This window comes from Ruminiclostridium herbifermentans (assembly GCF_005473905.2).
GTDB lineage: Bacteria > Bacillota > Clostridia > Acetivibrionales > DSM-1351 > Ruminiclostridium > Ruminiclostridium herbifermentans.
The window spans coordinates 3,041,955-3,099,625 of record NZ_CP061336.1 but is presented as its reverse complement, the minus strand read 5'-3'; the positions used below and the strand labels follow the sequence as shown (position 1 = coordinate 3,099,625).

47 protein-coding genes (2 of these 47 cut by a window edge) are annotated in these 57,671 nt (G+C 33.3%); 44 read left to right on the top strand and 3 right to left on the bottom strand.

The window, feature by feature from the left end; genetic code table 11:
• Together EHE19_RS12605 and EHE19_RS12600 are read left to right on the top strand one after the other, a co-directional pair.
• On the top strand, positions 1–253 hold the final stretch of the coding sequence (locus tag EHE19_RS12605) for a heavy metal translocating P-type ATPase (RefSeq protein ID WP_137697878.1). It extends 2,120 nt beyond the left edge of the window; the window shows 253 of its 2,373 coding nt (coding positions 2,121–2,373); the start codon falls outside the window, past its left edge; its stop codon occupies positions 251–253.
• Between the two features lie 654 nt (positions 254–907).
• Positions 908–2,245, top strand: coding sequence for an MATE family efflux transporter (locus EHE19_RS12600; protein WP_137697879.1), 1,338 nt, complete (start codon positions 908–910; stop codon positions 2,243–2,245).
• 314 nt (positions 2,246–2,559) lie between these two features.
• Here the strand turns inward: EHE19_RS12600 and EHE19_RS12595 are convergent, their stop codons facing one another.
• Positions 2,560–4,347 (bottom strand): M60 family metallopeptidase, encoded by a 1,788-nt coding sequence (locus EHE19_RS12595; RefSeq protein WP_137697880.1) that lies wholly within the window; start codon positions 4,345–4,347, stop codon positions 2,560–2,562.
• Between the two features lie 415 nt (positions 4,348–4,762).
• On the opposite strand from EHE19_RS12595, the gene rpsB reads away from it, so the two are divergent.
• The 27 genes from rpsB (at position 4,763) to EHE19_RS12460 (ending at position 36,055) form a co-directional block, all read left to right on the top strand.
• On the top strand, positions 4,763–5,509 hold the full coding sequence (gene rpsB, locus EHE19_RS12590; RefSeq protein ID WP_137697881.1) for a 30S ribosomal protein S2: 747 nt from the start codon (positions 4,763–4,765) through the stop codon (positions 5,507–5,509).
• A 128-nt stretch (positions 5,510–5,637) separates the two neighbouring features.
• Complete coding sequence (gene tsf, locus EHE19_RS12585; protein WP_137697882.1) at positions 5,638–6,285, top strand: translation elongation factor Ts; 648 nt, start codon at positions 5,638–5,640, stop codon at positions 6,283–6,285.
• Positions 6,286–6,390: 105 nt separating this feature from the next.
• Complete coding sequence (pyrH, locus tag EHE19_RS12580; RefSeq protein WP_137697883.1) at positions 6,391–7,098, top strand: UMP kinase; 708 nt, start codon at positions 6,391–6,393, stop codon at positions 7,096–7,098.
• Between the two features lie 55 nt (positions 7,099–7,153).
• Positions 7,154–7,711, top strand: a complete 558-nt coding sequence (frr, locus tag EHE19_RS12575; RefSeq protein WP_137697884.1) for a ribosome recycling factor — start codon at positions 7,154–7,156, stop codon at positions 7,709–7,711.
• A gap of 4 nt (positions 7,712–7,715) precedes the next feature.
• Positions 7,716–7,979, top strand: a complete 264-nt coding sequence (locus EHE19_RS12570) for a hypothetical protein (protein ID WP_137697885.1) — start codon at positions 7,716–7,718, stop codon at positions 7,977–7,979.
• 397 nt (positions 7,980–8,376) lie between these two features.
• On the top strand, positions 8,377–9,132 hold the full coding sequence (locus EHE19_RS12565; protein ID WP_137697886.1) for an undecaprenyl pyrophosphate synthase: 756 nt from the start codon (positions 8,377–8,379) through the stop codon (positions 9,130–9,132).
• A gap of 811 nt (positions 9,133–9,943) precedes the next feature.
• Positions 9,944–10,765, top strand: coding sequence for a phosphatidate cytidylyltransferase (locus EHE19_RS12560; RefSeq protein ID WP_137697887.1), 822 nt, complete (start codon positions 9,944–9,946; stop codon positions 10,763–10,765).
• Positions 10,766–11,102: 337 nt separating this feature from the next.
• On the top strand, positions 11,103–12,248 hold the full coding sequence (locus EHE19_RS12555) for a 1-deoxy-D-xylulose-5-phosphate reductoisomerase (protein ID WP_137697888.1): 1,146 nt from the start codon (positions 11,103–11,105) through the stop codon (positions 12,246–12,248).
• A gap of 275 nt (positions 12,249–12,523) precedes the next feature.
• Positions 12,524–13,816, top strand: coding sequence for an RIP metalloprotease RseP (gene rseP / locus EHE19_RS12550; protein ID WP_137697889.1), 1,293 nt, complete (start codon positions 12,524–12,526; stop codon positions 13,814–13,816).
• Positions 13,817–14,150: 334 nt separating this feature from the next.
• On the top strand, positions 14,151–15,200 hold the full coding sequence (gene ispG / locus EHE19_RS12545; protein ID WP_171003592.1) for a flavodoxin-dependent (E)-4-hydroxy-3-methylbut-2-enyl-diphosphate synthase: 1,050 nt from the start codon (positions 14,151–14,153) through the stop codon (positions 15,198–15,200).
• A gap of 493 nt (positions 15,201–15,693) precedes the next feature.
• On the top strand, positions 15,694–16,152 hold the full coding sequence (gene rimP, locus EHE19_RS12540) for a ribosome maturation factor RimP (protein WP_137697891.1): 459 nt from the start codon (positions 15,694–15,696) through the stop codon (positions 16,150–16,152).
• A gap of 28 nt (positions 16,153–16,180) precedes the next feature.
• On the top strand, positions 16,181–17,323 hold the full coding sequence (gene nusA, locus EHE19_RS12535; protein WP_137697892.1) for a transcription termination factor NusA: 1,143 nt from the start codon (positions 16,181–16,183) through the stop codon (positions 17,321–17,323).
• A 38-nt stretch (positions 17,324–17,361) separates the two neighbouring features.
• On the top strand, positions 17,362–17,634 hold the full coding sequence (rnpM, locus tag EHE19_RS12530) for an RNase P modulator RnpM (RefSeq protein ID WP_137697893.1): 273 nt from the start codon (positions 17,362–17,364) through the stop codon (positions 17,632–17,634).
• Positions 17,627–17,965 (top strand): L7Ae/L30e/S12e/Gadd45 family ribosomal protein, encoded by a 339-nt coding sequence (locus EHE19_RS12525; RefSeq protein ID WP_137697894.1) that lies wholly within the window; start codon positions 17,627–17,629, stop codon positions 17,963–17,965. Before rnpM ends, EHE19_RS12525 begins: the two co-directional genes overlap by 8 nt.
• Complete coding sequence (gene infB / locus EHE19_RS12520; protein ID WP_244648229.1) at positions 17,952–21,452, top strand: translation initiation factor IF-2; 3,501 nt, start codon at positions 17,952–17,954, stop codon at positions 21,450–21,452. The genes EHE19_RS12525 and infB overlap by 14 nt, the downstream gene beginning before the upstream one ends.
• A gap of 785 nt (positions 21,453–22,237) precedes the next feature.
• Positions 22,238–22,591, top strand: a complete 354-nt coding sequence (rbfA, locus tag EHE19_RS12515) for a 30S ribosome-binding factor RbfA (RefSeq protein ID WP_137697896.1) — start codon at positions 22,238–22,240, stop codon at positions 22,589–22,591.
• A gap of 15 nt (positions 22,592–22,606) precedes the next feature.
• On the top strand, positions 22,607–23,560 hold the full coding sequence (locus tag EHE19_RS12510) for a DHH family phosphoesterase (protein ID WP_137697897.1): 954 nt from the start codon (positions 22,607–22,609) through the stop codon (positions 23,558–23,560).
• Entirely contained in the window at positions 23,561–24,499 is a 939-nt protein-coding gene (gene truB / locus EHE19_RS12505; protein ID WP_137697898.1) for a tRNA pseudouridine(55) synthase TruB, read from the top strand. It abuts the gene before it with no gap.
• A gap of 556 nt (positions 24,500–25,055) precedes the next feature.
• Positions 25,056–25,991 (top strand): bifunctional riboflavin kinase/FAD synthetase, encoded by a 936-nt coding sequence (locus tag EHE19_RS12500; protein WP_137697899.1) that lies wholly within the window; start codon positions 25,056–25,058, stop codon positions 25,989–25,991.
• A gap of 3 nt (positions 25,992–25,994) precedes the next feature.
• Positions 25,995–28,757, top strand: a complete 2,763-nt coding sequence (locus EHE19_RS12495; RefSeq protein ID WP_244648228.1) for a carbamoyltransferase HypF — start codon at positions 25,995–25,997, stop codon at positions 28,755–28,757.
• A gap of 402 nt (positions 28,758–29,159) precedes the next feature.
• Complete coding sequence (locus EHE19_RS12490; protein WP_137697900.1) at positions 29,160–29,381, top strand: HypC/HybG/HupF family hydrogenase formation chaperone; 222 nt, start codon at positions 29,160–29,162, stop codon at positions 29,379–29,381.
• Positions 29,382–29,426: 45 nt separating this feature from the next.
• A complete protein-coding gene (gene hypD, locus EHE19_RS12485; protein ID WP_137697901.1) occupies positions 29,427–30,512 on the top strand; it encodes a hydrogenase formation protein HypD in 1,086 nt (361 codons plus the stop codon).
• 183 nt (positions 30,513–30,695) lie between these two features.
• The gene (hypE, locus tag EHE19_RS12480) at positions 30,696–31,706 is read left to right on the top strand and encodes a hydrogenase expression/formation protein HypE (RefSeq protein ID WP_137697902.1); all 1,011 of its coding nucleotides are present in this window, start codon (positions 30,696–30,698) and stop codon (positions 31,704–31,706) included.
• 187 nt (positions 31,707–31,893) lie between these two features.
• Positions 31,894–32,625 (top strand): ABC transporter ATP-binding protein, encoded by a 732-nt coding sequence (locus tag EHE19_RS12475; RefSeq protein WP_137697903.1) that lies wholly within the window; start codon positions 31,894–31,896, stop codon positions 32,623–32,625.
• 67 nt (positions 32,626–32,692) lie between these two features.
• Positions 32,693–33,433, top strand: a complete 741-nt coding sequence (gene yknW / locus EHE19_RS12470) for a YknW family membrane protein (RefSeq protein ID WP_244648227.1) — start codon at positions 32,693–32,695, stop codon at positions 33,431–33,433.
• A gap of 51 nt (positions 33,434–33,484) precedes the next feature.
• The gene (locus EHE19_RS12465; RefSeq protein ID WP_137697904.1) at positions 33,485–34,825 is read left to right on the top strand and encodes an efflux RND transporter periplasmic adaptor subunit; all 1,341 of its coding nucleotides are present in this window, start codon (positions 33,485–33,487) and stop codon (positions 34,823–34,825) included.
• Between the two features lie 21 nt (positions 34,826–34,846).
• A complete protein-coding gene (locus tag EHE19_RS12460; RefSeq protein ID WP_137697905.1) occupies positions 34,847–36,055 on the top strand; it encodes an ABC transporter permease in 1,209 nt (402 codons plus the stop codon).
• A gap of 85 nt (positions 36,056–36,140) precedes the next feature.
• Here the strand turns inward: EHE19_RS12460 and EHE19_RS12455 are convergent, their stop codons facing one another.
• Positions 36,141–36,326, bottom strand: coding sequence for a hypothetical protein (locus tag EHE19_RS12455; RefSeq protein WP_137697906.1), 186 nt, complete (start codon positions 36,324–36,326; stop codon positions 36,141–36,143).
• Positions 36,327–36,959: 633 nt separating this feature from the next.
• Here EHE19_RS12455 and yfmF point away from each other — a divergent pair.
• The 15 genes from yfmF to EHE19_RS12380 all read left to right on the top strand — a co-directional run bounded on the left by yfmF (position 36,960) and on the right by EHE19_RS12380 (position 56,785).
• Positions 36,960–38,249: an EF-P 5-aminopentanol modification-associated protein YfmF gene (yfmF, locus tag EHE19_RS12450; RefSeq protein ID WP_137697907.1), complete on the top strand. Its 1,290-nt coding sequence runs from the start codon at positions 36,960–36,962 to the stop codon at positions 38,247–38,249.
• A gap of 129 nt (positions 38,250–38,378) precedes the next feature.
• A complete protein-coding gene (yfmH, locus tag EHE19_RS12445; RefSeq protein WP_137697908.1) occupies positions 38,379–39,668 on the top strand; it encodes an EF-P 5-aminopentanol modification-associated protein YfmH in 1,290 nt (429 codons plus the stop codon).
• A 217-nt stretch (positions 39,669–39,885) separates the two neighbouring features.
• Positions 39,886–40,953, top strand: coding sequence for a prolipoprotein diacylglyceryl transferase (gene lgt / locus EHE19_RS12440; protein ID WP_137697909.1), 1,068 nt, complete (start codon positions 39,886–39,888; stop codon positions 40,951–40,953).
• Positions 40,954–40,984: 31 nt separating this feature from the next.
• On the top strand, positions 40,985–42,112 hold the full coding sequence (rodA, locus tag EHE19_RS12435; RefSeq protein WP_137697910.1) for a rod shape-determining protein RodA: 1,128 nt from the start codon (positions 40,985–40,987) through the stop codon (positions 42,110–42,112).
• A gap of 314 nt (positions 42,113–42,426) precedes the next feature.
• Positions 42,427–42,858, top strand: a complete 432-nt coding sequence (mraZ, locus tag EHE19_RS12430; protein ID WP_137697911.1) for a division/cell wall cluster transcriptional repressor MraZ — start codon at positions 42,427–42,429, stop codon at positions 42,856–42,858.
• A gap of 137 nt (positions 42,859–42,995) precedes the next feature.
• Positions 42,996–43,937: a 16S rRNA (cytosine(1402)-N(4))-methyltransferase RsmH gene (rsmH, locus tag EHE19_RS12425; protein ID WP_137697912.1), complete on the top strand. Its 942-nt coding sequence runs from the start codon at positions 42,996–42,998 to the stop codon at positions 43,935–43,937.
• A gap of 960 nt (positions 43,938–44,897) precedes the next feature.
• Positions 44,898–45,389 carry a cell division protein FtsL gene (locus EHE19_RS12420; RefSeq protein ID WP_137697913.1) on the top strand — a complete coding sequence of 164 codons (492 nt, stop codon included), beginning with the start codon at positions 44,898–44,900 and terminating at the stop codon, positions 45,387–45,389.
• Positions 45,390–45,611: 222 nt separating this feature from the next.
• A complete protein-coding gene (locus EHE19_RS12415) occupies positions 45,612–47,810 on the top strand; it encodes a penicillin-binding transpeptidase domain-containing protein (protein ID WP_137697914.1) in 2,199 nt (732 codons plus the stop codon).
• A 225-nt stretch (positions 47,811–48,035) separates the two neighbouring features.
• The gene (locus tag EHE19_RS12410; protein ID WP_137697915.1) at positions 48,036–49,502 is read left to right on the top strand and encodes a UDP-N-acetylmuramoyl-L-alanyl-D-glutamate--2,6-diaminopimelate ligase; all 1,467 of its coding nucleotides are present in this window, start codon (positions 48,036–48,038) and stop codon (positions 49,500–49,502) included.
• On the top strand, positions 49,499–50,890 hold the full coding sequence (locus EHE19_RS12405; RefSeq protein WP_137697916.1) for a UDP-N-acetylmuramoyl-tripeptide--D-alanyl-D-alanine ligase: 1,392 nt from the start codon (positions 49,499–49,501) through the stop codon (positions 50,888–50,890). Before EHE19_RS12410 ends, EHE19_RS12405 begins: the two co-directional genes overlap by 4 nt.
• A gap of 22 nt (positions 50,891–50,912) precedes the next feature.
• Positions 50,913–51,899 carry a phospho-N-acetylmuramoyl-pentapeptide-transferase gene (gene mraY, locus EHE19_RS12400; protein WP_137697957.1) on the top strand — a complete coding sequence of 329 codons (987 nt, stop codon included), beginning with the start codon at positions 50,913–50,915 and terminating at the stop codon, positions 51,897–51,899.
• Between the two features lie 74 nt (positions 51,900–51,973).
• Positions 51,974–53,086 (top strand): putative lipid II flippase FtsW, encoded by a 1,113-nt coding sequence (ftsW, locus tag EHE19_RS12395; protein WP_137697917.1) that lies wholly within the window; start codon positions 51,974–51,976, stop codon positions 53,084–53,086.
• Between the two features lie 10 nt (positions 53,087–53,096).
• A complete protein-coding gene (gene murG / locus EHE19_RS12390) occupies positions 53,097–54,209 on the top strand; it encodes an undecaprenyldiphospho-muramoylpentapeptide beta-N-acetylglucosaminyltransferase (RefSeq protein ID WP_137697918.1) in 1,113 nt (370 codons plus the stop codon).
• A gap of 292 nt (positions 54,210–54,501) precedes the next feature.
• Complete coding sequence (uraA, locus tag EHE19_RS12385) at positions 54,502–55,890, top strand: uracil permease (protein ID WP_137697919.1); 1,389 nt, start codon at positions 54,502–54,504, stop codon at positions 55,888–55,890.
• Positions 55,891–56,422: 532 nt separating this feature from the next.
• Entirely contained in the window at positions 56,423–56,785 is a 363-nt protein-coding gene (locus tag EHE19_RS12380) for a hypothetical protein (RefSeq protein WP_137697920.1), read from the top strand.
• A 414-nt stretch (positions 56,786–57,199) separates the two neighbouring features.
• Here the strand turns inward: EHE19_RS12380 and EHE19_RS12375 are convergent, their stop codons facing one another.
• Positions 57,200–57,671: the end of a 3-oxoacyl-[acyl-carrier-protein] synthase III C-terminal domain-containing protein gene (locus EHE19_RS12375; protein ID WP_137697921.1), read on the bottom strand. Its footprint extends 530 nt past the window's final position; the window shows 472 of its 1,002 coding nt (coding positions 531–1,002); the start codon falls outside the window, past its right edge; it ends in the stop codon at positions 57,200–57,202.

Here is a 57,671-nt window from a genome sequence, read left to right as displayed (position 1 = left end):
TGCTGCAATAGAGGCTGCAGATGTGGTGTTAATGACAGATGAACCCTCAAAGATTATTACAGCCATAAAGATAGCCAAAAGAACTAGAAATATAGTATGGCAGAACATATCATTTGCATTGGGTGTTAAGATTTTGGTACTGATACTTGGAACTTTTGGAATTGCTACTATGTGGGAGGCTGTATTTGCTGACGTTGGAGTTGCCTTAATAGCAATAATAAATGCAATGAGAGCAATGAAAATGCAAAAGTAACTTGAAAGTATATCTTGTACTAACATGGTGTGCTTTTGAGTTTGGTATGAGATGTATTATCTCATTGTACTAATTTATTTTAAACTGAGTTTGCAGATAACTGCTTTTTGCTTATACTAGTACGCGAGAACAACTTAGATAAATGGGGTACTTGATTTAAGATATTTGTTTGAATTTGTTGGTGAAGAATAGTTAAATTATACCGTGAAACATACACGATGTAGTTTTTAGAGAAACAACGAATCATGGATGCTGAGTGTGGTAAGGCGGTATAATTAACTATTATGAACCAATACAAATTCAGCAAATATCTTGTGAGTAGCCCATTTAGATAAGTTTGTACGGGAGTACCAGTAAGCCAGTACTATTATTTTAAACCTGAACTCAAAAGCGCATCATTTAAATAAATAAGATATTTGTAATATTATCTTTTGTTAAAATAATATTTTAGACAGAAATGTATATTTAAGTTGATTTTGAGGAAATGTATTTTTCATGTATGATTGTATTATAAAATTTAGTATGATATAGTTGAACTATGAATATTGTCAATAAATCGTTTTTTATGACGAAATATACTTCAGTATGATTTTAATGTTAAAATGGACAATTGGTTTGAAAAGTATGTGAAGTGCTTAAAGGTCGTGATAATTATTGTACACAAAAAAAGATTTGCTTCGTTTATTCATCCCTGCATTTATTGAACAACTGCTTTCTACTGCAATTGGCGTTGTAAATACCATGATGGTAAGCGGATTAGGAGCTTTTGCAGTATCGGCAGTTGGAATTGTTGACTCAATAAATATTGTAGCAATGAATGTTTTTATGGCAGTCTCAATGGGAGCTACAGTTGTAATATCTCAGCATTTAGGTTCTGGAAATGATAAGGATGCTTCTAGGACAGCAACCCAATCAATAGCAACGGTTTTATTTCTATCAGCCCTTACTGGTTTTGGGCTGTATTTGTTTGGAGAGCAAATTATTAATTCTCTATTTGGAAGTGCTGAGCAAATTGTAAAATCTGCGGCTAAAACTTACTTAATATGTTCTGCAATTTCATATCCATTTTTAGGCTTATTCAATGTTTTTACAGGAATTTTAAGGGCAAATAATAATTTCAGAGCATCAATGGCTGCAGCTGTTGCTTCAAATATTGTTAATGTTTTAGTGGGAGCTTTATGCATCTTTTATTTTAAATTGGGTGTTCTTGGTGCTGGAATTGGAATGATATCAGCAAGGCTATTTGGAATGCTGGTATTGGTTCATCCATTATTTACGGACAATAGAATAAGTATTAAGGGAGAATCCTATAAAATTTCTTTTAAGATATTGAAGCCAGTTTTATTTATAGGTATTCCAGCAGGCTTGGACAGTCTTGTATTTAATGGCGGAAAGCTATTGGTTCAGACATTTATTACATCATTAGGAACAGCTGCGCTGGCTGCAAATACTATTGCTGGCTCTATGAATGCTATTATAAATATTCCAGGAAATGCGGTTGCTATTGTATCGGTATCAGTAATAGGATATTATGCTGGGGCTGGTTTACGGGATGAATTGAGACAGATGATAAAAAAATTAACACTTTATGCTATGGTACTTCTTGGGGGTGTATCATTAGTATTTTTCCCATTTGTAAAAAGTTTCATAAGACTATATGCACCTGCTGATGATGTGTTGGTAATGGCATTACATGTTACTTATTTGACATTGGTATGTATACCAATATTCTGGCCGGCTGGATTTATTGTTCCCGCTTGTTTACGCAGCACAGGAGATTCTGTTTTTATCACCATAGTTTCAATATCAAGTATGTGGCTGGTAAGAGTGCTTGGAGGATACTTAATGGTAAGATATACTTCGTTAGGACTTATGGGAATATGGATTGCCTGGTGTTTTGATTGGGTAACACGAGGAGTACCTTATTGCGCCAGAGCAATATCTCGTAAATATGAAAAACATTTGCCAAAAGTTGATGCGCGATCAACATAATTCAGTTTTTTAGCTGAAAATGCAGAGTCGTCAAATATGTAAATGGAAAAGTTATTTACAATAAAAATTAAAAGCTTTTCAAAAAGCATTTCTACATGAAGTATAGTAGATTTATTGCAAGATAAATATAGGTCCTGATTAATAGAAGTAGATGCTGGTGATTAATTATATATAATTAAGTAGTAAATCAGTATAAAAAGGCTGATGCATATAAAAACTAACTGCACAATACATATGTTTATCAATTTGATGGTATTGTGGTTTGTAATTATAATGCATCAGCCTTAACATGTTTTTTCACACTATTATTAGTATTATGGGTTTGCTATTAGGTAGTTTCTTATTGTATCTAATTCTCCTGGTAAGAATGTTGATCTTACATTAAAGTTTGAGTATTCTGATAATTTATCCAAGAATAAATCAAATTTTGCTACCTTTGTGGATGGATTTATATTGTTATTCTTAAAGTAGTAGAATGTATTTTGGAATGGAGTCCATCCAATAGCATTCTTTATTCTTAGGAAGCAATAGGTAGCACCATCATTATTATATGTACCTTGTGCTATAGTATTGTCATAACATCCGGATGAGATTGATTTATACATATTTTCAATCTGTGCTCCGTAGTAGAAATTACCGTTACCTCCTTTAATCTTGCCATAAAGAGACTCAAGCACATAACACATCTTAGTGTTAGCCCAGAATTCTGCATCCCAATTCCAACCATCATAATCAAAATCATGTCCTATTTCATGAAGAATACCAAAGGACCAGTGATCGTCTGCATTTATGCTAACTATTTCATCAGCTATATACGGATGATTCCAGTGGATAGGATTACCAGCGATAGCCACCCAGCCTGAGAACATATGAGAAGACATTATGTTGATTTTTGATCCGCCATAAGGAGTAAAACCTACCAAATTTGCATATGCTTGATAAGCAGCGTCCAGATGATTTATCCATCTCATATCATTTGTTCCAGTAAACCCTGACCACTGGCTAGGGGTTAAATGTAATCTTACATAATTACCGCTTCGTTCTTCAAGTTCAGATTCACCGGATATAGTAAGATTATCAAAGTATACCTTACCTTTTGCGCCGCTATTATAGAATCCTAGTCTGCATGAAATGGTGACATAGCCGCTTTCAGGAACCAAAAAATTGAAAGTTATAGGTTTCCAGTTGAAGGTTCCTGTAGAGTCTGCAGATGCGCTTGCTGGCCATTCACCCAATACTGAGATATTTGCACCTAGTTTTCCATCGTCATTATTAGGGTCTAAAGTAATATTTTCACCTTTTACATAAGCTGACAAAGAGTATACCTTACCGGGTGTCAGCTGTATTGTCTGTACCCAACGTGCATCATTGTAATCTGTTGAATTAATGCTTATGCACTTACTGTTACTTAATCCTCCAGTAGATTCCCAAGTAAAAGTAGTTCTTCCGTCATTCCAATTAGCACTTGTTGACCAGTCTAAAGGTGCAGAATATCCTGTCTCAAAATCATCTATTTCTGTTAGTGTTACGTTATCAAAATATGCTGTACCTTTCATTAAATTGCTGTAAAATCCTAATCTACATCCTATTTGTACAGTTCCGCTTGATGGTGCAACGAAAGTAAGATTTATTTGCTTCCAACCAAAGGTACCTGTAGAATCTGTACTACTGCTAACAGTCCAACCGCCCATGAGGCATATGTTTGCTCCAATAGTTGCACCTTGGTCTGCAATAATATTTTCACCCTTTACATATGCACTTAGGGAGTATGTTTTTCCAGGTCTAACCTGTACTGTCTGAACAACCCTTGCATCATTGAAATCTGTTGAATTTATACTTATACAACCACTGCCGCCTATTCCTGAACTTGACCAGCTATATGTAGTACGACCATCGTTATAGTACATATCTTCTGACCAGTTATAAGGCTGAAAATTTGAGCCTTCTTCAAAGTCACCGTTTTCTAATGTTGCCACAGCTGCATTTGCTGAATTTGATCCTATAACTGTGTTAAATATTGTGAAATTAACTGGTATTATTTGAAGTATCATCAGAAATGATAATATAATGCATAATGCTTTGAATTTTAGATTTTTTTTCATTTGAATACCTCCATATCCTTTACTTTGAGTAAGAGTGTGTGAAAAAGCAATACTTATTATACAAATAAAGTATATATATGTCAAATAATAAAAAATATAACAATAATTTGATGTAATACTATCTTATTTTAGTTACATTTGTACAACTTAGTTTTAAAACTGTATTTTAGGGAAAAATTAATTAGTAGAAGTGGTAGAAAAAATACTAAAAAAGTTAAATTAAAAAAATAAAAATAATTATCAACATAAAGATTGATTAATATTAAACAATATGTTATACTAACTAGCGGAAAAAATACACACGCATCTATCAGTTTGTTAGAGTGTCAGCTAAGGCTGATTAAACTCAATAAAAATATTTTGTTTGAGTTTAAAATGGTGCGGAGGTATTAACTTTAACGGAGGTGTTATTAATATGGCAGTTATTTCAATGAAACAACTTTTGGAGGCAGGTGTTCACTTCGGTCACCAGACTAGAAGATGGAATCCTAAGATGGCAGAGTATATCTTTACAGAACGTAATGGTATATACATCATAGACCTGCAGAAAACAGTAAAGAAAGTTGACGATGCATACTTCTTTATTAGAGAAGTAGCAATGGCTGGTCAGGATGTTCTTTTTGTAGGAACAAAGAAACAAGCTCAGGATTCTATTAAAGAAGAAGCTGAGAGAAGCGGACAATTCTTCGTAAACAACAGATGGTTAGGTGGAATGCTCACAAACTTCAAGACTATCCGTAAGAGAATTGACAGATTAAATGAGTTAAATGCAATGGAAGCAGATGGAACTTTTGAAGTTCTACCTAAGAAAGAAGTTATCAAGTTAAAGAAGGAAATGGAAGATCTTGAGAAGAACCTTGGCGGTATCAAGAATTTAAAGAAGATTCCGGGAGCAATGTTTGTTGTTGACCCACGCAAGGAAAGAAATGCAATTCTTGAAGCTAAAAAGCTTGGTATTCCAGTTGTAGCTATAGTTGATACAAACTGTGATCCTGATGAAGTAGATTTTGTTATCCCTGGTAATGATGATGCAATAAGAGCTGTAAAGTTAATTGCTGCTAAAATTGCTGATGCTATTATCGAAGGCCGTCAGGGAGAACAGTTACAAGCTGAAACTACTACTGTGGAAGCTAATGAAGCAGAAGAAGTTGTTGCTGAATAATTTGATTGATAATTAAACAGGTTGGGTAGCCAACTTCGTTATATATTGATATATGATATATATTGATTAATATGTCGTATAAAAAACTTAATAATGTATCTTATTTTATACGGTTTGGAGGATAAAAAATGATTACTGCTGAAATGGTAAGGCAGCTCCGCGAAAGAACCGGAGCAGGAATGATGGATTGTAAAAAAGCTCTTACAGAAACTAATGGCGATGAAGAAAAAGCAATTGAGCTCTTAAGAGAAAGAGGAATAGCTAAAGCTGCTAAAAAGGCAGGAAGAGTTGCTGCTGAAGGTTTAGTTGAAGCTTATATACATGGTGGCGGAAGAATTGGTGTTCTCGTTGAAGTAAATATTGAGACAGATTTCGCTGCAAAAAATGAGGAATTTAAAACATTTGTTAAGGATATTGCAATGCAAATAGCTGCTAGCAGTCCTGAATATGTTAGAAGAGAAGATGTACCAGCTGCAGTTCTTGAGAATGAAAAAGAAATATTAAGAGTGCAAGCTAGAAATGAAGGAAAACCTGAAAAAATCATTGAAAAAATGGTTGAAGGTAGAATTGAAAAATTCTATGCTGAAAAATGTTTGTTAGATCAGGCATATATCAAAGATCCTGATATAACTATTGACCAATTATTAAAAGAAAAAATAGCTCATATTGGTGAGAATATTTCTATCAGAAGATTCGCTAGATTTGAAAGAGGCGAAGGTATAGATAAGAAAGAAGAAAACTTCGCTGATGAAGTTATGAAGCAAATAGGCGGTTAAGTCATTTTAGGGGAACATATTTAGTGTATGTTCCCCTTATTAAGGCCTTTTTTAAAAAAAAATAGAATAAAATAGCATATTAATAGTTTTGGATGGAGGAGAACTATGACTGAACTAAAATACAAAAGAATATTGTTAAAAATCAGCGGAGAGGCATTATCTGGAGAAAAAGGCAGCGGTATTGATACTGATACTATTAATGAGATATGTGATAGAATATATAAGACTCATGAGTTAGGTGTTGAAATAGCTATTGTTGTAGGTGGAGGCAATTTCTGGAGAGGCAGAAGTGGTGTAGGAATGGATAGAACTACTGCAGATCACATGGGAATGCTGGCTACAGTTATTAATTCGCTTGGACTGCAGGATGCATTAGAATCCAGAGGAATACCTGTTAGAGTTCAGACAGCTATTGAGATGAAACAAATTGCTGAGCCATATGTCAGAAGAAAAGCTGTAAGACACTTAGAGAAAAAGAGAATAGTTATTTTTGCATGTGGAATGGGAAATCCTTATTTTTCAACAGATACGGCAGCAGCACAAAGAGCTGCTGAAATAAATGCAGAGGCAATATTAATGGCGAAAAACGTTGATGGAATTTATGATAGCGATCCATCCAAAAATCCTAATGCTATTAAATTTGACAAGATTAGTTATCAAGAATATTTAAATAAGGGATTATCAGCAATTGATTCAACAGCTGCTTCCTTCTGTAAAGACAATTCAATACCAATGCTGGTATTTGGACTAGATAATCCTGATAATATTATAAGGGCCGTTAAGGGTGAAGAAATTGGTACTACAATATATTGAAATCATTCGGAAATAATTGTATGATATAGATATAAATTATAGGAGGAGCTTTATAATGGACAAGGAACTTTTCAAACCCATCGAAGAAAAAATGAATAAGACCATAAACGTATTAAAAGATAATTTAGCTGGTATCAGAGCAGGGAGAGCTAACCCAGCAATATTAGACAAAATAACCGTTGATTATTACGGCACTCCCACCCCAATTAATCAGGTTGCGTCTGTATCAGTACCAGAAGCTAGAGTTATTTTGATACAGCCATGGGAGGCAAAACTACTTAAGGATATTGAAAAGGAAATACAGAAATCGGATATTGGTATTAATCCGAATAATGATGGTAAGACAATCAGACTTGTTTTTCCACCCCTTACTGAAGAAAGACGTAAAGAATTGACTAAGTTAGTCAAAAAAGAAGGCGAAGATTCAAAAGTTGCTATTAGGTCAATTAGAAGAGACGCTATTGAAACTATGAAAGCAAAGAAAAAAAATAGTGAGATTACAGAAGATGATTTAAAGGATGCAGAAAAGGATATTCAAACTTTAACTGATAAATATATTGCAGATATAGATCGTATAGTTGCACTTAAAGAAAAGGAAATTATGGAGGTATAGCTATTTGAACTATTTTAGAGCTGATGGATATAAAGAAGATAGCATGTGCTGTGATGCTAACTTAGCAGTTGATATTACTGAACTTGTAGGTTTTACACTTGGAGATGCTCTAAAGGTAGTACAGAAAAAAGGTTATACAGTTGATAATATTACAATCACATCACCACCTAAACTAGAAATAACAGAGTATGACCAATCATTTAGAGTACTAAGAATTCAGCCATTAGAAGGAAATAGCTTAACTATACTTGTATGTAAACCCCTCTAAACGAGGGGTTGTTTTAAATATAAATAAACTATCTCGCATAAATAGTTTATCTGTGTTAAACTTATCAAGGATTTATTTTCAAAATAACTGTATGTGATATATAATTATGTTATTGCAAACATATTTATAATTCTGAGCAAATTTCAAATGAAAAATTCTATATTTGAGATTAATAAGGGAGCCTGTATCCTTTGAGTATGCGAAGAAAACACAAAGAGTTTTGTCAAAAGGGCAGTAGTTACCATAAAGATGTCCGTTGAAATACCCTTGTGAAGTAAGAAAAATCAGTATGCTCTAAAGAACTAAACAAGGCTGTATTTTTTGGGTTTTGAATCAATTAAAGGTTTTGATTCAACTAAAGGTTCTGATTCATATGTAACTAGGCGTGGAGGTTAGAATGGGTTTTTTTGATAGATTATTTACTAAAAAAAATGAAAAAATTAAAGAATTCAAAGTGGTTCCAAATCATATAGCAATAATCCCTGATGGAAACGGTCGTTGGGCAAAAAAACGAGGTCTGCCTAGGAATATGGGTCATAGAGAAGGTTCCATGAATATAAAAAAGATTGTTATTTTCTGTTCAAAAATAAAAGTTAAATATTTGACTTTTTACGCCTTCTCAACTGAAAATTGGAAGAGGCCCCAAAGCGAAGTAGATGCATTAATGAAATTGTTAATGGAGTTTTTGCGTAACGCTGAAAAAGAACTTGAGGGCAGCAATGTAAAAATCAAAGTTATTGGTGATTTAACTGCTTTACCAGAAGAACTTCAAAAGGAGATTGCCAGAGTTGAAAAGTTTACGAGCAGCAATGATGGTTTACACCTCATTATTGCACTAAATTATGGCTCTAGACTTGAAATGTTACATGCTGTTAAGGAAATTTCTAAGAAAGTAAAAGAAAATAAGTTATCAATTAATGATATAGATGAAAAACAGTTTGAAAGCTGCTTATATACTGCTGGTATTCCTGATCCTGATCTTCTAATCAGAACAAGCGGAGAGCAGAGAATTAGTAATTATCTATTATGGCAATGTGCCTATTCAGAATTATGGTTTACAGATGCTCTATGGCCAGATGTAAATGAGAGTCATATTTCAGAGGCTATAAGGGACTATGGAAAAAGAAGCAGAAGGTATGGTGGATTAGGCTAAGTATATAGTGTTTTTTTCAAATTGTGGTTAAAAAGTTAGTGCAAACATAGTGCATTTTCGAGTTAAAAAACACAAGTGTTTTTTGCAGTGATGAGGTATAGCAATACTTTGTGCGTACCTCCACGATAGTAACACTATAATTTATGCCCAAAGTAGGCGTGGGAGGTTAGCATTATAAAAAGTATGTGCAATAAAAAATATACTATGTGCGTAACCTCCACGATAGTAACACTAAAATTTTCGCCTAAAGTTGGCGTGGGAGGTTAGCATTATAAAAAGTATGTGCAATAAAAAATATACTATGTGCGTACCTCCACGATAGAAACACTATAATTTATGCCTAAAGTAGGCGTGGAGGTTAGCATTATAAAAACTCGAAAATAAGATTAGTGCAAACATAGTGCATTTTCGAGTTAAAAACACAAGTGTTTTTTGCAGTGATGAGGTATAGCAATACTTTGTGCGTACCTCCACGATAGTAACACTATAAATTATGCCCAAAGTTGGCGTGGGAGGTTAGCATTATAAAAAGTATGTGCAATAAAAAATATACTATGTGCGTAACCTCCACGATAGTAACACTAAAATTTTCGCCTGAAGTTGGCGTGGGAGGTTAGCATTATAAAAAGTATGTGCAATAAAAAATATACTATGTGCGTACCTCCACGATAGAAACACTATAAATTATGCCCAAAGTTGGCGTGGGAGGTTAGCATTATAAAAAGTATGTGCAATAAAAAATATACTATGTGCGTAACCTCCACGATAGTAACACTAAAATTTTCGCCTGAAGTTGGCGTGGGAGGTTAGTATGCTTAAAACTAGAGTAATTAGTGCGGTAGTGGGTCTTATTTTACTTATTGTCGTATTGTACTTGGGTTCAATAACATTTGGAATAGCAGTAAGTTTAATTGCTGCAATTGGACTTTATGAATTCTATAATTCTTTATCAAATTTGAAAAATATAAATCCAATTAAAATAGTTGGTTATTTATCTGTTATTCCACTATTAATTTTGGGTATTAAGGATACAGGATGGATAGCAGTTGATATTCCAACATTAACAGGGATTTCAGCAATTATAATTATTTTTTTGAGTATGGCATTTATTGTTTTCAAAAATAAGAGTTACAATATTATAGATGTTTGTATAACAGCTTTTGGAATAGCTTATGTGCCTTTTCTATTAAGTTTTGTTATTTTAATCAGAAACATGGAATATGGATATTGTTTAATTTGGCTAATATTTATTGGTGCTTGGGGTACTGATACTATGGCATATACATTTGGACGTCTCTTTGGAAAAAGAAAAATTATCCCTGAAATAAGCCCTAAAAAGACGTTGGCAGGTGCAATTGGGGGAATATTTGGATGCATGGCGCTAATGTTGGTGTTTGGAGTTATTGTAAGAAGTTATTTTAGTTTAGAAATATCATATTTTGTTTTAGGAATTTTAGGACTGTGTTGTGGATTGATTTCACAAATTGGTGATTGGTCGGCATCGGCAATAAAGAGATTTGTCAACATTAAGGATTATGGGAAAATTATGCCTGGACATGGTGGTGTGCTGGATAGGTTTGACAGCATTTTATTTGTAGCGCCTGTGGTATATTATGTTTTACAGCTAGCTTAACAATTTACAAGATTAATAAGTGCAATTGGAAACAAGCCATTGATAATTCTACAGTATCAAAACATTTTTGTGCTAAGTTTTAGTTTTTGAGTATAAATAGACTTATTATAGGGATAATTAAGTGATAATAGCGAACATAGAAAGTTGAAGTTGTAATAATAAATGACAATTTATAGGCTTTATAAAGTATATAATTAAATTGTTGGCTTTAAATGTTAATATATAGTTAATATTTAGGTAATATTTTATTGTTAAAGTAAAGATAATTAGAATACTTGCAATATTATTGCTGCTTGTAATAATTTTTGAAAACAAACATGTGCAAATTGGAGGATAAATGTCAAAGGTAATTTCAATATTAGGGTCTACAGGTTCTATAGGTGTCCAGACTCTTGATGTAGCAAGAAACTTGGGCTTAAAGGTTGCTGCTATTTCAGCAAATTCAAATATAGACCTTCTGGAAAAACAGGTTCATGAGTTTTTACCTGCAGTTGTATCTGTAGGAAATGCAGAATTGGCTAAAGAACTTGAACAGAGATTTCAAGGAATGAACATTGAGGTCTTATATGGAATTGAAGGAATGAAACGCGTTGTTGAGATAGAGGAAGTTGATACAGTTGTGACATCTGTAGTGGGAACTGTTGGACTCATTCCCACAATGCATGCAATAAGAAACAAAAAGAACATTGCACTTGCCAACAAGGAAACCCTTGTTACAGCAGGTAAGCTGGTTATAGAAGAAGCAAAAAAGTATAATATCAATATATTTCCTGTTGACAGTGAACATTCTGCAATATATCAGTGTTTGATGGGGAATGATGATAAGCAGGTGGAGAAAATAATAATTACTGCCTCTGGAGGTCCATTTAGAGGCAAAAAATTAAGTGAACTAGAGAGTATTACGCCTGCTCAGGCATTAAAGCATCCAAATTGGAGTATGGGAAGTAAAATTACTATTGATTCAGCAACATTAATGAATAAGGGGCTGGAAGTAATTGAAGCAAAATGGCTGTTTGACATGGAACTTGACAAAATTCAAGTCTTAGTACATCCTCAGAGTATTATTCACTCAATGGTTGAATACGTTGATGGGTCAATAATTGCCCAATTGGGTTCGCCTGACATGAGAACTCCAATACAGTTAGCTTTGACTTACCCTAAGAGGTTTAGTAATAATTTTTCAAAGTTGGATTTCTTGAAATGCTCTCAGCTTACATTTGAAGAGCCAGATACAAAAACTTTTAGGTGCTTGCAGTTAGCCTATGATGCTATAACAGCAGGTGGTACAATGGCTGCGGCAATGAATGCTGCTAATGAGATAGCTGTAGCAGCTTTTTTAAATAATCAGATATCGTTTGTTGCTATACCTAAAATTATAGAGAATGTAATGCAGCAGCATAGTGTGAATATATATCCAAGCTTAGAGGATATAATAGAAGTAGATAAATGGGCAAGAGAATCAGCAAAGAAGTTGATAAGTTAAGTTGATTGAAGCATATTTATAGCTTCAAAAACTCGAAAATAAGATTAGTGCAAACATAGTGCATTTTCGAGTTAAAAAACACAAGTGTTTTTTGCAGTTTTGAGGTATGGCAAAACTTTGTGCGTACCTCCACGATAGAAACACTAAAATTTTTCGCCTAAAGTTGGCGTGGGAGGTTAGCATGATAAGAAGTATGTGCAATATAATATACTTTCTGCGTACCTCCACGATAGAAACACTAAAATTTTCGCCTGAAGTTGGCGTGGGAGGTTAATATGGGTATTTTACTGGCTATATTGGTTTTAAGTTTTTTGATAATAATACATGAACTAGGGCATTTTCTTGTAGCTAAAGCTTTTAAGGTAAAAGTAAATGAGTTTTCATTGTTTATGGGTCCAAAGCTTTTTAGCTTTCAAAAAGGAGAAACAACTTATTCATTAAGGCTAATACCTTTAGGCGGTTATGTGAAAATGGAGGGTGAGGAAGAAGAGTCTGATGATGAAAGAGCTTATAACAAAAAGCCAGTAGGCGTTAGGTCAGCTATCATTGCAGCTGGGCCTATTATGAATATACTTATAGCTCTTATCTTTGCATTTATATTAATGGCACAAACTGGATATAACACAACACAGGTTAAGACTGTATTACCTGGTTCAGTAGCAGAACAAAAAGGTATTAAGGTCGGTGATACTCTTGAAAAATATAATGGAAAGACAGTTTTTCTCCCTGCTGATTTAGAAATATTTGCTTATCCTTTAAAAAATGAAAGTGTAGATTTACAGTTTGAGAGAAATGGTGAAACTCATAATATTACCTTAACTCCAAATAGAGAGCAAGACGGCTACATGCTTGGCTTTACTCCTAAAGATTACCAAAGCTTTGATGGGGTTGATTCCACTCTTGTTGCACAAGTTACTGATAATTCTCCTGCAGAAGAGGCTGGTCTTAAAAAGGGAGACAGAATAATTAAGATTAATGGAATGGAAATAAATACAAGGCGTGATATTTCAAAGCTTGTAGATGAACTTGGAAAAGAAGAAATAACCATAACAGTAGATAGAGAAGGAAAAGTTCAGGAACTAAAGCCAGTAAAACCAGTGGCTAGAAAAACTGCTGAATGGAAAGCTATTGGACTTGAGTTTGAATATTCAAAGGGTGGCTTTATTAATACACTTAAGGCATCAGTTGATTACTCTATTTCAACATCAAGGTCAATATATTATTCAATAGGCTGGCTTATTACACAAATAGTTCCTATGAGTGAATTAAGCGGACCTGTTGGAATAACTACACTTATAAGTGATGTTGTTCAGGATACTCCTTCAATAAAAGAAACAGTGTATAGTTTACTATCAATATCTGCTATGATAAGTATTAACTTGGGTTTAGTAAATTTGATACCATTCCCTGCTTTAGATGGAAGCAAACTATTACTGTTACTAATAGAAAAAATAAGGAGAAAGCCTTTAAACCCAGAAAAAGAAGCCATGATTACAATGGTAGGCTTCGTATTGTTAATTGCATTGATGATTTATGTTACATTTAATGATATTTTGAGACGGATATAAAAGTCTCATTAAGTACACAGACTTCGAAGTTGAATATTGCTAAAAGCTTACTATAAGAGGTGTGGCAGCATTATCAAATGAAAAGTAAATATTATCAAAAGATAAGATAGTTTGTTACATAACAAGCTATTGGTAATCTTGAAGATAGTTCTACTTTTCATCCGAAAGTTGGGTTAAAAATAATTGCATGAATTAGTTGATGAGACGAATTATTTCTAATTCATGCAATTATATGGAATCAAACCACTGATAATTTTGCTGCACCGATAAACTATTATGTGCGAAGTTTGAGTTAAGTATTTTAGGAAAGGCAGATTTACCTGTGGAACAGTATATTATAAGAAAAAATACAAAAAAAATAAGAATTGGAGACATCTTTATTGGCGGTGATGCTTCTATCTCTGTTCAATCTATGACCAACACAGATACAAGAGATGTTAAATCCACAATTGAACAGATAAAGAGGTTAGAGGATGTTGGATGTGATATCATAAGGGTGGCAGTTCCTGATGCAGAAGCTGCTAGTGCTGTTAGGGAAATAAAAAAGGCTATAAAAATACCTCTTGTTGCTGATATACATTTTGACTATAGACTGGCAATAGAATGTATTAAAAATGGTGTAGATAAGATAAGACTTAATCCGGGAAATATTGGTGGTCAAGATAGAGTCAGAATTGTTGCCGATATGGCAAAAGAGAGACAGATACCAATAAGAATTGGAGTTAATTCTGGCTCTGTAGAGAAAAGTATTTTACAAAAATATGGTGGTGTTACACCCGAGGGCATGGTAGAAAGTGCGCTAGCTCATGCTGAAATGCTTGAGAAAGTCAATTTTGATGACATAATAATTTCAATAAAGGCATCTAGTGTTCCAATGACTATTGCTGCATACAGACTTCTATCGCAAAAAAGTCCCTATCCAATACATATTGGAGTTACCGAGGCTGGAACAATATATAAAGGAACAATTAAGTCTTCTGTTGGTATAGGTTGTCTTATTGCTGAGGGAATAGGAGATACGCTTAGAGTTTCATTAACTGGTGATCCTGTCGAAGAAGTAAGAGTTGGCAAACAAATACTAAAATCATTAGGTATAATAACAAGTGGAATAGAAGTAGTATCCTGCCCAACCTGCGGCAGAACAAAAATTGATTTGGTTGCCATTGCTAATTTGCTTGAGCCTATTTTAGATAAACTTAACAAAAATATCAAAGTTGCCATAATGGGATGTGCAGTTAATGGTCCAGGAGAAGCTAGAGATGCTGATATTGGCATAGCTGGTGGTATAAATGAAGCGTTATTGTTCAAAAAAGGAAAAATAATCAGAAAGATTCCACAAGAAAAAATAGTTGATGAACTGATTAAAGAAATTAATGAGATGTAAATGATTGATTATTGACAAGAGGTAATGAGTTTAAGCTTAGCAATAAAAATTATTTTTCAGTTTATTGGTTATTATACAGTCTCATTACTTATTGATACAGAATATTTGAAAACCTATAGATTAATTTAATTACTTATTTAAATTACCATAGGATGATTTTAGGATGATTTTCATTAAAGTCCATATCAAGTGGCTGTATAGTAAGGGTCATTGGAAGTTATTTTTTAAAAACCATAATAAATTGTTGATAATTTGAAATAATAATGATATAATACACAAGGATAGAGGTTTAATAGACTTTACTGCCAAGAGTGGGAGAACCCACTCTTTGTTGTTATTTTTATCCTAAGTAAATTGCAGTTAATTAAAGGCACTTATAGTGCCTAAGTTTTTGCGTAATAATATTTTGTCAAATTTAATTATTAAGCTATAAGCAATAAAATATATGGCTTGAGCAGGACTGAGACTCTAGCTCATGGAGGCAGGAACGAATATGAAAATTAATATTCAGCAAGTAATTACTGAACTTGCGAAACCGATAGTTGAAGACTTAAATTATGAATTAGTTGATGTGGAATTTGTTAAAGAAGGTGCAAATTGGTATCTGAGGATCTATATTGATAAAGCAGGTGGAATCGGTATTGATGATTGTCAGGCTGTTAGCGAAAGAATTAGTGATATTTTAGATGAAAAGGATCCTATAGAACAGAGTTATTATTTGGAAGTTTCATCACCTGGCTTAGAAAGACCGCTAAAAACTGAGAGAGACTTTATAAAATATAAGGGTGAATTAGTTGAAATAAAAGTTTTTCAGCCTATAGATGGTAAAAAGATATTTGAAGGTGAGTTAGTTGGATTGATTGACGGTAAAATTGTAATAAATCAAGAAGGAAAAACACTTGAGTTTGAAAAAAACAAGGTTGCCATAGTTAAAAGGGCTGTTAAATTTTAATAATTGATTCTTATTGGAGGTTAGCAAAATGAGCGCTGAGTTAATGTTAGCACTTGAACAGTTAGAAAAAGAAAAAGGAATAAAAAAGGAAATAATTATTGAAGCCATTGAGGCTGCTCTAATATCTGCATACAAGAAAAATTTCGGTTCAGCAATGAATGTAAATGTAAATATAGATAGAGAAACTGGGGATGTTAAAGTTTTTGGGCTTAGAAAAATAGCCGAAGTACCAGACGTAGAGGCAATGGATATTTCAATTGAAGATGCTGCTAAAATAAATCCTACCCTTAATGTAGGCGATTATGTGGAAACAGAAGTTACTCCTAGAAGTTTTGGAAGAATAGCAGCACAAACTGCAAAGCAGGTTGTTGTTCAGAAGCTTAGGGAAGCTGAACGCGGAATTATATATGATGAATTTTACAATAAAGAATGTGATATAGTTACTGGAATAATTCAGAGAATTGAAAAAAGGAATGTAATTGTAGACCTTGGTAAAACTGAGGCTGTTCTTGCAACAACTGAGCAGACACCAGGTGAAGAATACAGGTTTAATGAAAGAATTAAAACATATATTGTTGAAGTTAAGAAGACAACAAAAGGACCACAGATTATGATTTCAAGAACTCATCCAGGATTGGTTAAGAGACTTTTTGAGTTAGAGGTTCCTGAAATCCATGATGGTACTGTTGAAATAAAGAGTATATCAAGAGAAGCAGGTTCAAGAACTAAGATTGCAGTATACTCCAAGGATGAAAATGTAGACCCTGTAGGTGCTTGCGTTGGACAGCGAGGCACTAGGGTTCAGGCTATAGTTGATGAACTTAGAGGCGAGAAGATAGATATTATAAAATGGAGTAGCGATATAAAGGAATACATTTCAAGTAGTCTTAGTCCTGCGAAGGTTGTAAGGGTTGATGTTGATGAAGAGCAAAAGTCAGCAAAAGTTGTTGTACCTGATTATCAGCTATCATTAGCAATTGGCAAAGAAGGACAAAATGCGAGACTTGCAGCAAAGCTAACAGGATGGAAAATTGATATCAAGAGTGAATCACAGTTAAGGCAGGCAATAGAAAAACAGCTTTTTGATGAAAATATATCAACCGGATACATGGATTATAGTTACGATAGTCAAAATGATGACAGCAGTCAGGAAGAATTTATTTCTGATTAATTAAATTTGAAAATATTTATTATGGAAGGTGTGGATTGATGAAGCAAAAAAAGATTCCATTGCGTATGTGTCTAGGGTGTAAAGAAATGAAGCCTAAGAGGGAGTTAATACGTGTGGTAAAAAATAATGAGGGAGAAATCAACATTGATCTCGTTGGTAAGAAGCCTGGAAGAGGTGCATATATTTGCAAAAGTGTTGAATGCCTCGAGCAAGCCATGAAAGCAAAAAGGCTTGAAAAGGCTTTTGAAACTACAATTGATGTGGAAATATATAATAACTTGAAAAACCAATTGGAGGGAGATAATGGATAAGGTTTATTCCTTATTAGGGCTTGCTAAGAAAGCAGGTCAGCTGGTATCTGGTGATGAAACTGTTGAGAGGAATATAAAGTCAGGTAAAGCTGTCCTTGTTATTGTAGCGAGAGATGCTTCAGAAAACACGAAGGACAAATTTAAAAGTATGTGTAATTTCCGAAATATCTGTTATAGAGAGTATGGAGAAAAGCTTGAACTTGGAAGATATACAGGAAAGGAAATACGAGCCGTTATTTCTATTTTATCTAAGGATTTTAAAAATGGCCTTCTTAATTTAATAGATGCTCAAATAAATGAATTCGGGGGTGAAGGTATTGGAAAAAGCTAGAATATACGAGCTTGCAAAAGAACTAAATACTACAAGTAAAAGGTTAATAGAAAAGCTTGCTGAGATAAATATTAATGTAAAAAATCATATGAGTCTTCTTGAAGCTGATGAATTAGATGCTCTTTATAAACATATAGGTGTAATTAAGCATGATAATAAGAAGACAGATGAAGATAAGAAAGTGGTTTCTGATAATGTCCACATAGCAGAAAAGAAAAAGGATGTTAAAAAGGATACCAAGAATGCTCCAAGAATTATTCGGACAACTGAAATAATACTTGATAGTAAAACAGAAACAAGCGGCGCTGATGTTGCAAATAATCATAATAAAAATTCAAAAAATTCATCGAAGTCAAATTACAGAAATGACTATGTAAAAACAGATTCTAGTACATCGGGATTAAGACCTGGTTTTATATATGAAACTAAACCAGAACCCAAAAAGAAGAATGTTGAAAAAAGCAATAAAATTATTGAAACCCCAAATATTTCAACAAAGACACCTCAGTCCGGACAAAATGAAGTTGTTGATTTGAAAAAAAATAAAAATATTGTGGACGTTAATAAAGAGGGAAAAACTGTGGCAGAAAACACTATTCAAATGGAATCAACGGTAGTAAAAAGTAATGAGGAAATTGATACAGCTAAGTCAAATACTAAGGATATTGCTCATGCAAATGCAGAAAGCATAAAAAATGAAAAGGATGAGTCTGCACCAGTGTTAACCCAAGAAAATATAGAAGCAAATAAAGAAAAAGAAATAAAAAAACCAGAGGAAGCACCAGTTGATACTAAAGTATCAGAAGATAATATTTCTCAAGAGCAAAATGCTACTATGCAACGGTCAGATAAGCCAAATAGTCAGAATAATAATGGACAGAAGGCAGATAAACCACAGGGTCAGAATAGTAGCATACAAAAAACAGACAAACCACAAGGCCAGAACAATAATGGTCAAAAAACAGACAGACCACAGGGTCAGTATAGTGGACAGAGAACAGACAGACCACAGGGTCAGAATAATAGCGGACAAAAAACAGACAGACCACAGGGCCAGTACAGTGGACAGAAGACAGACAGACCACAGGGCCAGTATAGTGGACAGAGAACAGACAGACCACAGGGCCAGTATAGTGGACAGAGAACAGACAGACCACAGGGCCAGTACAGTGGACAGAGAACAGACAGACCACAGGGCCAGTACAGTGGACAGAGAACAGACAGACCACAGGGCCAGTACAGTGGACAGAAGACAGACAGACCACAAGGCCAGTACAGTGGACAGAGAACAGATAGACCACAAGGCCAGTATAGTGGACAGAGAACAGATAGACCACAGGGCCAGTATAGTGGACAGAGAACTGACAGACCACAAGGGCAGTTTAAATCGCAAGGATTGGATATACCAAAGCCTGATGTAGCTGTAGCTCAAGAACAATTTGATTCACAGAGGAATGAAGCCAGAAGAGAATTCCAAAGTAAGGATTTTGATAAGATTGCAAAAAGAGATGAAAATAAGAAAAAGGAAACTCCAAAAAGCAGTGTAATTCAAAACAAGCATAATAGGATGAAACCTCAAAAGATTGTTATTGAAAAGAAAGGTGTTTCAGAGATTCTTTCAGAAGAGTATATTTTTAATGAGTTTTATAATGATGATTCAAAGAAAAAGAAAGTTCCAAAAAGTAAGAAGGTTGATAAAGCTGCACAAACAAAGTATATTCCTCCAAAAGCAGTTTTGACTTCAATAACTATACCAGAGACACTTACAGTAAAAGAATTAGCTGAAGCTCTTAAAAAGACTTCAACTGAAATTATAAAGAAGCTGATGTCTTTTGGAGTTATGGCAACTGTTAATAATGATGTAGATTTTGATACTGCAACTATTATTGCTGAAGAATATGGTGTAAAAACAGAGAAAGCAGTTCAGATTAGCGAAGAAGATATACTCTTTGATGATATTGAGGAAGAGGATGAATCAAAATTAGTACCAAGACCTCCAGTTGTAGTTGTTATGGGACACGTTGACCATGGAAAGACTTCTTTACTTGATGCAATTAGAAGTACTCATGTAATAGATAGTGAGGCTGGTGGAATTACTCAGCATATAGGTGCTTATATGGTTAAGGCAAAGGATAGACGTATTACGTTCCTAGATACTCCTGGCCATGAGGCATTTACAGCAATGCGTGCTAGAGGAGCTCAGGTAACAGATATTGCAATATTAGTTGTTGCAGCAGATGATGGTGTAATGCCACAGACAATAGAAGCTATTAATCATGCTAAAGCAGCGAATGTATCTATTATTGTTGCAATTAATAAGATTGATAAGCCTGGTGCAAATCCAGACAGAGTTAAGCAAGAACTTACTGAGCATGGAATTGTTGCAGAAGAATGGGGCGGAGATGCTATTATGGTTCCTGTTTCTGCAAAGAAAAGAGAAAACATAGATCAATTACTAGAGATGGTATTGTTAGTAGCGGATATGTTGGAATTAAAAGCTAATCCGGATAGACAGGCAAAAGGTACTATTATTGAAGCTAAGCTTGATAAAGAGAGAGGTCCTGTTGCAACAATGCTTGTTCAGAGAGGTACTTTGAAAGCAGGAGATTCAATCATTGCTGGTTCAGCTTTTGGTAGAATCAAAGCTATGACAAATGATAAGGGTACTGCTATTAAGAGTGCTGGACCTTCAATGCCTGTTGAAGTTTTAGGTATGAATGAGGTTCCTGATGCTGGAGAAATATTCTATGCGGTTACCGATGAAAAGGTTGCTAAACACTTAGTTGAAAAGAGAAAATATAAGCAAAAGGAACAGCAGTACAAAAAGAGTGCAAAGGTTAGTCTTGAAGAACTTTATAATCAGATTAAAGAAGGAAAGGTTAAGGATTTAAATTTGGTTATTAAAGCAGATGTTCAAGGTTCACTTGAAGCTGTGAAGTCTTCTCTTATGAAGTTGAGCAATGATGAGGTAAGAGTAAATGTAGTTCATTATGCTGTAGGTGCTATAACAGAGTCTGACGTTACTTTGGCTCAAGTTTCAAATGCTATTATAATCGGATTTAATGTAAGACCTGGTATAAATGTAACTGAGGCCGCTAAAGCTGCAGAAGTAGATATAAGATTATATAGTATAATATACAAAGCTATTGAGGATGTTCAATCTGCAATGAATGGATTGCTAGAACCTACTTACAAGGAAGTTGTACTTGGACATATTGAAATCAGACAGGTATTTAAGGTTTCAAATGTTGGAACAATTGGTGGTGCTTATGTCACAGATGGTAAGGTTCAGAGAAATTCTGAAGTTAGGGTTGTAAGAGATGGTATAGTAATTTATGAAGGTAAGCTTGGATCCCTTAAGAGATTTAAAGATGATGTTAAGGAAGTTACTCAAGGTTATGAATGTGGTGTTTCTATTGAGAAATTCAACGATATAAAAGAAGGCGATGTAATTGAAGCATTCATAATGGAGGAAGTAAAAAGATAGAAAGTTCAATTGGAATAAGTAGTTATTAATATTACAGTTGTTGCTTTTAAGTAGGTTGAAGTGGAGTAAAATCCAATTCAGCCTATTTGTATATATTGTATGATTATTTCAGCCTTACTAATGTATTTTAAAAACAAGTCAATATATTATTTTGTGTTAAGACATAGAAGCTATTTTAAAACGACGTTTGTTATTGCTGCTTATATGGGCTATGGTTTAGCAAATTCAAAGTAAGTATGTATTTATGCATTATCAGATTTTTTATGAAGAAAATTTAATGAAGAATATTTCATGAAAAAATCTGAGAGCAGCTTTTTTGAAATTAAGAAATCAACCAATGACCATATATTTGATTAATACTATTTGTGTCTCCTGATATAGAAAAGTAATGGAGAACAGAGTTAAAAGGGATGAGCAGTAAAACTGGGTTTTGATTTTGACTATATGGATTATAAGGAAATAGTATTATACAATATTTATAGGGTATTGGAATAATGCTAATAAACGGCTGTAAATGTGATTAACCTTTTAATATAAATTAGTAAAAAATGAATGTTTTGGCAATACTAAGTAAATGATATGAAAATCAATTTCAAAATATCAAGAATACATTTTCTAATGGTATGTGGCAGAAGAGTATTGTGTATTTTGGGGTAGTGTTACTTTTGTAGGTTAAGTAGTAATTAGAACCTAGATTGAAGAAGTTTAAATATTAGATAGGAGGTGCTAGGTCCATGCTATTACATTATTTGAATATAGTGTAGATAAAGAGTGTGGATATAATTATGGCTGATAGAATATCAAGAATATCTGAGGAAGTAAAGAGAGAAATAAGTAATATAGTTCAAAACGAGATTAAGGATCCAAGACTACCAAGTTTAGTTAGTATTATAGACTGTCAAGTGACAAAAGATTTGGGACATGCTAAGGTTTATGTAAGCGTTATGGGAACTGAAGAGGAAAAGAAAAATGCCATAAAAGCTCTCAAAAGTGCAGCCGGATTTATTAGAAGAGAACTAGGGCATAGAGTACAGTTAAGAGTTACTCCAGAAATTCATTTTGAGTTGGATAATTCAATTGAGCATGGAATGTATATAAATAAATTGTTAGATGATGCAAAGAAAGATTATAAAGAATAATTTGTGGGGGCTAAAATGGACAAAGAAATTATTAAGCTAATATCTGAAGCTGGAAGCGTTGCAATATTTCCACATGTCAATGCTGATGGAGACGCAATAGGTTCATCCCTTGCTCTAGGTATGGCACTTAGGAATTCAGGAAAGAAAGTATGGGTATATATGGAAGAAGATATTCCAACTGTATATAAATTTCTGCCTGGTGGTGAGTTAGCGGGCTTTTATGATGAAAGTGCTGATACTGCCGATTTAAATATAGCTCTTGATACAGGTGATGTGGGTAGATTGGGCTCAAGAGGCGAAGGGTTTTTTATGGCTCCATGCACTATAAACATTGACCATCATATTACCAATACAAAATTCGCACATCTAAATCATGTTAATGCTGTATCTGCTTCTACCGGGGAAATTACTTATTTGCTGTTAAAAAAATTAGAAATGGAAATAAATGCGGATATTGCAACATGCTTATATACTGCAATAGCCACTGATACCGGTGGTTTTCAGTATCAGAATACAACTGCTGAGACCCATAAGATAATAGCTGAATTGCTTTCAACAGGCATTAATGTGGGAGAAATATCACAAAGAATTTATGATAATACCACTTATGAGAAACTCAAATTAACTGCAAAATCTATTGAATTGCTTGAACTACATGAAAACTCCAAGCTTGCAGTTGTTGCTTTATCATTAGAGGATATTTTTTCAACGGGAGCAAAAGAAGAGGATTGTGATGGACTTGTTAATATAGGCAGGTCTATTGAAAGTGTGGAGGTATCTGCACTAATAAAGGAAAAAAGCAATACTGAGATTAGAGTAAATCTTAGGTCAAAAAATTATGTTGATGTTTCAGAAGTAGCTGCGATTTTTGATGGCGGCGGTCATAAGAGAGCAGCTGGATGCACAATTATTGGTACAATTGAGGAAGCAAAGAAAAAGATTATAGAGGCTATAAAGGAAAGATTGTAAATGAATGGTATTCTGAATGTTTTAAAACCTGCTGGTATGACTTCATTTGATGTAATAGCTGTTGCAAGAAAAATCACGCAACAAAGGAAGATTGGTCATACAGGAACCTTAGATCCATCAGCAGTGGGAGTATTACCAATATGTTTAGGAAATGCAACTAAAGCAATTGAGTTTATGATTGATAAGGATAAGGTTTATCGTGCTGAGATGACATTGGGTGTTACAACCGATACTCAGGACTCTTCAGGAAAGGTTATTTCATCACATCCTGTTGATGTTACCAATAATGAGATAGTAGATGTATGCAAAAGTTTTATAGGTGAGATTGCCCAACTTCCGCCAATGTATTCGGCAATTAAGATTGGCGGGAAGAAGCTTTATGAAATTGCAAGGCAAGGTGAAACTATTGAACGACAAGCAAGAAATATAACAATTTACGATATAAATGTAATTAGAATATGGGATGATATCTCAATATTCGGTGAAAATAGTAGTACAGTACAGTATGCAACAAAAAAAGTACTATTTGACGTACATTGCTCAAAAGGTACTTATATCAGAACACTTTGCAATGACATAGGAGAAAAGCTTGGATGTGGTGGTCATATGTCCTTTTTAGTTAGGACAAGAGCTGGAAATTATGATATAAACTCAGCGTTTACCCTTGAAGAGATAATGGAACTAGCAAAGGAAAATACTCTTAGCAGCAAATTAGTACCTGTTGAGTCGGTATTTAGAGATTATGATAAAGTGCAGCTAAATGAAGCAGATACTGCTAAATATAATAATGGTGTATGGATTAAATATACCTATGAAAAAGAAAATAAAAATGTTAATAAAAGGGTATATGATTTTAAGGGTGTTTTTTTAGGGATTGGCGAGGTTTTTGATGATGGGCGAGGCACGTTCCTAAAATCAAAAAAGTTTTTTAGAGGATAGCTCGTCCACGAGAACTGTACTAGATTGTATGCTTAAATGGGGCGTGGGAGGTTAGCAGCTCGAAAACAAAATCAGTGCAAACATAGTGCTTTTTCGAGCGACAAATACCACAAGAGGTTTTTGTATTACTGGAAGGTATGTAAGAAACATGTTGCGTACCTCCACGAGAACTGTACTAGATTGTATGCTTAAATGGGGCGTGGGAGGTTAGCAGCTCGAAAACAAAATCAGTGCAAACATAGTGCATTTTCGAGCGACAAATACCACAAGAGGTTTTTGTATTACTGGAAGGTATGTAAGAAACATGTTGCGTACCTCCACGAGAACTTTACCAGATTGTATGCTTAAATGGGGCGTGGGAGGTTAGCATTAAGAAGTGTGGATGGTACCTAAGAAATATGTTGCGTACCTCCACGAGAACTGTACCAGATTGTATGCTTAAATGGGGCGTGGGAGGTTAGCATTAAGAAGTGTGGATGGTACCTAAGAAATATGTTGCGTACCTCCACGAGAACTGTACCAGATTGTATGCTTAAATGGGGCGTGGGAGGTTAGTATGAAGGTAATTTATTCTAATAGTATTGATAAGTACTTTAATTGTAATACAGGTGTAGGACTTGGCAATTTTGATGGACTGCATATAGGTCATATGGCTCTTATAAATACATTAATTCGTGAAACGCAATTAAACGGCTTAGCTTCCGTAGTTTATAATTTTACTAAGCACCCAGAAAATATTCTTAGAAAGAAGCTTATTACGCCTTTATTGTTAACTGAACAGAAGAAAATAGATTTACTTAGTGAAATAAATTTGGATTATTTGTATTTTGATGAGTTTAATGAGAATTTTTCAAGACTTTCACCTGAGGAATTTGTAAAGCAAATTTTAATTGATAAGCTCCATATAAAATTGGCTGTAGTTGGCTATGACTACAAATTTGGTTATCATGGTGACGGGAATGTTGAATTTTTGAAGGAATTGGGCAAAAAATATGGTTTTAGAGTTATAGTTATATCTCCCATTACCTGTGATAATGAAATTATCAGCAGTACAAGAATAAGAGAATTAGTTATAAACGGTGATCTTGAAACAGCTTATAAACTTTTAGGAAGAAATTATTCAATTACTGCGGAGGTAGTAAGCGGCAGAAGAATTGGAAATACTATTGGTTATCCTACAGCCAATATAAATCCTGAAAGATTTTTGGTATTACCAGCTAATGGTGTATATATAACAAAAACATTGCTTGACGGCAAATTCTATAACAGCATGACAAATGTAGGATTTAATCCAACTTTTGAAGACTGTAAGCAAAAAAATGTTGAGACTCATATAATTGACTTTAATCAAGATATTTATGGAAAAAAGATAGAAGTATTCTTTTTAAAAAAGATTCGAGATGAAAGGAAATTTGAGAGTGTTGAACAGCTCATGCAGCAAATATCCAAGGACATGTGTCAAGCTAAAGAATATCTTGGTATAGGAACATAAACTATGAATAAATATAGAATTATTATAACTGGAATTGTTCAAGGTGTAGGATTTAGACCCTTTATATATAATTTATCTACGAAACTTGGCTTAAAGGGTTGGGTTGGCAATGAGGATAGTAATGTAATAATTGAGATAGAAGCCAATAAGGATAAATTAGTTGATTTTTTAAATCAAATAAGAAAATCAGCGCCTACTCTATCTAAAATTGAATCAATTGATTATAAGGAATTACCATTTGAAGGTTTCAAGGACTTTACAATAAAGGAAAGTCAAACAAGCCTTAAAGGTAATATTTTTATTTCTCCTGATGTAGCAACATGCAATGATTGTTTGAAGGAGATTAAAGACAGAGGGGACAGAAGATATCTGTATCCTTTTATTAATTGTACAAATTGTGGACCTAGGTTTACTATAATAAAAGACATTCCTTATGACAGGGATAAAACCACGATGGATAGCTTTTACATGTGTGATAGCTGTAGAAAAGAGTATACAGACCCTGCCGATAGAAGATATCATGCTCAGCCTATCGCCTGCCACAGATGCGGACCAAGTTTGGAAATTGTATTAGGTAATTCAAATTCTCAATTCAGAATGAAAACTGAACATTTTAAGTTTTCAGAGCATCAAAATGCATCAAATTTATATAATTGTACGCTAAATGAATTTGAAAAAGAGAGTATGCCAGCACAATCAGACCAATTACAAATGCCACTTTTAAATAATATTAGATATTCAGACAAATGTGATTTACATGCTTATTTGCATGAAGAGTACAGCAGTTTAGAAGCTTTTTCTAATAGTAAGAAATGCATAGAACATATTGCAGAAGTAATAAAAACTGGTCAAATAGCTGCTATAAAGGGAATTGGAGGATATCATCTTTCATGTGATGCCTTAAATGATAGTGCAATTGAGAGACTTAGAAATAGAAAGCATCGTGATAAAAAACCATTTGCAATTATGATGAAAAATCTTGATGTAATTAATAAGTATTGTAAAATGAATGATAAAGAAATTGAATTATTAAAATCTCCTGCAAGCCCTATTGTGCTTCTTGAAAAAAAGGAAGGTATAAAACTTCCTGAATTAATAGCACCTCTTAATAAATACTTAGGTGTAATGCTGCCGTATACGCCAATCCATCACATATTATTTAAACAAGATGGATTTCCTGAATTAATAGTCATGACAAGCGGAAATTTATCAAGTGAGCCGATATTTTATAAGGATGATGATGCAATTAATGAACTTTCTGAAATTGCAGATGTTTTTTTAACACATAATCGAGAAATATATATTCGCACTGATGACTCGGTTACAAGAGTTTTTGAAGGAAGAGAGTATATTATTCGGCGTTCTCGGGGATATGTTCCCAAACCTATTATTTTAGATATCCGTAAGCTTTTTAATATACCAGAATGCTTTGAAATACCATCAATTTTGGCTTGTGGTGGAGAACTTAAAAATGTTTTTTGCATGAATAAAGATAATTTATTTTATCTAAGTCACCATATTGGGGATTTAGAAAATGAAAGCACCAACAATGCTTTTATCAGTGGAGTTGAGCACTTTAAAAAATTATTTGATATTTCTTATGATTATATTGCTTATGACCTTCATCCAAATTATTTTTCTTCACAATATGCTCTAAAACATATTGAAAAGGAAAAAATCGGAATACAACATCATAAAGCTCACATTGCTGCATGTATGGCAGAAAATCAGTTGGATGGAGAAGTTATTGGGGTTTCTTTTGATGGGACTGGCTATGGTGATGATGGTAACATTTGGGGAGGAGAATTTTTTAAGGGTGGCTATTATGGACTTGAAAGAGTTGGGCATTTGGATTATGTTATGATGCCTGGAAGTGATTCGGCTGTTAAGCATCCGTGGAGAATGGCTGTAAGCTATCTGTATTCTGCTAATAAAACTTATTTGCTACAACATAGCAATGAACGGGGAAATTGTGAAACTAGTGAAGATAAATTAGGTGACGAAGATAAGGGTAACGCACAGTCTCATAATAGTAATGATATTTTGTGTGCTAATGAAGCTGATTACAAGCATAAAAATGTGAATATACTGGACAATATAAGTCAGAAGGATATTGAATTCACAATAAAAATGCTTGAGAAAAAGATTAACTGTCCGAAAACCTCAAGTATGGGCAGATTTTTTGATGCTGTTTCTGCGCTGCTGGGTATAAATACTGATATAAGCTATGAAGGGCAAGCAGCAATTGAGTTGGAATATTATGCAATAGATGCAAACGCCAAACCATATATTTTAAATTTTTGTAATCAAAAACAAAATGAGAAGTCTTGTGATATAAATTTAAGCAGTCATGAGGACTATTCAATTTCTGAGAACAATTCAGCTGTTTCAGGCGAAATAGAATGTGTTGATAGTCTTGATAATATTGGTGGATTTGTTGTTCAAACGAACTGTATAATAGAGCAAATTATTCAAGATATGCAAGCAGGAAATAGTAAGGAGTATATTGCCTCAAGGTTCCATTCTACTATTGCTGAAATTGTGTTGCAGGGCTGTATATTAATAAGGAAAAATAGTAACCTGAATGCAGTAGTTTTAAGCGGTGGAGTTTTTCAAAACATTACTTTGCTTAAAATGTGTGTTGAAAGATTGAGAAAACATAATTTTAATGTATTTACTCATTCAGAATATCCAGCTAATGATGGTGGAATTGCATTAGGTCAAGCAGTACTTGCACTTGGTAAGATTATTGGCAGGAATGGATAAGGCAATAATAAATAAAAGTTTTAATGAACTTATAAGAAAATGTTAACATTAAGTTGCTGAGTTACCAAGTCTTGCAATTGAAATGTATTTGTGTTGAGTATATACTTTAAATGTGTACAAGTAAAAATTACTAGCACAGCTTTCAAAGTTGAAATGTTTGATGCCCTAGACTTTATCAATTGAAAAGAATAGAAACTGATTGAAAATGGGTGGAGCAGCCTTTAAGACAAACTATAAAAACAAATTGGACATTTGCAGAAGTAAGACTTGGGCTGGCAAACAATTATTAAACTTGAGTATGTAGAGAATTTTCATTGGGAAAGTTAATAATATTAAGGTTAGTTTTAGAAATTTATTATGTTTATTGAATTGATTTTAATTAAGGGATAGGAGGATTTAAAAATGTGTTTAGGTTTACCTTCAAAGGTATTGAGCATTGATGGAAATACAGGTACAGTTGAAATGATGGGGGTATCAAACACTGTTTCTATAGAACTTCTTGAAAATGTAAAAGTAGGAGATTACGTATTAGTCCACGCAGGGTGTGCTATTCAAGTACTTGATCAAGAAGAAGCTCTTAAAACTATAGAGATATTTGAAGATATCAGAAAAATGGGTATTTAATAGAATCATAAAGTAATTTTGTATTAGTTAGAATATGGAGGATGCATGGCAAACTATATTGATGAATTTAGAGATAAAGAAGTAATACAAAAGATTGTAGATAATCTCAGCAACTATTCGGGTCCCAATTTAAAAATTATGGAGGTTTGTGGAACACATACTATGGCAATTTCTCGATATGGGCTTAGGTCACTCTTGCCAAAAAGTATTGAACTGGTATCTGGCCCGGGGTGCCCAGTATGTGTTACTCCAACATCATATATTGATAGTGCATTACAGCTTTCAGATAAAAAAGACATTATTATTACAACTTTTGGCGACATGATGAGAATACCTGGTAATGAAAGTACATTACTTTATAAAAAAGCTATAGGAAACAACGTCCAAATGGTTTATTCTCCACTAAATGCCTTGGATTTAGCAAGAGAGAATCCAGATAAGGAGGTTGTTTTTTTATCTGTTGGATTTGAAACTACAACTCCAGTTATTGCTCTTACTGTATACAAGGCAAAAAGTGAAGGTTTAAATAACTTTTCTGTATTGACAGCAAACAAGACAATGCCAGAAGCAATTAAAACCCTTGCAGAAGACAGTGAGTTGGATATAGATGGTTTTATTTATCCTGGACATGTTTCTGCTATAATTGGTACAGACTTTTTTTCAAATGTTGCGTATAATATGAAAAAGGCTGGTGTAGTGGCAGGTTTTGAACCTCTAGATATATTGTATTCGATAAATATTTTAGTTAAAAATATATCAAATGGTAATATTATTTTAGAGAATATGTATTCAAGGATTGTTACTAAAGAAGGTAACACAAAAGCACAGCAAAAAATGTATGAAGTTTTTCAAGCTGCTGATGCTGTTTGGCGTGGAATTGGCAATATTAAAAACTCTGGGCTGGAGCTTAATGCCGAATATGAAAGGTTTGATGCAGCAAAAAAATTTGATATTAAGATTAAAGCTAGTCCTGAACCAAAGGGATGTCAGTGCGGTGAAGTTCTGAAGGGAAAGAAAAGACCTATAGACTGTAAACTGTTTAAAACTAGATGTACTCCAGAAAATCCAGTAGGTGCTTGTATGGTTTCATCTGAAGGTACATGTGCTGCTTATTATAAATATGGAGAGTAAGAATTTATTTTACAAGCTTAAATTCCATGAGTTTGTGTACACGATAATATGTCAGTAATAAATGCCATAGGTGATTGATTAAGTTATAAAAAATATAAGGGGAATATACTATAAAATAGGAATTATGCTAGTGTTTAATATAGTTACAAACTATAATAAGATACGGAGGCTTACAAATAAGATATGCAAAACATAATTACTTTAGCTCATGGCAGTGGTGGTTCAGCTACTTTAAAGTTAATAGATCAAGTGTTCAAAAAGCATTTTAATAATGATATTCTTTCGCAAGGGGATGATTGTGCTAAGCTAAGTATAACTAATTCAAATAATCTAGTTTTCACTACAGACAGCTTTGTTGTTACTCCAATATTTTTTAATGGAGGCAATATTGGAAAGCTTGCGGTATGTGGTACGGTAAATGATTTGTCAACAAGTGGTGCAACACCATTATATTTAAGTTGTGGTTTCATTATTGAAGAGGGTTTTAGCATAGAGGAATTGGAGAAAATCGTTGAAGCCATGAGTATTACTGCTCGTGAATGTGGTGTACAGATAGTAACAGGTGACACAAAGGTTGTTCAAAAGGGAGCGGCGGATAAGATATTTATTAATACCTCTGGTATTGGTATAGTTCCTGATGGAATTTGTATCTCAGGTAAAAACGCACAGGTAGGAGATAAGATTATAATCTCTGGTACCATTGGAGACCATGGATGCTCTATTCTTCTTGAAAGAGAGAATATGGGGTTTCAAGCTGAAATCAAGAGTGATTGTGCTCCGCTTTCTGGTTTGGTTCATGATATGCTGGAGGTTACATCGGATATTCATGTTCTCAGGGACCCTACTCGAGGTGGAGTTGCAACTACATTAAATGAAATTGCATTTCAGAGCAATGTTTCAATAGTGATAGAAGAAGATAAGCTCCCTATAAAAAGAGAGGTTCAAGGAGTGTGCGAACTTTTAGGAATGGATCCGATATATTTGGCTAATGAAGGTAAGCTATTAAGCTTTGTACCTGCAGAAAAAGTTGAAGCTGTGCTAAATGTAATGAGAAAAAACAAATATGGCAGAGATGCACAGATTATTGGTGAAGTTTCAAAAGCAGGAGAACCTAAAGTACTTCTCAAAGCTTTAAGCGGTGGTGCTAGAATTATTGGTCTGCTTGCTGGAGATCAATTGCCTAGAATATGCTAATTAATATCATATATTCTCAGCTTATATGTGATATTGTTAAATAAAAAACAGGTTTAAAATTTTAATGTTTTGAAAGCTAAAATATTAAGGACTTTAAATGTTAACATTGTTCAATTAATGCATTGGGTTATTGCTTGATGCGGAAAGGAAGCTTATAAGTTCAAATCTGGGAGGAGGAATAAATGCATTGATAATTTCAATGAAGAATTTAGGTAAAGTTTATAAAAATGGACAGATTCAAGTAGAAGCCCTTAAGAATGTCAACATAGATATAGAAAAGGAAGAGTTTGTTGCTATAATGGGTCCTTCAGGTTCAGGAAAGTCTACTTTAATGAATATAATAGGATGCTTGGATAAATCCACATCAGGCGAGTACTGGTTAGATGGTATCAATATATCTACTTTGAATGAGGTTCAGCTTGCTAAAATAAGAAATCTTAAAATTGGTTTTGTGTTTCAATCTTTTAACTTATTGCCTAGAATAACCGCGTTGCAGAATGTTGAACTTCCTATGATTTATGCAGGGGTGGGCAGTAAGGAAAGAAGAAATAGGGCTATTAGTGCTTTAGAGAGAGTTGGATTGGAAAAAAGAATGCACCACAAGCCAAATGAAATGTCAGGCGGACAAAAGCAGAGGGTTGCAATTGCAAGAGCATTAGTTAATTCTCCTGCAATAATACTTGCAGATGAACCAACAGGAAATCTGGATAGTTCATCAAGTGAGGAGATAATGTCAGTTTTTCAGGATTTAAACAAAGAAGGAGTTACAATTGTACTTGTTACACATGAACCTGATATAGCAGAGCACACCAAAAGAGTTTTGAGATTCAGAGACGGCTTTTTAAAATCTGATGAAGTAGTTAAAAAACCTTTAGATGCAAAAGAAATTCTGAAAAGCTACAGTGTGGCAGAAGCATAAATATTTTTTCTGTATGTTAATTAAAAACAATACAATAAATTTTAACTCAAGAAAGGAAAGTGGGAAAATGAATGATAATAATGTAATTATGAATGAAAGTAATTTTGGTGAAAATCAAGTTGATTATTCAAAAATGAGTTTTATTAAAAGGGTTATTGGTGTAATATGTTTCCCCGGTAAGGTTATGCAGTCTCTTGAGCAAAAACCTCGTGTATTATTTGGAATATTACTTACAGCTCTAGTTCCTCTTGTTATGATACTTTCGACATTACCCATGTACATGGAATATACAAGAGGTGTATTGGAATCTACATATGCGAAAATGAACATAGAAATTACCGAGCAGCAATTAGAGCAAACTCTCAGCATATCACAATACTCATCTATAATTGGTGGTCCCATCGGAGCAGTTATAATGTTACTAATTTATGCTTTAGTTATATGGTCGATTATTAAGATATTTAAGGGTGAAGGCAAATTCAAACAGGTTTTATCTGTTATAGGATATGCTACTGTTATTTCTGCATTATCTACAATTGTAACTATAATAACTACTAGACTTACTGGTGTTTTTTCCGATGTTAGTTTTACAAGTATAGCCTCTCTTATACCAGAAATGAAAGGTAGCTTTATATATGGTATGTCTAAAATGATAGAGGTATTTACAATTTGGCAGTATGCAGTAATAGCTATAGGTATTACCACAGTAAGTAAATTGAGTAAAAAGAAGGTGTACATAATAGTTGCTTGTATATTTGCATTACTAGCTGTTTATTCAGGTATTACTGAAGTTACTGCAATGAGTTAATATAATACTGCAAGAAATATTTAATATATATAGGATTACTTGGAGGTTAAAATGAAGAAGAAGGTTTTTATAGGGATTGGTGTTGCGGCACTAATTATTGTTTTAGTTGTAGTGGGGATAGTTAAGAATGCTGGCAGTGCAGGAAGTGGGCCTCTTTATACCGTTGAAGTAAGTGAAATAAAAAAAGGTGATATCAGTTCATATGTCTCAGCAAATGGAACTGTTACTGAGATTGAAAAGTCTGAAATCTACATAGATACTCCAATAAAGGCAACAAAGGTATATGTAAAACAAAACGATGTAGTAAAAAAGGGACAAAAGCTGGTAGATTTTGATTTTGATGATTTAAATTCACAGTTAGAGCAGGCTAAATTGACAAAAAGAACTCAAGAACTTGCTTTAAAGAAATTGAAGCTTATGGATACTAAAGTTAATGTTACATCGGCTGAGAATTCATTAAAGGTAGCAGAGAACTCTGTGATTTCAGCTCAGAGAAACTATGATGTAGCTTTAAAAAATTATAACGATACAAAGAAGCTTTATGAAGTTGGTGACAAGTCAAAAAGTGAACTGGAAATGGCAGAAAATACATATAAGGATGCTGAAGTTGCATTAAATAATGCTAAAATAAATCTTGAGTCTCAAAAAGCAGCATTAAACGAAACATCAAAAAACAACAATCAATCAGAAAGTTCAAAACAAATTGATATTCAATCTCAGCAAGTAGCTATAGAGAACAGTGCATTAACTATAAAAAATCTTGAGAATAAAATAAAGAAAATAAAAGAATCAATGGTGTGTACTATGGATGGAGTTATATCACAGGTAAATGTTTCAGAAGGTTCGTATACTCCTAGTGGACATCCTGCTTTTGTAGTAATAGATCCTAACAAATTGGAAGTTAAGGTTAATGTAAATGAGTATAATGCTAAGCAGATACAGGTGGGGCAAAGTGTTAATATAACAGGGGATTCAATACCTGAAAATGAAATAATAACAGGAAAGGTAACTAGTGTTTCACCAGTTGCAAGTTCAAGTACAACAGGTATGGGCAGTTCAGAAACCGTCATTCAAGTTACAGTGGGTATTGACAATGTTACATCTAACATCAAGCCAGGAATTACTGTGAATTGTGATATAAAAACAGTAAATATCACCAATGTTTTAACAATTCAGCTTGATATGCTCACTCAAGACAAGGACGGAAATGATTTTATTTACGTAGTAAGTGAAGATAAAAAGACAATGATTAAAAAGTCAGTTGAACTAGGTAGCACTTCTGATATGACTGCTGAAGTAAAAAAAGGTGAAATTAAAGAGGGCGACCTTGTTGTTATGAATCCTAAGGCAGTATATAAGGATGGGGCAAGGATAAAAATTAGTGAAAATTAAAAGGCGAGGTGGTTAAACGGAATGAATATTATTGAAAGCTTTAAACAAGCATTGTCAAGCCTCCGTGCCAATAAACTCCGTTCCATCCTAACTATGGTTGGTATTATTATGGGTGTGTTTTCTGTTATTACAATTGTTGCAATAGGAAATGCCACTCAAAGCTATATGGACAGTGAGTTTGCAAAAATTGGGGCTAATGTTTTAGTTGTGTACTATAGGTCAGGTACTATAAATTCAAACGATATACTGAAAAATGATGATATGAAAGCAATTAGCACTGTCGAAGAAATCAAAAATGTTGGAACTACCATATCAGGTTCAGGTTCGTTAAGGGTTGGAACTAAAATCAGAAAGGCAAGTATTACTGGTGTTTCATCTCAATTCAAAGAAATTATGCCTTCTGATATGGCTAAAGGAAGAATGATAAATGATATTGACAATTCAACAAGGTCAAATGTTGTTGTAATTGATGAGGAATTTGCTAAGGTTTATTATAAAGATACAGACCCTATTGGACAAAAGCTTAGAGTAGCATTAAACTCAGGAGGTTCATTAAATTTAACAGTTGTAGGAGTTACAGAGGTTGAAGAATCCCCATTCAGCGGTATGCTGATTAATGAGAATCAACCAGTTTCCTTAGTAATTCCTATGACTACGCTACAATCTTATGTGGATACTTCATTAAACTTTATTTATGCTTCAGTTGACGAAACTGATAGTGCTAAATTGAAGAAGATTGGTGATAAAGTAATAAGAACTCTTGAAAAGAAGCATGGAAATAAAGACAAGTATGCTGTTGAATTCTTGTCTGATTATCAGGAAGTTTTAAACTCAATGCTAGGAATAGTATCATCAGTATTGTTGGTAGTTGCTGTTATTACGCTTGTTGTTGGAGGAATAGGCATAGTAAACATACTTTTAGTATCTGTTACTGAGCGTATTAGAGAAATAGGTGTAAGAAAAGCATTAGGAGCCAGAAAACGAGATATTGTCTTTCAGTTTATTACAGAGTCAATAATGTTAACAGGTATAAGTGGCTTGATAGGAATTGCTTTTGGTATTCTAGGAGGGTTTATTATATCCTCACTTATAAAGATACCGCCTGTAGTAAATGTAAAAGTAGTGGTTCTAGCATTCTTAGGCTCAATTGCACTGGGCTTATTGTTTGGAGTATATCCTGCTAAAAAAGCAGCTGACCTTGACCCTATTGAGTCCTTGAGGTATGAGTAGTATAATTCTATGAGTTAATGTATATAAAACTAAAAACGATATTCTATGTAAAAGGTAGAATATCGTTTTTAGTTAAAAATTCTTTTTATTTTGATTTCATTAGCATGCTTAGTAATTTGCCAGAGATAAGTCCAACAATAAATGTTCCGCCTAAAATACCTAAAGCCGCAGTACTTGAAATGGATAATTCTTCCTCATCATACCCATTATCTGATGAGCTATTTGATTTTTTCACGCATCTGGCATATTTTCTGTCTTTATAGTTGTTCATATTAAACCTCCTTTGCTTATTTAGACTACAAAAATTTGTAAACTAAAAAAAACTATGTTAGTAATAAGTTCTTTTCAAGTTAGTCTCTAAAAGAAAATATCACATAATATAAATTGATATCTGTCTGATAGTAATTGACTTCAAATTTATTATTTGTAATTTAGTCTCTATTTAATCAAGTTTATTGAATATATACTAAAAAAATTATTATACTATATATGGATACTTTTTATTCATATACATGTATAATTATATATGATTGGCATAATTACAATATAAATGTAAGAGTCTACGAGAAATTGCTATTTTATGGTAAAGTTAGCATGTAGGCTGTATTATAGTATTTTAGAAATAACTTTTAATAATAATTACACAACCTTCATATATTGAATATATTAGTGGGGTAAAAATTATCAATGGTTTGTTACTAGAATAATATTTATTCAAATAACTAATTTTTGTAATTGTTTCCAATCTAACTTTCGAAAAAAATCTAGGGATGCTAAAGTTTAGTAAAGGTTCATTGCTCGGTTAACCAACTTATATAATATAAGATTAATGCTGCCAAATCTGATATTACTAAGGTTTAAGTTTGAGAAAATTTTTATAAATTTTGATTTTTAGGAGGTAAGCATGACAAATACTTATGATTCAGAAGATAAATTAAATAAGATAATAGAAATAAATGGTATACGGGTTTTCAATATAAAGACAAATAAGTTTAAAACCAATACTATTAATGTTTTTTTTCAAGATGATCTAAATGTTAATTCTGTTTCTCTTAATGCTCTTTTTCCTTCAGTTTTAAGAAGAGGCTGTAAAGGTCTACCAACGATAAAGGAAATTAATTTATACTTAGAAGATCTTTATGGAGCGATATTTGACTGTGGTATTGCAAAAAAGGGTGAAAGACAGATAATGCAATTTTACTTTGAATATCTATCTGATAAATATACTTTTAATAGTAGTAGCAATTTTGAAAAAGCTTTTGAATTTTTAATAAATATAATTTTTAACCCTGTTTTACAAGATGGTACATTTAACGAGCAATATGTTGAACTGGAAAAAAGCAATTTAAAAATGCTTGTTGAAGGGAGAACTAATGACAAGGTTCAATATGCACAAGAAAGATGCCATGAATTAATGTGTAAAGATGAGCCCTTTGGACTATACGAGTATGGTTCAATAGATCAAATAGAGAGAATAACTTCAGACGAGTTATATAAGCACTACAAAGAAAAAGTGAGTACTCTGCCAATAGATATTTTTGTAACAGGAGAACTTAATGATAAAGATATTGATTTAATGAAGGGCAGACTAAAAAGTATAAAGAGAACTGCTCAAAAGGCATTAAGCACTAGTATTGTTAAGAAATTTGTTGATAAGGTTAGCTATTTTGAAGATAAAATGGATGTTAATCAAGGAAAACTCTCATTAGGCTTTAGAACTAATATAACAGCTAAGGAGGATGATTATTACTCTCTATTAGTATACAATGGCATACTAGGCGGAGGAATGCACTCAAAACTCTTTCAGAATGTAAGAGAAAAGGCTGGATTAGCTTATTTTGTTTTTGCCAGCCTGGAAAAGTTTAAAGGCTTAATGGTTATTGAAAGTGGTATAGATATAAAGGAAAAAGATCATGCAAAAGAACTTATTCTTAAGCAACTAGAAGATATTCAGGCTGGAAAAATATCTGATTATGAATTAAATGCTACAATTAAGGCTATAGAAACAGGAATTCTCTCACTTAAGGACAGTCAATTACAAATCGTAGATTTTTATTTAAGTCAATTGATAGCAGGAACCCACGATACAATGGAAAATGTTATTGAAAAGACAAAGAATGTATCAAAACAGGATGTAGTCAATGTTTCAAAGAAGATACTGCTAGATACAGTATATTTCCTTACTGCTAAATAGCTCGAAAAATAACTCAGGATGAACATGGTGCATTTTTGAGTTAGTGTGGGTGGTATAGCAAAAAGGTGCTAAGTTGTATTCACCATTACTTTACAAAATTTTATGCCCAATGGGGCGTGGGAGGTTTTTATGAAATTTGAAACGATTGAGTATAACAATTATGATGAAAAATTATATAAATATGAACATAGCAGCGGATTAAAGTGCCTTGTGATTCCCAAAAAAGGTTATAGTAAAAAATATGCTACGTTCTCAACAAAATACGGTTCAGTAGACAATGAGTTTATTATTCCAGGTGATAAGGATACAACTAGAGTGCCTGATGGAATTGCTCATTTTTTGGAGCATAAGCTTTTTGAACAAAAAGATGGCAGTGTTATGGATAAATTTGCTGCTTTAGGTTCAAGACCAAATGCATATACAAGCTTTAATCAAACTGTATATCTTTTTTCTTGCACCGATTTGTTCAAAGAAAATTTTGATTTACTTTTGAATTTTGTACAAAATCCTTATATTACAGAAGAAAGCGTTGAGAGAGAAAAGGGTATAATTGGACAGGAAATAAATATGTATCGCGATAATCCTGGTTGGAGGGTTTCATTCAATCTATTAGAAGCTTTATATGAAAAGCACCCAGTGAAGCTGGATATTGCAGGTTCTATTGAAAGCATAAGTAAAATTACTAAAGAAACATTATATAAATGCTACGAGACGTTTTATCACCCGTCAAATATGGTAGTAACAGTAGTAGGAGATGTAGATCATAATCAAGTATTTGAGCAAATAGAAAAGAACATTCAGTCTACAAAAAAAGTTTCCGAGATAAAGAGAATTTTTCCTGATGAAAGCGAAAGTTTAAATAAAAAATATGTAGAACAAATAATGCCTGTTCCTACACCATTGTTTTATATTGGCTTTAAGGATAACAATTTTAATCTTCAGGGAACAGAAATACTGAAATACACTGTGGCAATAAAGTTGCTATTATCAATGATTATTGGTAAAAGTTCAGAATTATATTCCAACCTTTATGATAAAGGATTAATAAATTCTACCTTTGAGACGGATTTTTCGTTAGAGAGCAGCTATGCTTATTCTATGTTAGGTGGGGAGTCTGTTAATCCTGAGGCAGTAAAAGATTTATTGGTTAAAGAAATAAGACGCTTACAGGATAATGGCCTTGAACTAAATGTGTTTGAAAGACTACAAAAGGCAGCAAAGGGCAGGTTCTTAAGACAGTTTAATTCTGTTGAGAGTATATCTCGAACATTCATAAGCTTATATTTTAAAGGTGTAACAATGTTTGATTATTTTAATGTTTATGATACAATAAGCTTTGATTATATAACAGATGTATTTTATAAGCATTTTGATATTGAAAAAATGGCTTTGTCTGTTGTAAAAAGCTCGAAAACATAATTCAGTGCAAACATGGTGCGTTTTCGGGCAGAGAAGACCTGCAAGCGGCTTTTCAATCAATAATTGAAGAGTTAAGATAAGGTTTGAGACTAGCCCGAAAACATAATTTAGTGCGAACTTGCTGAGTTTTCAATTGTTTTGGTAGTCAGCTGCGCTAGTATTATGTATTCTAGTTTAACTATAGTTTTATACCTGAATGGGGTGTGGGAGGTTAGTAATGAAAGAGAGCATTCTTGTAAGTTTTCCAAATATGAATTTAGAATTTAATATTTCAAGTGAGGCTTTTAGAATCTTTAATAAGTCAATATATTGGTATGGGATTATTATAGCTTTGGCTATGTGTGTGTGTGTAATTTGGGCTATAAAAGATTCAAAGAAATTTGATTTGGTTCCCGATACAGTAATTGATTTGATGCTGTTTGCAGCACCTATATCAATAATTTTTGCGCGATTATATTATGTTATATTTAGGTGGGAAGATTATAGTTCAAATTTACTAGAAATTTTCAATATTAGAAATGGAGGACTTGCTATATATGGCGGCATAATTGGTGCAGTTATTACAGCCTACTTTGTAGCACGATACAAAAAAATACCTACCTTTAAATTTTTTGATTTTGCAATTCCATATGTTCCTCTTGGACAAGCAATAGGACGTTGGGGAAATTTCTTCAATCAAGAGGCTTTTGGTACTAATACATCACTGCCATGGGGAATGAAAAGTTCTGTCACAAAAGCTTATTTACAGAACAATATGGATGCAATACAGCAATTGCATGGAATTACAGTAAATCCTGATTTGCCTGTTCATCCTACCTTTTTATATGAATCAATTTTAGATTTGGCTATTTTTGTGTTCTTGATGTGGATGAGAAGGAAGAAGAAGTTTGATGGTGAGGTTTTTTGTTTTTACTTTATAACATATTCTCTTGGAAGAGCATTTATTGAAGGACTTAGGACAGATAGCTTAATGCTTGGGAATATGAGAGTATCACAGTTCTTGTCAGTAGTACTTGTAATAGCATTTGGTATTTATATTGTTTATAAAAGAATAAAGCTAAACAATGAAAGTCTTGAACTAGAATATACGGGAAAAAGCGTATATGCTGGTATACTCAAAGAAATTGAGGAAGAGGAAAAACTAGAAGCCGAAAAAAAGACCAGTAGTTTATTTGGAAATGAGCATAATGAGGTTGATAATGATTTGGAGAAAAATATAGTTTCTGATGATAATGAAGTTATTGATCAACCTATTGAAAATCAGAAGAATGAAAACGATGAATAAAAGAAATTATGCTATTTAGGAATGGTGAGAAATGTATTTTGTAGAAAAACTAAAACCGGAAAATCCATATAAAAGGTTTGATTATTTACTGTTTTTTTCGGTAATGACATTATCTATCATAGGGCTTTTTGTTTTGAATAGTGCTGTAGCTAATAAACCCAATATATTAAAGTCTCAAGTGTTAGCTTTCATAATGGGAGTAGCTTTATGCTTGATTTTAAGTGCCATTGACTATAAAAATCTTAAATTTTTTAGCTTATTAATTTTCTTTGGAGCAATGGGATTAATGGTTCTTACATTAATTATTGGAAGCGGTGAGGAACTAGGTAACAAAAATTGGATTAAAATAGCTGGAATGAGTGTCCAACCTTCAGAGTTTGCAAAAATTGCATATATAATCCTAGCTTCGGTATTTTTGGAGAGAATTAAAGAAAGTCAGGAAATAAATAAGTCAGATATTATTAAGTTTATTGTTTATTCTTGCATAGCAATAGGATTTGTTCTCCTGCAGAAAGACTTAGGAACGGCTTTAGTATTTATATTTATATTCCTTATATTTATTTATATTGTAGGAATACCTTATAGATACATATTTATCCTTTGTGGATGCTTGGCATTATCATTGCCATTTATATGGGTTTATGTGTTAAATGATAAAAGAAAAGAAAGAATTTTATCATTTATTTCTCCTGAAATAGACCCATTAGGTGCTGGTTACAATGTAATTATGTCAAAAATGGCAATAGGGTCTGGGCAGTTATTTGGTCAAGGATACGGAAAGGGTATTCAAACTCAAAGCGGCAGTGTTCCAGTAAATGAGTCGGACTTTATATTTTCTGTAGTTGGTGAGGAACTAGGTTTTATTGGTGGAATGATAATAATAGTACTGGGATTGTTTATTATATTGAGATGCATCCATATCGCTAAAAATGCAGGTGATGCGTATGGTTCTTTTTTAGTAATTGGAATTACTGGTATGATTTCATTTAATTTTATAGAAAATATAGGTATGAGTATTGGATTACTTCCAGTAACAGGGTTGCCGCTGCCTTTTGTTAGTCAAGGAGGTACAGCAATGCTAACTAATTTTATTGCAATTGGAATAGTGCTAAGTGTGACTATTAGAAGCAAAAAAAGCAGTTTTAGTTCTTCTCAATAGTTAGTAAGAAGTACACTGACGGATATACAAATGGATGATTAATATACTAAGTTCATTCAGTTAAAAATCTTCACAAAAAGAATAACATCAAACCACATGGTTTTATCTAAGAAATTGTGTTGTTAAAACAATTACCAATTAAATACTAGTACTTTTGGACTATAAAGACAGGATATTATACCTGTCTTTATTTTTTTTGGTAATGAATTATATAAAAACTCTTGTAAAATTCACGTTTTTGCAATAAAATATCCATATAAGTGGTAAGAAGTGGAGCAAAGTGGAGGGAAATAGTTAAGTGAGGGGTGTACAAATTGTTTTATGGTGAGTATCAACATACAGTTGACCCAAAAGGCAGAGCAATCGTACCCTCAAAGTTTAGAGAGGGCTTGGGAGAAAAGTTCATAATAACAAAAGGACTTGACTGCTGTTTGTTTGCATACTCATTAGAAGAATGGACAAGCCTTGAAAATAAACTAAAGACTCTTCCATTTACAGATAAGGATGTTCGTGCTTTTATTAGATTTTTCTTTTCTGGTGCAGCCGAGTGTGAGTTGGATAAGCAGGGGAGAATTTTGATACCACAAAATTTGCGTGAATATGCAGGACTCGAAAAGGACATATATATAATTGGTGTTTCTTCTAGGGTTGAGATATGGGATAAGACCAATTGGCAAAAATATAATAGCGATGACAATATAAGTGCTGATAAAATTGCAGAAAAAATGGCTATGCTAGGTATATAGCATAAAATTATATAATTAGACGTTTGCCTCAACGAAGAAAGAGGTTCTCACAAAGCAGTGTGTTCTACACAATAAAAAGTGTTTTTGTGTAAGAAAATGGTTTGGAGGTTAGTAAAGAGAAAACTTTGAGGTGTAAAATGGAATTTAAACATAAATCTGTTTTATTAGATGAATGCATTGAATATTTAAATATAAATCCTGAAGGAGTTTATATTGACGGTACCATAGGAGGGGCAGGACATTCATCTGAAATATACAGAAGATTAAATGCAAAAGGATGTTTGATTGGTCTAGACCAAGATAGTTTTGCAGTTGAAACATCTTCTATGCGCCTTAAAGAAATTAAAGCGGAAGCAAGTTTTAAAATAGTAAATACCAATTTTAAGAATATAAAAAAGATATGTGGTGAACTAGGAATTGCTGAGGTTGATGGTATACTGCTTGATTTGGGTGTTTCATCCCATCAACTTGACGAAGCTTCCAGAGGCTTTAGTTATCAGCATGATGCACCGTTAGATATGCGGATGGATAGGAGTTCAGAGTTATCAGCATATCAAATAGTAAATGAATACTCAGAACAAGATATTTACCGCATTATTAGAGATTTTGGTGAAGAAAAATGGGCATCGAGAATTGCAAAATTTATTGTGGAAGATAGAGAAGTAAAACCTATTAATACAACTTTTGATTTGGTTGATGTTATAAAGAGGGCAGTTCCAAGTGCTGCTAGGCGTGATGGTCCACATCCTGCAAAAAGAACATTTCAGGCAATCAGAATTGCTGTAAATCAAGAGTTGGATATATTAAATAACACTATAGATGATTGCGTATCATTGCTGAAAAGTGGGGGAAGGCTTTGTATAATAACATTTCATTCCCTTGAAGATAGAATTGTAAAAGTGCAATATGGTAAGTATGTAAATCCGTGTACTTGCCCTCCTTCGTTTCCGGTTTGTGTATGCGGAAAGAAACCTGAAGCGATATTGGTAAATAGAAAACCAATCGTTTCAACAGATAAAGAATTAGAGGATAATCCAAGGGCAAGAAGCGCAAAGCTTAGAGTTTTACAAAAAATTTAAATTGGCAAGCATTTCTAATTATCATAACGAGCAATCATACAAAAGAAAAAAGAAGTAAGAACACAAAAGATGAAAGCAAGAAAAGAACACAAAAGATAAAATGAGTAAGTAAACAAAAGATGAAAGTAAGCAAGAACACAAAAGACAAAAAGTAACTAAACAAAAGATGAAAAAGCAAGAACACAAAAGACAAAAACAAGTAAGTAAGCCAAAGATGAAGGCAGGTAAAAAATACAAAAGACAAAAGTAGCTAAACAAAAGATGAAAAAAGCAAGAACACAAAAGATAAAGCAAGTAAGTAAACAAAAGACGAAAAAGTAAGACACAAAAGAAAAAATTAAGTAAACAAAAGATGAAAGCAAGCAAGAACACAAAAGACAAAAGCAAGTAAGTAAACAAAAGATGAAAGTAAGCAAGAACACAAAAGACAAAAGCAAGTAAGTAAACAAAAGATGAAAGTAAGCAAGAACACAAAAGACAAAAGTAAGTAAACAAAAGATGAAAGAAGTAACAACACAAAAGAAAAAAGCAAGAAAACAAAAGATTAAAGAAGCAACAGCACAAAAGATGAAAGTTATTAAGGCGTACAAAGGACAAATGTATTGAAGTAAGCAAAAGAATAAGAGCAAGTAGAAGTACAAAGTCAATTATATTTTCGCAAATCAACGTATAAAGCACGTGAGAGGTTTGCAGAAATAGCAAGGTTTTATTGCAATTGACTTGAAAGATGAAAGTTATTAAAAAACAAAAGATAAATGCTTATAAATAGACAATGTTAATTATTAAATAAGCTTTTATCTGGGATAATTTTTCTGTTAAGCTGACTTTGAACATGGAATGAATTTGGTTTTTATTATGAAAATTAAATAATTTAAAAGAAATAATTTAATTAAGCATTTAATAGCAAAAGAAAAACACAAAGGAAAGTGGAAATAAAAAATTTTGACGGGAGTGATTTAAGTGGCATCTAACAATATTAAGTACGTATATGGATCAGTGGCTGAAAAGATAGAAAACGATGTTTATGATCCCTATGAGGAAAATGTTGTACTCAAGTCAAAAAAAATAGCAAGAAATAATAAAAAGATTAAAACTAAAATTACTTTTTGTATTATAACCATTTTTTGTATGTGTGCTATGACCATGTTTAAATATGCACAAATAAGTCAATTGAGTTATGATAACAGCAAACTTACTAAGCAATATTTGGAAATACAGAATAATAACCAATTACTTGCTATAGAAATTCAAAATGCTAAAAGTTTAAAAAATATCAGAGAAGTAGCCGAAAATAAATTACATATGCATAAACCTAATAAGAGTCAGATTGTATATATTGAAGTACCAAAAGAGGATGTTATAAAGACTTGCAATAAAAAAGAGTCAAAGCTTATTACTTTTATTGGGGATGCAAAAGCTGGTTTTAAAGAACTATTAAGTATATTTTCTTGAATAACATATATAAAATTCATTAAATTATAAATTTTCTATGACTATAGATTATATTAATATGAAATATAATGTCTATAGTTTTTTCATATATATTAGATAATTACGCAAATAATTAATTTGTTAGCTTAGGTGATAATAAAATTTGAAAATAATAAATATTATTTATAGAGAATTTAATTATTTATAGAGAATTTAATTGTTTATAATGTGGGAGGGATACTTTTGACAGGTCCAAATATAAAACTTAAGAAAAGGCTTCTATGGGTACTGGCTATTTTTACTCTTTGTACAGTAGGCCTAGTAGTTAGAATTGCATGGATTCAAATTGCCAATGGACAGGAGTATCAACAAAAGGCGTTTGAACAGCAAACCAGTAATAGAACTATCAGCCCTAAAAGAGGTACTATATACGATAGAAATATGGAACCTCTTGCTGTCAGTGGATCTGTTGAAACCATCAGCTGCAGCCCACAAGTAATAAAGAAGCAAACAAAGCTTGATGTTGATAAGATAGCAAGTGATTTGGCAGAAATTCTTGAAATGGACAAAGAAAAAATTAAAGAAAAGTTGACGAAATCTTCAAGATACGAACTTATTAAGAAGAAGGTAGACAAAGAAGTTGGTTTAAAGGTAAGGCAATGGAAAAAAGATAACGAAATTGATGGCATATATGTAGATGAAGATACTAAGAGATTTTATCCAAACGGCAATTTAGCAGCTCATGTTATTGGTTTCACAAATATTGATAACGATGGACTAGATGGCGTAGAGAAAATGATGGAAAAGTATCTTAAGGGCGTGCCTGGCAAGATATTAAGTGAAGTTGATGCTAGTGGTGTTGAACTAAGTATGGGTCAGGAACAATATATACAACCTCAGGATGGAAATGATGTTGTATTAACCATTGACGAAACCATTCAATATTTTGCTGAAAAGACCTTAGAAAAAGCTATAGCAGATAATAATGTCTTAAATGGTGCTACCGCCATAGTTATGGATCCGCGAAATGGAGAAATACTGGCATTGGCATCAAAGCCTGATTTTGATTTAAATAATCCTAGGGCGGCTCCTCCTGGTGTTGATAAAACCACTTGGACCGGAACTTCCGCAAAGGATGTACAATACCTTCAAAAAACAGTTTGGAGAAATAAAGCTGTAGTTGATACATATGAACCTGGTTCCACCTTTAAGCCTATAACATCTGCAGCAGGCCTTGAAGAAGGATTGATAACAGCGGATACGCAGGTTACAGATGCAACAATAAAGGTTGGTGGATGGTCTATTAATTGCTGGAAACCAAATGCCCATCTTCATGAAACCTTTAGAGAAGGTGTGTATAACTCTTGTAATCCTGTATTTGTAAGACTTGCTCAAAAGATGGGCATAGATAAATTCTATAGTTATGTAAAAGCTTTTGGTTTCTATAAAAAGACTGGTATTGACCTTCCCGGTGAAGCAAGCAGCATAATCCACTCTAATCCTACAGAGATAAATATGTGTACCGCATCATTTGGACAGCGTTTTCAAATAACACCAATTCAGCTTATTCAAGCTTATGGTGCTATTGCGAACGGGGGAGAACTTATAACTCCACATGTTGTAAAAGAAGTATTAGATAGTTCAGGTAATGTAATAAAAAGATATGAGCCTAATGTTGTAAGAAGAGTTATATCAAAGCAGACATCAGAGACTCTATTAGATATTTTACGCGGTGTTGTAGATGTTGGAACTGGTAAAAATGCAAGAGTACCCGGATATAAGATAGGTGGGAAGACAGGAACATCAGAAACAATTAAGAATGAATCACTTATTGCTACCGGAAAGTATGACAGATATATTGCTTCATTTGCTGCTATTGCACCAACTGATAATCCTACACTGTGTGTGTTGGTTGTTCTTGACTATCCAGACCAATTTTATCATGGTGGAGGTATGATAGTAGCACCTGTGGTAGGAAAGCTGATAGATGAAATATTAACATACCAAGGAGTAGAAAAGGAATATACAGAAGAAGATAAAAAGAATCTAAAGAAGGAAGTTCAAGTTCCTGATGTAAAAGGAAAGACTTTAGAAGAAGCAATAAAAATGTTGAAACAGAATAAGTTGGAGTATAAAATAGAAGGAAGCAATAAGGATATGAAGGCGGTTGTTGAGGCGCAAACCCCTAAGTCTTCTGCATTGATGATTGAAAATTCATTAGTTATATTATATACTTATAAGCCTGAAAATGAGGCTACAGTTAAAGTGCCAGATGTAAAAGACAAGACAGTATATGAGGCTACACAAGCATTTAAGTCAGTTGGACTTAATATCCGCGTAAATGGTACTGGAACTGCTGTTAGTCAGGATAAGGAAGCAGGCAAGGTTGTTACAAAGGGAACTGTAGTAGAAGTTATGTTTAGAAACGTAGTTTCAGACTGATTTCGCAAATATCTTGGTAATAACCCATTTAAGCAAGCTTGTACCGAAAAATATTAGTGCTGAAATTATCTTTGCAAGTTTTATAAGATAATTAGCACAATATAATAATTTAAAAATATAATTTAACTACGGTATGATAATTTATAAAATCGCTTAAAATTTATAAAATACTGAGTAAAGTGGGAATAATTTAGGTAAGTGATAGTATATTAGGAGGTGTATTAATTGCTGCTTCGCGAATTGGTTAAAGATTTAGAAATAAAAAGTGTGCAGGGAAGTTTGGATATAAATATTGAGAGTATTGCTTATGACTCCAGGAAAACAAAACAGGATTCATTGTTTGTATGTATCGAAGGAACTGTTGTTGACGGACATATGTACATATCTGATGCTATTTTAAATGGAACAAAGGCATTTCTAGTTCAAAAGCATATAGATGTTCCAGAAGGTGTTACAGTTGTAGAGATTGAAGATACCAGATATGGCTTGGCATGTGTTTCTGATGCATTTTTTTCTCATCCATCGAGTAAGATTAATTTAGTAGGAATTACAGGTACAAAAGGGAAAACTACCACAACATATATGGTTAAGTCAATTCTTCAAGCAGCAGAGCATAAAATAGGACTAATAGGAACAGTTGCAAATTTAATTGGAGACGAGATATTATATGCTACAAGAACTACACCAGAATCCTTCGATTTACAAAGTCTATTTGGTGAAATGGTGGAGAAAAAAGTAGATAGTGCCGTTATAGAGGTGTCCTCACAGGGCTTGGAATTGCATAGAGTAGCAAAATGTGATTTTGATGTGGGTGTATTTACTAATTTTTCCAGAGATCACATAGGCCCTAGGGAGCATGCAACTTTAGAGGATTATTTTAATGCAAAGGCTAAGCTATTTAAAATGTGTAAGCAAGCAGTTATAAATATTGACAGTGAGCAAGGTAAAAAAATGGCGGAGTTGGCTAGTTGCAAGGTTTATACTTACGGAATATGTGAGGCTGCAGATATCAGAGCCACAGATATTGTTAAAGAAACTGAATATACTTCCTTTTATCTTACTTCTCCGTGGGGTAACACAAGTATTCGAACAAACCTGCAAGGTAATTTTAATATTTATAATGCACTTGCAGCAATTGGTTCATGTTGTCTAATACCAGGAATAACATTGGAACATGTAAAAGAAGGGCTTAAGAATGTTAATGTACCAGGCAGAATGGAAACGGTTCCTACCGATGGAAACTATTCAGTTCTGATAGATTATGCCCATACTCCAGATAGCTTAGAAAAAGTGCTTTCAACTGTTAAGGAATTTGCAAAGGGCAGAGTTGTTAGTTTATTTGGTTGCGGCGGTGACAGAGACCCAGGAAAAAGACCTTTGATGGGTGAAATTTCAGGAAAAATTGCTGATTTTTCAATAATAACTTCTGATAACCCTAGAACAGAAGAGCCTGAGAAAATTATTAATGATATTGAGGCAGGCATTACTAAAACAAACGGGAAATATATTAAAATAACAGATAGAAGGCAAGCAATAAAGTTTGCACTTGAAAATGCGCAAGATGGAGATATAATTATTTTGGCAGGTAAGGGGCATGAAACTTATCAGCAATTTAAAGATAAAACAGTACACTTTGATGAGAGAGAAGTAGTAGATGAATTGCTGGTGGAGCTTGGAAGGAGAAAAAAATGATTTCTTTTGACTGTGCAGAATTAGCTGAAGCTGTGAATGGAAAGCTATTGTGGGGCAATGCTGAGCAAGTGTTTTCGGGTATTACTACAGATTCTAGGAAAGTAACAAAAGGAAATTTGTTCATTCCCTTGGTGGGTGAGCGCTTTGATGGACACGATTATATTGAGAATAGCATAAATAGCGGAGCAGCAGTTTGCTTGACTCAAAAACCCATTCCGCAGCATGACAATGCTTCTGCTATATTAGTTGATGATACTGCAAAGGCTCTGAGAGAACTTGCCACATGGCACAGAGAGAAGCATAATATACCTGTGGTTGGAATTACTGGCAGTGTGGGGAAGACAAGTACAAAGGATATGATTGCTTGTGTGTTATCAAAGCAATATGAAGTACTTAAGACACAGGGCAATTTTAACAATGAAATTGGGTTGCCATTAACATTGCTGCAGCTAGATAAAAAACATGAGATGGCTGTTATAGAAATGGGTATGAGCGGTTTTGGTGAAATTAGCAGGCTTACTGCTATTGCTCAGCCGCAAATAGCTGTTATAACTAATATTGGAGTATCTCACATAGAGAAGTTAGGCTCTCAGCAGGGAATTTTAAAGGCAAAGCTGGAGATTTTGGAAGGATTAAAGGATGATGGTTTAATTGTACTAAATGGTGATGACCCCTTACTAAGAGGTATTCGAGGCAGCCTTAAGCATAGAACTGTTTATTATGGAATGGAAAATGGACTTGATTATGTTGCTACATGCTATGAGTCATTAGGAGAGTCGGGAAGTCAGTTTAGCATTGAATTAGATGGTCAAACCTACAAGGTATCAATTCCTGTGCCTGGTATACATAATGTTTACAATGCACTTGCAGCAATAGCTGTCGGAATGGAAATGAAAATACCAATAGATACCATAATTGAAGGTATAGGGTCATATAGCCCTGGAAATATGAGACAGAATATAATTTCCTTCAAAGGTATAAAAATTATAAATGATGCTTATAATGCAAGTCCTCAATCAATGCAGGCAGCTATAAATGTATTAGAGGAACTTTGCTCAAAAACAAGGGGTATAGCAGTTCTTGGTGATATGCTTGAAATGGGAGATATGGCCAGCGAACTTCATTATTCTGTAGGAAGCTTTATTAAGGACAAAAAAATTGATTACCTGATAGCCATTGGTAATGATTCAAAAAGCATAATGAAGGCAGTAGCTGATTCAGGTAATCAGAAAATAATATTGCAGCATTTTGAAAACAACAAGGATGCACTTAAATATATCTTAAGTATTATCAGACAAGGAGATTATATTCTGATAAAAGGCTCAAGAGGAATGAAAATGGAAGAGATAACCGATGGCATTTTAAATTCTGAGGCATTGATTCCATAATAATAAACAGGGGGAAGTTGTGGTGCTTACTTTTTCATTAACATCTGAACATATATTAGCCTTTGCGGCTGCGTTTATATTGGCTCTTATTGCAGGGCCTGTTTGTATTCCGTTTTTAAGAAGATTGAAATTTGGACAGACAGTGAGAGATGATGGTCCTCAAACTCATTTAAAAAAAATGGGGACACCTACAATTGGAGGACTAATTTTTTTAATACCTATAACATTAGTGGCTCTTTATTTTTCGCAAAAGTATCCGGCAATAATACCTATATTAATTGCAACATTAGGCTTTGCTGCTGTTGGTTTCATTGATGACTTTATTAAGATAGTCAAAAAGAGAAAAGATGGACTATATGCAGGGCAAAAGACATTTATGCAATTGATAGTATGCGTTGCATTTGCATTTTATGTAATGAGGTATACAGATGCTGGAACATCAATTGCAATACCTTTTACAAACATCATAATTCAACCGTGGTTATACTTTCTGTTTATAGTAGCATTTATGTATTTTTTCTCAAATGCAGTTAATCTTACTGATGGATTAGATGGTCTATGTGCAGGAGTTACGCTTGTGGTTGCTATATTTTTTACAATCTATTCATTGACAAATGCTGAATTGGGATATATTAAAGTTTTTTCGGCGGCAATTGCTGGTGGTTGCCTTGGTTTTCTAGCATTTAACATTTATCCTGCAAAGGTCTTCATGGGTGATACTGGAAGCTTAGCACTAGGTGGTGCATTAACAGCTATTGTAGTTATGATGCGTATTCCTCTAATTTTATTAATAGTTGGAGGTATATATTTAATTGAAGCTGTTTCGGTTATTTTGCAAGTAGCTTCTTTTAAATTAACTGGAAAACGTATATTCAAAATGGCTCCTATACATCACCATTTTGAATTGATGGGCTGGAAGGAAACAAAAGTAGTTGCTGTTTTTATATTTGTAACGGTTATACTTTCTATTGTCTCTCTTGTTATTCTAGGTGTAGGTAATAACATTTAAGAATTTATGAGCAACTATTTACATATAATCAAAATATATGTAGGGGTAACAAGCTTAAAAACTGGAGGAAATTAATGAAGAACAAAAACAAAAAGCCTTTCGATTTTTGGATATTTGCAGCGGTAATTTTACTGCTTTCATTAGGCACAATAATGGTGTTTAGTTCGAGCTATTATTTTTCAGTTAAGACAGTAGGCAATTCATTTTACTTATTAATTCCGCAGTTGCAATACATGGCTTTAAGTATTGTAATACTTATTGTTACAATGAATTTTGACTATAAGCGGTGGGGAAAATTATCACCCATAATACTTATGATATCAATTGGGCTGCTTATACTGGTACTAATTCCAGGAGTGGGGCAAGAGAGAAATGGCGCTCAAAGATGGTTAGGAGTAGGAACAAAAACTATTCAGCCTTCTGAAATGGCAAAATTTGCATTGATTATGTTTCTTTCCTTTAGCTTATCTAAACGAAAAGAGGTTTTGCAGTCATTTACAAAGGGACTTCTGCCATATTTAATGTTGATTGGATTTGTTGCAGGTCTGGTTGTGATTGAGCCACATCTTAGCGGAACCTTGATTATAGTAATTACATCTTGTATTATTTTGTTTTGTGCTGGTGCGAAAATATCGCACTTTGTAGCTTTGGCACTGCCAGGTGTTGCAGCAGTTGTTGTAGCAATATTGGCTGCTCCATATCGTTTTGACAGAGTTAAAGCTTGGCTTAATCCTTTTGACTATGCTATGGATGAAGGGTGGCAGACCGTGCAATCTCTTCTTGCTATTGGTTCTGGTGGGCTATTTGGAAGAGGGCTTGGACAGAGTATGCAGAAATATTTATATATACCTGAGCCTTATAATGATTATATATTTGCAGTATTAGCAGAGGAATTGGGCTTTGTAGGCTCTGCATTTGTAATGCTTCTGTTTTTAGTATTTATTTGGAGAGGAATCAAGGTGGCAATGAATGCTCCAGATACCTTTGGAAGTTTGATGGCAACCGGAATTACTTCATTAATTGGAATTCAATTTTTATTCAATGTTGCTGTTGTAACAAATTCTATACCGTCTACAGGAATTTCGCTTCCGTTCTTCAGCTATGGAGGAACATCACTGATGTTTTTAATGTTTGGAGTGGGTGTACTGCTTAATATTTCTAGATATTCAAATTACGAAAGACTATGAGGTGATATATTTGAAAGTTTTAATTGCAGGAGGGGGAACCGGAGGGCATATAAATCCGGGACTGGCTATTGCGAAGTATATAAGAGAGCAGCAACCCCATTCAGAAATAACTTTTGTTGGAACACAAAAGGGATTGGAGACAAAGCTAGTTCCCAGAGAAGGATACAAGCTTGAGACTATAACTGTCAGGGGTTTTAAAAGAAAAATATCATTTGATACTGTAGTTGCTGTAAAGGAGCTTATTCAGAGTTTTTTTGAGGCTTCTAAGCTAATAAAAAGAATAAAACCTGATGTTGTGATAGGCACGGGAGGTTATGTCTGCGGGCCTGTTTTATATGTTGCAGCTAAAAAGGGTATTCCTACCTTGATTCACGAATCAAATGCATTCCCAGGCGTGACAAACAGAATTCTTGCTCGTTATGTGGATTATGTGGCAATAAGCTTTAAGGATTCTGAGAAATACTTCAAACAGACTGCAAAATTAGTACATACAGGCAATCCAGTTAGGCAGGAGTTATTAAATAAAAATAAGGCTGATGCTAAGTCTAAGCTTGATGCAGTTAAGGGTAAACCTTTAATAGTTGTAATGGGTGGCAGTAGGGGTGCGAGAAAGATAAATGAGACAGTTGCAGAAATGCTCAACAACTACTTTAAAGGTGAATTTAATATAATATTTTCAACAGGTGAACAGCAATTTGAAACAATTAATTCTAGCATAAAAATAGATGAAAAGTACAAAAGCTTGGTTAAGGTAGTACCTTATATCTATGACGTTGATAAAGTATATGCAGCAAGTGATTTGATGGTTTGCAGGGCAGGAGCTATTACAATCAGTGAACTCCAGACAATGGGAATACCATCAATTCTGATTCCTTCACCATATGTTACGGCAAACCATCAGGAGCATAATGCGCGCTCATTGGAGAGGGACGGAGGGGCAGTTGTTATATTGGAGAATGAATTAAATGCGGCTGCTCTATATACACAAATTTGTAATTTGATTTCAAACGAAAATTTATTGAGCAAAATGGCAACAAATGCAACAAAAAACCGTATGCTTGATTCTGCTTCTAAAATTTATTCATTAATTTTAAGTGCTTATGAAAATAAAAGGAAAAGTTAATAAAAAAGTTGGTATTACCAATATATGATTATATATAACCAATTATCAGAAATATATAAAATATATGGTAATGATGCATAGAAATTTATATGAAATAATATATAATTTGTGGACTTTGCATAAAACATATGATAGAATACTTCTCGAATAAAAAAACTTTTAAATTAGTCCAGAGAGGCTAGTAAGGGTTATATTTGGGAACGTACTATAAGCTTATAATTGGATAAACCCAACCTTACTGCGCCAAAATCAGTAAGGTTTTTTTATTACAAAAATTTTGGAGGAGATTATAATGAATAATGCTAGACCTATTATTCAGGTTGAAGAAAAAGTTCCATTTTTAAAAGCATTGCCTCTTAGCTTACAGCATTTGTTTGCAATGTTTAGTGCATCTGTGCTTGTTCCATTTTTATTTAATGGTTTTGCAAAGAGCCATTACCTTGAAGAAGTATTAAAAATGACTTATGAACAGGTACAACAAAATCCAGAACTATTAGCACAATATAACAGTATTCAGGTTATTGACCCAGCGCTTGTATTACTGCTTAATGGTATTGGAACATTACTATATTTGATTATATGTAAAGGAAAGGCTCCAGCATTTTTAGGTTCAAGTTTTGCTTTCCTTTCACCAACAGCTGCTATTGTTACAAGTTCAACTAATTATGTAGAAAATTTCAAGCAGGCATTAGGCGGATACATAATATGCGGTTTGGTTTTTGTGATAGTCGCGTTTATTATTGGTAAAGTGGGGACAAGCTGGTTAGATATTGTACTTCCACCAGCTGCTATGGGCCCTATTGTTGCACTAATAGGACTTGAACTAGCAGGCAGCGCTGCTGAAATGGCAGGATTATTGCCTGATGCAAACGGTGGATTTAATTTTGAAAATATACTCATATCATTGGTTACTCTTGGAATATTAATAATTGGTAATCTTTGTTTCAGAGGTTTTCTTTCAGTAATTCCTATTTTAATAGCTGTTGCATCAGGATATGGATTAGCTGCTATTATGGGAAATGTTGATTACTCTGCAATAACAGCAGCTAATTGGATTAATATACCTGAGTTTGTAATTCCTACATTCAAATTTAATGCAATATTGGTATTAGCACCTGCTGCTTTAGTTGTTCTTTCGGAGCATATAGGTCATCTATTTGTTACTAGTAATATAGTTGGAAGGGATTTAACAAAGGATCCAGGACTTCATAGATCATTGATGGGTGATGGAGTATCAACTATGCTTTCTGGTTTCTGTGGTTCATGTCCTACTACTACCTATGGAGAAAATATGGGAGTAATGGCAATTACTAGAGTGTACAGTGTATGGGTAATTGGTGGAGCTGGTGTTATTTCCATAATAATAGCTTTTATAGGGAAATTATCAGGAGTTATCTCAAGTATTCCATCTGCAGTAATGGGAGGAATTAGTTTACTACTCTTTGGTATAATTGCTGCTTCAGGTATAAGAATGATTGTTGAAGCAAAGATTGATTATAGTAAAGCAAAAAATCTTGTTCTTACAGCACTTGTTTTTATAGTTGGAATAAGTGGTATATCAATTAGCTTAGGGGATAAGGTTCAGTTAAAAGGAATGGTTTTAGCTACATTAGTTGGAATGGTACTTAGCTTAATATTCTATGTGCTTGAAAAGCTAAAGCTAACTAATGATGTTGAATAAAAAGTATACTTACAATATGGAATTAATTGAAGTATAGTATTGCTATTTAGGGAATGGTTGTTTAGATATAATTTTGGGAGCAAGTTAGCTGTTCTTTTACGGTTTCAGTTCAATATTGGATCTGTATATCAGAAATAACCTTTAGCACTCAGATATTCAATTCAAAATTGTAAGAGTGTGAACTTGCCGCTCAGAAGATTGTTCGACTCCAACCCAAACTCTTTTAAAAAATTGTAGGTGCAGAAGACTTATCGATAGAAAGATGAGCAATTGTATTTAAAATAATATAGAAATAAGTATTAATAAAAACTCGTTTTGCTATTTTTGCAAAACGAGTTTTTTTGACAAAATAATTATGTTATAAAAATATTGTTTGCATAAAAATACAAAAAATGTACATTAATTATCAAATATATACAAATTAACTTAAATTAAACATAAAGTGCTTGAAATGAATAAATAAATATGTCATAATATACACAATATATTTTTTTTGAAATATTATTACATTTATTACATGGAGGTGCTATTAGTGTATAAGATGGAAGTGGACAGAAACAAAAAGCTTTTTACAATTAATGCTTCAGGCTTTTTCTCTGTACAGGAAAGCAAGGACTTTATCAATGAGTATAAGTCGAAAACAAAAGAGTTTGACCCAAAGGAATATACTATGATTGTTAATGGAAGAGGCTTAAAGACATCTACACAAGATGTAGCAGAAAACTTAAAAAATGTAATGAAACTCTATGCAAAAGACCCTTTTAAGAAGAAAATACTTGTTCAACAGGCTTCTTCAGTAGGAAAGATGCAAACACAAAGATTATCGAGGGATATTCCAGGATTTGAATCAGTATTGATGGTGAATTCACTCGAAGATGCTCTAAAAAATATCTAAAAATGAAATTTTTACTTATGATAAATATAACATTTATATAAAAAACATATATAAAGGGGCTGTTACAAAACAAGAAAACTTATATATTCCTTTACAATTATTTGCTTAATAGTTTCCCGTACAGTATGTATTTATGGCTTTTTAGTAAAAGGATGCAGATATATATGTTGCTCTTTAGCAACACAATCGACTACCTATAACACAAGACAGCTAGTCTAGGTGTTATACTCACAGCTAAGTTTTATGGCTGTGTTGGTTATAAAATTAGTTCTTTGCCTACTTTTTTTATAGCATTTTATAGCATCTGTTTTAAGAAGATCCTCCATTGATATATACTGTGCTTGTATACTATTTCTCGCAATAAGCATTGATATCCGGAAATAGATGTTTTGCAACACCCCTTATAAAATTCATTTAGAGTTTGTACAATATTGCACATAAGTTGTAGCCTGCTCCCATAGAGCAAAACATTATATAGTCTCCTATATGTATGGACTTATTAACTAAGGCTTCATTATATGCAAGTAATGGACCTGTAAGGCCAGTGTATCCATATTTATTACCTATAAATGTATATTTATTTAGTTCAACTCCCATCATTTCTAGTGTTTTTTCTATTTCAGGCTTAGAAAATTGGGACAAGAAAAACTGCTTTATAGAATGCTTGTCTACATCATATTTAGTACAAAGTGAACTCATGAGTTCAATCCAGTCTTTACAAATCATAGACATATCAAAAGAATTGGATTTCAGTTTCTTATCTTCTATATCTATATTAGGGTTATATATTTGACTAAAACCGCATGAAGGGAATCGATAAAAGTCTTTAATTATAGTATTAGTTTTAAAATTTGCGTCAATAAATCCACGTTTGTAAGATTCTTCA

Excerpts from the sequence above, each read along its gene's own strand:
- EHE19_RS12595 (WP_137697880.1), bottom strand. The coding sequence starts at position 4,347 with ATGAAAAAAAATCTAAAATTCAAAGCATTATGCATTATATTATCATTT.
- rpsB (WP_137697881.1), top strand. The coding sequence starts at position 4,763 with ATGGCAGTTATTTCAATGAAACAACTTTTGGAGGCAGGTGTTCACTTC.
- tsf (WP_137697882.1), top strand. The coding sequence starts at position 5,638 with ATGATTACTGCTGAAATGGTAAGGCAGCTCCGCGAAAGAACCGGAGCA.
- pyrH (WP_137697883.1), top strand. The coding sequence starts at position 6,391 with ATGACTGAACTAAAATACAAAAGAATATTGTTAAAAATCAGCGGAGAG.
- frr (WP_137697884.1), top strand. The coding sequence starts at position 7,154 with ATGGACAAGGAACTTTTCAAACCCATCGAAGAAAAAATGAATAAGACC.
- EHE19_RS12565 (WP_137697886.1), top strand. The coding sequence starts at position 8,377 with ATGGGTTTTTTTGATAGATTATTTACTAAAAAAAATGAAAAAATTAAA.
- EHE19_RS12560 (WP_137697887.1), top strand. The coding sequence starts at position 9,944 with ATGCTTAAAACTAGAGTAATTAGTGCGGTAGTGGGTCTTATTTTACTT.
- EHE19_RS12555 (WP_137697888.1), top strand. The coding sequence starts at position 11,103 with ATGTCAAAGGTAATTTCAATATTAGGGTCTACAGGTTCTATAGGTGTC.
- rseP (WP_137697889.1), top strand. The coding sequence starts at position 12,524 with ATGGGTATTTTACTGGCTATATTGGTTTTAAGTTTTTTGATAATAATA.
- rimP (WP_137697891.1), top strand. The coding sequence starts at position 15,694 with ATGAAAATTAATATTCAGCAAGTAATTACTGAACTTGCGAAACCGATA.
- nusA (WP_137697892.1), top strand. The coding sequence starts at position 16,181 with ATGAGCGCTGAGTTAATGTTAGCACTTGAACAGTTAGAAAAAGAAAAA.
- rnpM (WP_137697893.1), top strand. The coding sequence starts at position 17,362 with ATGAAGCAAAAAAAGATTCCATTGCGTATGTGTCTAGGGTGTAAAGAA.
- EHE19_RS12525 (WP_137697894.1), top strand. The coding sequence starts at position 17,627 with ATGGATAAGGTTTATTCCTTATTAGGGCTTGCTAAGAAAGCAGGTCAG.
- rbfA (WP_137697896.1), top strand. The coding sequence starts at position 22,238 with ATGGCTGATAGAATATCAAGAATATCTGAGGAAGTAAAGAGAGAAATA.
- EHE19_RS12510 (WP_137697897.1), top strand. The coding sequence starts at position 22,607 with ATGGACAAAGAAATTATTAAGCTAATATCTGAAGCTGGAAGCGTTGCA.
- truB (WP_137697898.1), top strand. The coding sequence starts at position 23,561 with ATGAATGGTATTCTGAATGTTTTAAAACCTGCTGGTATGACTTCATTT.
- EHE19_RS12500 (WP_137697899.1), top strand. The coding sequence starts at position 25,056 with ATGAAGGTAATTTATTCTAATAGTATTGATAAGTACTTTAATTGTAAT.
- EHE19_RS12495 (WP_244648228.1), top strand. The coding sequence starts at position 25,995 with ATGAATAAATATAGAATTATTATAACTGGAATTGTTCAAGGTGTAGGA.
- EHE19_RS12490 (WP_137697900.1), top strand. The coding sequence starts at position 29,160 with ATGTGTTTAGGTTTACCTTCAAAGGTATTGAGCATTGATGGAAATACA.
- hypD (WP_137697901.1), top strand. The coding sequence starts at position 29,427 with ATGGCAAACTATATTGATGAATTTAGAGATAAAGAAGTAATACAAAAG.
- hypE (WP_137697902.1), top strand. The coding sequence starts at position 30,696 with ATGCAAAACATAATTACTTTAGCTCATGGCAGTGGTGGTTCAGCTACT.
- yknW (WP_244648227.1), top strand. The coding sequence starts at position 32,693 with ATGAATGATAATAATGTAATTATGAATGAAAGTAATTTTGGTGAAAAT.
- EHE19_RS12465 (WP_137697904.1), top strand. The coding sequence starts at position 33,485 with ATGAAGAAGAAGGTTTTTATAGGGATTGGTGTTGCGGCACTAATTATT.
- EHE19_RS12460 (WP_137697905.1), top strand. The coding sequence starts at position 34,847 with ATGAATATTATTGAAAGCTTTAAACAAGCATTGTCAAGCCTCCGTGCC.
- EHE19_RS12455 (WP_137697906.1), bottom strand. The coding sequence starts at position 36,326 with ATGAACAACTATAAAGACAGAAAATATGCCAGATGCGTGAAAAAATCA.
- yfmF (WP_137697907.1), top strand. The coding sequence starts at position 36,960 with ATGACAAATACTTATGATTCAGAAGATAAATTAAATAAGATAATAGAA.
- yfmH (WP_137697908.1), top strand. The coding sequence starts at position 38,379 with ATGAAATTTGAAACGATTGAGTATAACAATTATGATGAAAAATTATAT.
- lgt (WP_137697909.1), top strand. The coding sequence starts at position 39,886 with ATGAAAGAGAGCATTCTTGTAAGTTTTCCAAATATGAATTTAGAATTT.
- rodA (WP_137697910.1), top strand. The coding sequence starts at position 40,985 with ATGTATTTTGTAGAAAAACTAAAACCGGAAAATCCATATAAAAGGTTT.
- rsmH (WP_137697912.1), top strand. The coding sequence starts at position 42,996 with ATGGAATTTAAACATAAATCTGTTTTATTAGATGAATGCATTGAATAT.
- EHE19_RS12405 (WP_137697916.1), top strand. The coding sequence starts at position 49,499 with ATGATTTCTTTTGACTGTGCAGAATTAGCTGAAGCTGTGAATGGAAAG.
- ftsW (WP_137697917.1), top strand. The coding sequence starts at position 51,974 with ATGAAGAACAAAAACAAAAAGCCTTTCGATTTTTGGATATTTGCAGCG.
- uraA (WP_137697919.1), top strand. The coding sequence starts at position 54,502 with ATGAATAATGCTAGACCTATTATTCAGGTTGAAGAAAAAGTTCCATTT.